The following is a 57,671-nucleotide window of genomic DNA, read 5'->3' as shown; positions in this document are numbered from 1 at the left end:
ACGGATTCATTTTCAGGAATGGTTACATTCACAAATGAGGATTCAAATTTATGGCTTTCATTGTGAAGCATTTTGGCTTTCTTTTCATGCTCAGGATTGATAAGGTCTAATGCCACCATCAACTGGCAACCATTACATACACCTAAACTGAGCGTGTCTTTCCTTGCATAAAAGTTATCCAAAGCATTCTTAGCTTTTTCATTGTAAAGAAAAGCGCCGGCCCATCCTTTAGCAGAACCAAGAACATCTGAATTTGAGAAGCCACCTACAAACACAATCATGTTCACATCCTCAAGGTTTTCCCTTCCGGAAATAAGGTCTGTCATGTGGATGTCTTTGACATCGAATCCTGCCAGCCATAATGAATAGGCCATCTCTCTGTCTCCATTGACCCCTTTTTCACGAATAATCGCTGCTTTGGCGCCAGTGGTTGTTTTCCTATTGGGGTCCAAATTCAATGATTCGTAAGTCCCTTTCCATTGCTCAGGAAAGTTATAAGTCAAAGGTTGATTTTTATAATTATCAAATCTTTCTTTTGCAAGGATTTTTCCAGACTGTTGTTGATCCAATAGGTAAGAAGATTTGTACCAAATATCTCTCAATGCTGATACTTCCCAAGACTTATTCAAACCATCAATTTTAATGGATCCTGTAGCATTTACAGTTGCAATTTTTACAGCTGAAACTCCTTGAGAATTTAAGAAGGTAGTGATATCGGCAGCATCTTTTACTTGAATTAACAAACCTGGATTTTCTGCAAACAATGCTTTGATCAAATCTTTTTCCTTAAGGTTTGAAGCATGAATGTCTATCCCAGTATTCTGGTCAGGGAAACACATTTCCAATAAGGTAGTGATCAAGCCACCAGATGAAATGTCATGACCAGCTAGTACTTTGTTTTGCTTAATAAGGTCTTGAATGGTTGCAAAGGCACTTTTGAAATAGGCTGCATCCTTTATGTCTGGTACTTCGTTGCCAATTTTATTTAGCGATTGGGCAAAGGAACTGCCACCTAATTTTGCGTCATCCTTAGACAAATCTATGTATAGCAATGTTGATTCAGTGCTAGCCTTCAGGCCAGGAGAAATAACATTATTAATGGCTGAACATTCACCAACAGTGGATATGATAACTGTCCCTGGAGACTTTACCGTTTGGCCACTTGGGTACTTCTGGGTCATTGACAAGGAGTCTTTTCCAGTAGGAATGTTTATACCCAGAGCGATAGCAAAATCACTAGTGGATTCAACTGCCCGGTATAACCTGTCATTTTCACCTTCATTTTTGGCTGGCCACATCCAGTTGGCACTTAGGGAAACCCCTTTTAGTCCATCGGTTAGTGGTGCCCATATTAAGTTGGTAAGTGCTTCCGCTATTGCCAATCTAGAGCCCGCTTCAGGGCTTACCAAAGCGGCTATAGGAGAATGGCCGATAGAAGTAGCTATTCCTTTATTTCCTGAATAATCCATGGCCATCACTGCCACGTTATTCAATGGAAGCTGAAGTTCGCCAGTTGTCTGTTGCTTGGCAACCCTACCGGTTACTGATCTGTCTACCTTGTTGGTGAGCCAGTCTTTGCAAGCCACTGCTTCTAATTGCAGCACATTGGTTAAATACTGCTCAAAATCCTGAACTTTGTATTCTGGTGCTTTAAAATTCTGGTTGGCCTTTTTGTCCACCAAAACAGTTTTTGGGGAAGACCCAAACATATGATTCAAACTCCAATCAACAGGCTTTTCTCCTGTCTTAGTGTTTTCAAATTTGAATTGCATGTCCCCAGTAGTTTGGCCAATATTATAAAATGGCGCTCTTTCTCGGTCAGCAATCTTTTTTATCTTGTCGATGTGAACATCTTTTACTACCAATCCCATTCTTTCCTGGGACTCATTTCCAATGATTTCTTTGGCAGAAAGGGTAGGGTCTCCTACGGGTAATTTCTCCAAATCAATGGTTCCGCCAGTATTTTCTACCAATTCTGAGAGGCAGTTTAAGTGGCCGCCTGCTCCATGATCATGTATAGATACAATTGGATTGTCGTCACTTTCAGCCAAAGCTCTGATGACATTTGCTACTCTTTTTTGCATTTCAGGGTTTGACCGCTGAATGGCATTCATCTCTAAGGAAAGGCTAAGTTCACCAGTATTCAACGAGGAAACAGCGCTACCTCCCATACCAATTCTATAATTGTCGCCGCCCATCAGGACAATACGATCCCCTTTTTCGGGATTTTTCTTAAGACTGTAAGGGGCTGCTGTAAATCCAACTCCTCCAGCTTGCATGATTACTTTATCGAAACCCCAATGTAGCTCACCCTCATTGTGCTCAAAAGTCATAAGGCTTCCGCAAATGATTGGCTGACCAAACTTATTGCCAAAGTCACTGGCACCATTAGATGCTTTAATAAGGATATCCATAGGAGATTGGTAGAGCCATTTTCGCTCGGCAAGGTCCTTCTCCCAACTTCTTCCCGCTTCTGATCTAGGGTAAGAAGTCATGTAAACTGCCGTACCAGCTAGTGGGATAGAGGCTGTGCCACCTGCCATCCTGTCTCTGATTTCTCCTCCTGACCCTGTAGCAGCACCATTAAATGGCTCTACTGTTGTAGGGAAATTATGGGTTTCCGCTTTTAATGAAATTACGGTATCTATTTCTTTAATCTCAAAATAATCTGCTTTATCAGAAGACTTGGGCGCAAATTGTAAGGCTTTCGGACCTTTTACAAAAGCAACATTGTCACTGTATGCAGAAACGATTCCGTTTTTATTGGCCTTTGAAGTAGCCTTTATCAACTGAAACAGTGTCATGGATTTTTCCTCACCATCTAGGATAAAAGTACCATTGAAGATTTTATGCCTGCAATGTTCTGAGTTTACCTGACTAAAGCCAAACACTTCACTGTCTGTCAATGGCCTGTCCAGCGATTTGCTTACACCTTCCAAATAGGCTACCTCTTCAGCATTTAAAGCCAAGCCTTCCTTTATATTATAGGAGGTAATGTCCTCAATAAACTGTATAGCATTTGGAGTTTTGGCTACTGAGTAGACATCTTGACCAACGCCATTATAATGTCTTTGAAGCATAGGGTCGAAAGAACTGCCTTCAATCCATGGATAGAAGGCCTCGATCCTAAGGATCCCATTTATGCCCATGTTTTGACTGATTTCCACCGCATTGGTAGACCAGGGAGTTATCATTTCCTTTCTGGGGCCAATAAATTCACCGGAAATCTCCAGTTCATTTAAATAAACGGAGCCTCCGAAAAGCCAGTTTAATTTCTCCAGTTCACTATTTTTCAACGCCTCATTGGTTTCAAGGGCGTAAAGGGTCTTCTCCGGGGATTGAAAAAACAAAATCTTCATAAAGGGATCAATAGCTTTTTTGAATGGGCAAATGTACAAAAATGGTTTTAAAATTTTGCAGTAGAAGGGCAGTAAGACACGGTTTAGGTAGGATATCTTACTTTAACGTGAAATTGAACATTAATTGGTGGTTAAAATCTTAAATTTTCACTCTTTTTGACGGGATTAATGACGGGCATAAATTTTAAAAAACCCAATTTAATATAGCATTTTTTCGAAAAAAACAGAGTTCCTTTGTACGGTAATGGATAATGTTCAGTAATTAAATAGATTTACCTGAAAAAACCCTGAACCTTTTGATAGTTTCTCTAGTTTATTTCCTAGGTTTATTAAGATAAATATTTGGAGACGAGAAAAAACATAATACGGTTAGCATTAGAAAACTATCTAACATTTGGAGTCAGGGCGGTCACAATGGATGAAATAGCCAGACTTGCAGGGATATCTAAAAAAACCATTTACGAGGAATTCTCAAGTAAAGAAGAATTGGTAAATGCAGCTATAGAGGCATTTATAAGCGAATATAAGTGCGATTTAGATGAGATGGGGACTATCGATGATAGTGCTATTGATCATTTGTTTGGAATGACCAGGTACCTAAGGGAAACATTTTCGAGTATGAATCCATTGTTAATGCAAGATATCCAAAGGTTTTACCCTAAATGTTGGCAGAAGATAAATGAATTCAAAACTGAAAAAGTACTTCGGAACATTGTAATGGTATTGGATCAGGGGAAACAATCCGGGGATTTTCGAAAGGAAATCAATTCGGAATTATTGGCACATATGCGAATGGACCAGATCACGAATACTTTCTCTTCTAATTACTCTAAATCTAGCAAAAGCTTTCTTGATTGTCAATTGGCGATTTTAGATCATTTTATACACGGAATTCTTACCGACCAGGGAAGGTCTAAATATTATAGGAAACTACAAACACAGGAATTTTAATTTTATGAATTTTAAACCGATAATTTTCACCGTGGCAATTTGGGTTTTTGGCCACTGGTTTACGGATGTTCAGGCCCAAGAGGTAGCATTTACATTAGAAGAAAGTGTGAACTTTGCATTAGAAAACAATGCTGATGCCAGGGTAGCCCGACTAGAAATACAAGCTGCAAAGGGATTAATAGGAGAGCGTACAGCAGAGGGATTACCACAAATTACCACAAGGGTTAATGCGACCAAAAATCTTCAGGTGCCTATTTCTCCATTTCCTGCTCAGTTTTTAGATCCTGAGGCTCCTGTTGGAACATTTGTAGGGATTCAATTTTCGCCTATTTATTCTGCCAACCTAACCGCTACTGTAAGTCAAATGATCTTTAACGGATCTTATTTTATAGGGCTTAAAGCAGCGAAAACCTATAAACAATTGGTTGAATTTGATAAAGCTTTCACAGAGCTTCAGGTGATTGAAAATGTGAAAAAGGCCTATTTTTCTGTGTTGGTGAGTAGAGAGCGAGAGACCTTAATTCAAGCTAATCTAAGTCGTTTGGATACCCTTCTTAAGGAGACAGAGGTATTGTACGAGGAAGGTTTTGCAGAAAAAATAGATGTAACGAGGATAAAAGTACAAAACAACAACATCAGAACTGAGCTTAATAAAGCCAGGACTTCTACCAGTGTTAGTAAAGCGCTTTTGAAATTACAAATGGGATTTCCAGAAGAAAAGGAGATTTCATTGGCCAACGACCTTGGGGATTTCAATCAATACCTGGATACCCAAAGCTTATTGAATGAAGAAGGGCAACAAAGAGTAGAGGTAGATCAAATCAATACCAATTACGACTTGGCGGTTTTGGATTTGAAAAACAACCAAATTCAGTACATGCCCAGACTAGATGCCAATTACACATTTCAAAGAAATGCTTTTGGAGGTAATTTCTCCAAGTTATGGTCAGGAGACTGGTATACAGGTTCAATTCTAGGCGTTACGCTGGAGATTCCAATATTTGATGGATTTACCAAAAGGTATAAAATTCAGCAAAACAGGGTGCAAATGAGGCAGCTTGAGGTTCAAAAAGAATTCACCATTCAGAATATCCAAGTAGAGAAGTTCCAGGCCAGACAGAATTTAATCAATAGTTTGGAGGAGTTGGAAGTTCAGCGAGAAAATAGAGATTTAGCTTTAGAAGTATTTGATATGGCTAAAATAAAATACCAGGAAGGAGTGGGTTCAAACCTGGAAGTTGTAGAGGCTGATGCTACCCTAAAGGAGTCGGAGACTAATTATTTTTCGGCACTTTATGATACGTTTATAGCAAGAGTTGATTTAGAAAAAGCTTTGGGAATATTAAAATAAGAAAAGGATTATACATGTTTATGAAAAATACACTTAAGATTTTAACCCTTTCCCTAATGCTGGGGATGTTTTCTTGTGCTCAGCAAGAAGATGAACTTTCTTCCAAGAAAAGCCAATTGGATGAATTCAAATCTGAATCAGCAGAATTAAAAATAAAGATTCAGGAGTTGGAACAGGAAATATCCAAAATGGATCCTGAATTCCGAAAAAGCCAAAGAAAATCGGTTCTTGTAACGACTTTGAAACCTGTAAATGGGAAATTTGATCATTTTGTGGAAGTAACAGGCTCTGTTCTTTCCAAAAAGAATGTCAACATCAGCGCTGAAGTGTCAGGTAGGGTAGAGGAGATTTTAACCAGGGAAGGCATGTCAGTGAAAAAAGGGCAGGTCATTGCCAGGATAGATGCAGAATCTGTAAATAGAAACCTTGATGAAATCAAGACGCAACTTGAATTGGCCACTACAATTTATGAAAAACAAGAACGACTCTGGGAGCAGCAAATAGGAACTGAAATTCAATTGCTAGAAGCTAGAAACAGGAAAGAAACGCTTGAAAAAAACCTATCTTCTATTGCGCTTCAAAAAGACAGAAGTGCTATAAGGGCACCTTTTAATGGTACTGTAGAAGAGCTCATCGTTAGGGTGGGTGAATTGGTTCAGCCAGGGTCCCCAGTCCTTAATTTTGTTGGTGAAGATGACCTTTTTATTGAAGGTGATATATCAGAAAGATATGTTGGGATTTTAAACATGGGTGATTCAGTTAGTATTCATTTCCCTTCCATTGATAAGACCTTAAAAACAAAGGTAACTGCCATAGGTAGGATCATTAATCCTGATAACAGAACGTTTAAAATTGAGGTTTTCCTACCTAAGGTAGAAAAAGTTAAGCCCAATATGATTTCGGTATTAAACATTCAGGATTACAGTGTTGAAGATGCAGTAATTGTCCCTTCTTACTTGATTTTAAAAGACAATAAAGGGAGTTATGTGTTTGTAGTTGAAGATGGGATAGCCCATAAAAAATACATTGAAAGAGGAATGACATACAATGGCGAAACGGAAATCACTAGTGGTTTAACTGGATCTGAAGAGCTTATTGATAAAGGATTTAGGGAAGTAGGAGATAACTTTAGTGTAAACGTCTCATCTTAATTAGAATATGGCTTCAGAAGAAAACAAGAAAAAAGGAGTAATCAGGGAATTTGGGATTTCCTCACTGTCTGTTGACAACAGAACAAGTGTGGTAATACTCACACTGATTATTACCTTCCTCGGGATGTTTGCCTACAGGACCATGCCAAAAGAAAGTTTTCCGGAAATAGTGATTCCAACGGTTTATGTTGGAACAGCCTATCCGGGAAACTCACCAGTTGACATGGAAAACCTGATTTCAAGGCCAATTGAAAAAGAGTTAAAATCGATAAATAATCTTAAGGATGTCAGTTCTACCTCTATTCAGGATTTTTCATCTATTGTAGTTGAGTTTAATCCCAATGTGGAAATATCCAAAGCCATTCAGGATGTAAAGGACGCAGTAGATAAGGCAAAAAGTGAATTGCCAAATGATCTGGACAGAGACCCGGATGTTTTGGAAGTAAATACTTCGGAGTTCCCGATTATGAATGTGAATATTTCAGGGAATTACACGGAGCAAGAGCTTAAAAAATATGGTGAGTATTTAGAGGACGAGATAGAAAAATTAACTGAAATATCAAGTGCAGACTTGAGTGGTACCATTGAGCGAGAGATTCGAATTAATGCAGATCTCTATAAAATGGAAGCACTTGGGGTCACTTTTTCAGACATTTCAGGAGCAGTTTCAGATGAAAATGTTACAATCTCAGGTGGTAATATTTTATCTGGAGATTACAGGAGAACTCTTAGGATTGACGGAGAATTTACGGATCCTATAGAGATTGAGGATGTAATTGTAAAAATCGAAAACAACAATATCGTTTACCTTCGGGATGTGGCTGAGGTGGACGATACTTTTAAGGAACGTGAAAGTTTTGCAAGAAGTAAAATGCTTCCTGTAGTGACAATCAATGTTGTAAAAAGAAGTGGAGAAAATTTATTAGATGCTTCTGATAAGATCAAAGAACTTATTGAAGAGGTTAAAATCAATAAATTCCCTGAGGATTTAGAAGTTACGATTTCGAATGATCAGTCCAAAGCTACTCGTTCGCAGGTTGATAACTTGGAAAACAGCATTATTTCCGGTGTTATTCTCGTGGTATTGGTTTTGATGTTTTTCCTAGGCTTTAGGAATGCACTCTTTGTTGGGATTGCTATCCCATTATCCATGTTCATCTCCTTTTTAGTGCTTAACTCACTAGGGGTGACCTTAAACCTAATGGTACTCTTTTCATTAATTCTGGCTTTAGGGATGTTGGTGGATAATGGCATCGTAGTGGTAGAGAACATTTACCGTCTGATGCAGGAAGGTAAGTCTGCTGTGAGAGCTGCAAAGGAGGGTGTTGGAGAGGTCGCATGGCCTATCATCACGTCTACAGCTACTACATTGGCTGCTTTTCTACCATTGGCCTTTTGGGATGATATTATAGGGGAGTTTATGAAATACCTTCCTATTACATTGATCATCGTTTTGTCTTCTTCCTTGTTTGTAGCGCTTGTGATCAATCCTGTATTGACTGCATTGTTTATGAAGATTCAAGATGTGGATAAGAAAAAGCCTGTACAGAAGCCTATGATTATAGCTGCGGTTTTAACCACTCTGGCTATAATTAGTTATTTTCTAGGCTGGATTGCCACGGGGAATTTACTTTTCCTTGCAGCCCTATTGGTGATTTTTAATGTTTTCTTTTTAAGGAAAGCCATTCGATGGTTTCAGAACGTACTATTGGTTCGTTTAGAAGATTTTTACGAAAAGACGCTTTACTTTGCATTAAAAGGAGTTTGGCCTATTGTGTTTTTAGGGGGTACTGTGGTATTATTGGTTTTGTCATTGGTTTTGCTTGCGGTAAGCGCACCTAAAATCTTGTTCTTTCCGGACAATCAACCAGCCTTAATTAGTATCTATATAGAAAAACCTATTGGTACAGACATTACTTCCACAAATAGGTTTGTTGAATCTTTTGAAGATGATCTCTTTAAACTTCTGGATCCATATGATGAAATCATAGAATCTGTCATTACTCAGATAGGAGAAGGAACAGCTGATCCAATGGAGGGACCAAGTCAAGCCTCAACCCCTCACAAGGCCAAGGTTACTATTGGGTTTGAGGAGTACCAGTACAGAGAAGGAATCAATACCAATGAGATTATGGAGAAAATCAGGCGATTGGCTGAAGGATATCCTGGGGTATTGCTTACTGTTGGCAAGCAGTCAAATGGGCCTCCTGTAGGAAAACCTATTAATATAGAAGTGTCTGGTGAAGAATTTGAAAAACTTATAACTTATGTCAATTCGGTTAGAGAACATATCAATGAATCAGGCATTCAAGGGATAGAAGAATTAAAGACCGATCTTGAGTTGGGTAACCCTGAATTGATATTGAATATAGATAGGGAAAAAGCAAGGCGTTTTGGCCTTTCAACGGCTACCATTGCCAATGAATTGAGAACGGCTCTTTTTGGCCTGGAAGTTTCCAAATTTAAAGAAGGTGAAGATGATTATCCGATTCAGCTTAGGTTGGCAGATAAATTCAGGTACGACATTGATGCCTTGTTAAACAAGAAAATAAGCTTCAGAGATAAGTTTGGCAATCAAAAAGAAATTCCAATTTCTTCTGTAGCAACATTGGAATACAGTTCTACCTATGGTTCTGTCAAGAGAAAAGATTTAGAAAGGGTGATCACCATTTTTTCTAACGTAAATGATGGGTTTAATGCCACAGAAATTAACAATGATATCAAACGCTTGTTGCAAGATTTTGAAGTTCCAGAAGGAATTACCCTTAGTTACACTGGTGAACAAGAGGAACAGGCAAAATCAGCCCAATTCCTGACAAGGGCATTGTTGATTTCTATTTCATTGATTTTCTTAATCATTGTTGCCCAGTTTAATTCAATTACTACACCTTTCATTATTATGGCATCGGTTATTCTGAGTACCATTGGTGTGTTTTTGGGACTGGTGATTTTCAACATGGATTTCGTCATAATCATGACCGGAATCGGAATTATATCCTTGGCTGGTGTAGTCGTTAATAACGCGATTGTATTGATAGATTATACAGACCTGATTCGGTCAAGAAAAAGAGATGAATTAAATCTTTCTGAAGAAGAAAATCTTTCAAAAGAAGATCTTCTGGACAGTATAGTTAAAGGGGGCAAAACCAGACTTAGACCAGTATTGCTAACAGCTGTTACTACCGTATTAGGGTTGATTCCGTTAGCAATAGGCATGAATATTGACTTCTATGGTTTGCTATCTTCGTTTGATCCTAAGTTCTATATAGGTGGGGACAATGCAGATTTTTGGGGGCCGATGGCTTGGACTGTAATATTTGGTCTAACCTTTGCAACGTTTCTAACGTTAATAGTAGTACCTGTCATGTATTTATTGGCAGACAAATTAAATACGGCTGTTCGCAAGAGCAGTTGATTAGATTTAATTAAAGGTTGGTGGTTTTTTTAAGTGTTCAAACCTCCGAGACAATGTCTCGGAGGTTTTTATTTTTAGCGTTAACCTGAGAAAAGTTCCCTTTTTATAGCTGATCAACCTCGAAAATTAAGGGGTATAGGTTGAAAGAAAGATATAAAGCCATTTCTAGAGTCCTACCGATGCTTCTTAGAAATTGGGCGAAAATCGTTTTAGGACAATTTAGACTACTTACCGTATTTAAGTTTAGGAATCCTACTGTCCATAATAAGCACCTTCACCATGTTTACGTTCATAATGTTTTTTGATCAAAGCCTCTTTTAGTCTCGGTGCATTTGGATTAATTTGTAAGGTCAAATAGGCCATTCGGGCAATTTCTTCAAGAACTTTACTATTGTAAACTGCTTTCTTGGCATCCTTTCCCCAGGTAAATGGTCCATGATTACCAATAAGCACCATTTCTACTTCTTTATAGGAAATATTTTTTTCATTGAAACAATCCAAAATTTGTTGGCCAGTCATGTGTTCATAATCGCCAGCAATATTGGCATCGCTCATTGGAGGTGCACAAGGAATGTCACTGGTATTGTGATCGGCATGGGTCGTTCCAAATAGAGGGATGTCCATTTGTGCCTGTGCCCAGGATACAGCATAACAGGAATGGGTATGGCATATTCCTCCGATATGTTGCCAATGCTTGTATAAAAAGGCATGCGTTTTTGTATCCGATGAGGGTCTCATTTTGCCTTCCACTATCTTGTTTTCAAAATCGACGATTACGATGTCCTCTTCACGCAAGGTCTCATAGGGTACCCCGCTTGGTTTAATGGCAAATACGCCCTGATTCCTGTCGACTGCACTTACATTGCCAAAAGTATATACAACCAAATCCAGCTTAGGCAACTCCATATTGGCGTTATAACAATCTCGTTTCAGTTCTTTGTAATTACTCATGGTCTATCAAAGGGTTTAATAATTGTAGCTTAAAAGAAGTAGTGAAATGAACGGAATCCCTTTACTGATTTCATATAATAGGTGCACATTGCATTCATTACAGTCCGGCACATGTTCATTTTTAGAAATCGGGACTTGTTGTTAGTAAGACAAATATGGAAAAATGAAATTTAGAATTTAATTTTAAGGTTGAATTTTTCCAGAAATTTTGATAAAACAGTATCCTATACTTAAATTAAAAGTATGAATTTGAAACAAAAAGAGGTGTGGCTGCTCACGGGAAGCCAACATTTATATGGAGAAGATATATTAAAGGAAGTAGCTGTCCATTCACAGACTATTTGCAAGCATTTTAATGAAGGGAATACCATTGCCGTCACAATAAAGTTTAAGGCGGTAGTGACGACACAGGAAGAGATTCTACAGGTGTTTTTGGACGCAAACCGGGATCAAGCTTGTGTAGGAGTAATGGCTTGGATGCATACTTTTTCTCCAGCCAAAATGTGGATCAATGGACTTAAATTACTCAATAAACCTTTGCTTCATTTGCATACGCAATATGGTGAAAGTATTCCATGGGAATCCATCGACATGGACTATATGAACTTACACCAAAGTGCCCATGGGGATAGGGAATTTGGTTTTATTTGCACAAGGATGAAAATCTCTAGAAAGGTCGTAGTAGGTCACTGGAGGAGCATAGAGGTGCAAAAAGAAATAGACCATTGGAGTAGGGCTGCATGTGGCTGGAATGATTGGCAGGGAGCACAATTTGTACGTTTTGGCGACAATATGCGTCAGGTAGCTGTCACCGAAGGAGACAAGGTGGAGGCCCAGTTGAAATTTGGCTTTGCAGTAAACAGCTACGGAGTAGGTGACTTGGTGGAGGCAATAAATGCGGTGAGTAATCCAGAAATAGATTTACTTCTAGAGACCTATGCCAGTACCTATAACCTGTCCGAGGAATTAAAAAGGGATGGCTCAATGCATGACTCTCTTATTGAGGCAGCAAGGATAGAATTAGGGTTGAAAAGTTTTTTGGAAAAAGGCTCATTCAAAGGTTTTACAAATACTTTTGAAGACCTACATGGAATGAAACAGCTCCCAGGTTTGCCAGTTCAGCGGCTTATGAATGCTGGTTACGGCTATGCTGGTGAAGGGGATTGGAAAACAATGGCATTGGTCCGAGCAATGAAGGTAATGGGAACAGGACTTTCGGGTACCAATGCGTTTATGGAGGATTATACTTATGACTTTAAAGAACAAGGCGGATTAGTTTTAGGTGCCCACATGCTTGAGGTAGATGAGGGGCTGGCCGAGGGAGCCATTCGATGTGAAATTCACCCGCTGGGAATCGGAGGTAAGGAAGATCCAGTAAGATTGGTTTTTGATGGCGGGGCTGGTTCAGCACTTAATGCTTCCTTAATTGATCTTGGTGATAAGTTTAGGATGGTAGTGAATGAAGTAGAGGCGGTAAAACCACCAAAAAGCCTCCCTAAATTACCTGTTGCACGTACCATGTGGCGCCCCAAGCCTGACTTTAAAAGTGCGGCTACAGCCTGGATTTTATCTGGTGGAGCACACCATACGTGTTTTAGCCAGAATTTAAATATGGAGGTTTTAGAAGATTTCTGTGAAATGGCTGGAATAGAGTGTGTTGTGATTGATGAGCAGACCAATCTTAAAAGCTTTAAGACCTATTTAAAAGGGTTTGATTAATTGCTTTCAGTCAATAAATTCCAGCTGTTGAATGTGGTAAATGAAGTTAATAGGGATTAGCATCAATAAGTACTCCTGGCAACCTTTTTTTACATAGTTTTAACCAGAAACATGCAACAATAGCGCTATTGTTGCATGTTTCTGGTTTAATCAATCAGAAGTAGGTAAAATGATCAAAGGTGTATTCCCATCATGGATTAGGTCATTGATAAAAAACCTTCTAAATAGTTTGTCATCTAGATTTCGTGAGCCTTTCTGTAGGACAATAAAATCATCCAGGCATTGACTAAATCTCTTTTTTATCTCCCCAAAGGCGTCCTTGTTTTCATAAATACTGATTTTATACTTATAGCCCTCACCTAATTTGGATCTCATTTGTTCCAGGTATTTATTGCTTGGTTCTAATTCTTTCTGGTCTTCGATTATTGTTAATAATTCAATTTCTTTTATCTCCTGACCAACAGCTTTTAGTATAGCATCCAGCGCAACCTCATTGACCGGGTGCTTCTCTTGACAAGAAAGCACCAATTTCTTTGGTACTGTATAATCTATTGTTCGAGGGAGGGCTATTACTATGTGATTTAACTGATTTATTAGGGTGGAGGCCGTACTTCCAATCAATATTTTTTTCAAAAATCTAGTACCCTTCAAGCCCAATAGAACGATATCATTCGGCTTAAGAAAGCCTTCCAGAAAATGAGCAAGCTGGCTAGAAACAGCTTCAAAACTAGTCTTATTGCTATCTGGAGAAAGAGCCCCTTCCTGAAGGTATTTCAAAAATTTAGTCTTTGATTCTTTTTTATTAAATTCAATGATTTCATCTATTTCTTTCTTATTAGAAATAGGAAGGGTAGGTGCTATTCCATCCATTTTATGGACAAAAACCAAATCTAAATTAAATATTTCCTGCCAACTGCAAGCCAACCTTAATTGAGTGGGGGTATACGGGGAAAAATCTAATAATACAACTAATCTGTTCATCTTGAGTTAAAAATATAGAGGCGTTATTTTTAGTTTGAATATATAAAATTCCTCTTGAAATTGAGAACCTTTAATAGTATTTATTAATCAAGGTGCTTGCTTGGTAAGGAAGTTAAGGGACGGGATTTCTTTTGCTTATTTTCATAAATTATCTAAAGGTTTCAATCTGTCTAAAAAATATTCACCTTAATCTTGTCACCTAAGAGGTATTTGTTTTAAGCTTTCATAAGAGACTTAAACGAATGCTAACGCGTTATTGTACCAGGATGGCTGCCTGTTATTGCGTCTATATTATAACCATCGTCCTGATGTCAGTTTCTAAACGTAGGTACTCTTCAAAAAGTCTTCGAATCAGGGTTGAATTCCTTTCTACAGTGCTTATTAAATAAAAATTCACCTGCCTAAATCATAAGCAGGTGAATTGGTTAAAGACTTAGTTGAATCACAAAGTCTTTGAATTTACTTAAAGCGTATTAAACCTTAGGAGCCCAGTAAGTACAATAGGCATCAGCGTTTACAGGTCCTTTGAACAATTGACATCCACCACATTTGCGTTTCGCTGTTGGCGGCAAATACAATTGGCAATTGTTGCAATTGTCACCTTCTAAAGGTGATTTTTCTTCATAACCCAAACTTTTCCTTTTGGCTACTTCTTCCTCGCTCAGCCCTGTGAGGTCTGCACAGTCATCTATGTTTTCCAATTTGTATTCTTCCTGTGGCTTACCACAATTGGTCATGAAAAACACTACTCCAGTAGAAGCTAATAGGGTTTTTATTGATTTTCTTCTGTTCATACTTATTGTACGGTGGTTATTAATCATTGAAAATAAGCTGCTTTAGACGTGAAAATAAATTTCACTGCCACTTAGAATTCAATGAGAATATTTTAATTACTCTGCTTTAGCTCTTTCGCCTTTTCCTACAAGAATATGGTTTACTTCTTTAAGGTAATCTTCTTTCCAAGAGGCTTCATTTTCTGAAAACTTGTATTTGTCATTTAAAACTTTCAGAATGGCTTCACTTGATCCTGCGTTTGAGCTTAAAACACCAAGTCTAAACCATTTGTTTTCTCCTTTTTCCACCAAAGCCTTAGCAAGTTGGTCTGTGGTGAAATCATCCTCATAATTGCCCAAGCTAAGAATTGCTTGAAGAGATACAATTGGGGATTCATCATTGATTTTTGCTGCAATTTCTTCTTTCAAATTAGGAAAGTTTTCAGCAAGCATCAATGCATTTTTTCTAACACCATAATTGTCACTTTCTAAAGCAAGTTCAACCATGCCCTCTTCCAAAGCATCCATTGATTGTAACAAATACAATGCATGAAGTTGCGCATTTGGACTTTCATTGGTCACTAATTTTTTCAATAGCGGCACATATTCTGGCTTTGGACTTTCCAATATCATTCTTTGAGCAGTCGTTCTCCACCAGCCATTTTTATTGGCAAGGTGGGCTACTAGGGTTTCTGCATCCATGGTAGAAAAATCCTGCACTGCAGTAGTAGATACGCCCGTTTTAGGAACAATTCTATAGATCCTACCATGATCCATTCCATGCATAAAATCCATGTCTTCTTTCAGGTCATCAAAAATCGAAACAGGTGTTTCAATGTGTTGCCTGTAAAAATCCACCATAAATAGTGATCCGTCAGGACCAACAGTGAAACCAACTGGTCTGAACCAAGGGTCTGTTGAAGCAAGAAACTCTTTAGCTAATTCTTCTGAAGCTCTTTTTGCAATTAGTGTAGGACTGTTTTTGTCCTCAACAATGATATCTCTGTGAACTAAATTACCAGCAACTTCACCTGTGAAAACATTTCCATTAAAGCCTTCGGGGAAGTTCCCACCATCGTAAACTGTTCCTCCTGAAGCACCCGTAAAATGATCTTCAGCATATTCTACTCTGTCGAGTTCTTGTTCCTGGTATTGTATATTTCTCCTTCTGGTACGTTCTGCTCTCCAGTAAGGAGGAGGAGTGACCTGAAACATTTCAAGCTCATGGTCAGAAATATTGTGGTTTACTGAACTGCTAGACAATTGTCCATGACGCTCAAGGTACCTGCTTGGGATAACAGTTTGTTGGATATGTAGCGTGTTTTGAGTGAAAAACTTATTTCCCCAATCATCAAACGTTTGACCAAACTGTGCAGTACCACTCTCTTTCTCAAACAATTCTTTATCCAATCGAAATCTAAAATCAGCACCTCTTAATTCCAAAGGCCCTTCTCCAGGAGCATCTGCATAGGTAACATCACTTCGCTGTCCATTATTCGCAGCATAGACCCAATTGTCAATCCCTAAACGGAGGTTGGTTATTTGTGCTTCTGAATTATTTTCAAAAAAACCTGAGAAAATCGGCGTCTTAGTGTCAGCCACTCCATCACCGTTGTCGTCTTTTAAATAATAAATATGAGGCGCTGCTGTTACCAGGAGCCCACCTTTACAAGGCATTAAGAAGGTCGCATCAGCCAATCCTTCTGCAAATACAGTAGAGGCATCTATGACGCCATCCCCATCAGTATCTTCCAGTCTTTTTATTACCCCTTTGCCTTTGCCTTCTTCAGGTTTGTAAGGATAATCTGGCATTTCCACAGCGTAAGCAATTCCTTTTTCGTCAAAAACCAAACTTACCGGATCCTTAATATGGGGTTCAGCAGCGAATAGTTTTACTTCGAAATTTTCATGAATATCAAATGTAGCAATGGATTCCTCCGGACTAAGAGCTTCAGCGTATTTGTCATCCTGACAGGAATAAAATCCTATAAGAATGATTGCAAATAAAGTATGGGTAACGTTACCTTTCATAATTTTAGCTAATTATTGACTGATTAAAAGCCTAATATCTTACAAATTTTAAAGGAAATGAAATTTTTCCCTTTACAAAGCGGCGTAAACTTCCTTTTTTTATTTAAATGGGTAATTCAAGTGATTATTTTTCAAAGTCTAGTTTTTTCACAGGTGTAAAACCAAAAACATTATCTAGAAAAGAATAAGCCTCTTTTCGAGTGTTTGGCGGGAAATCATGGTCAGCATTTGGATACTTCACAATTAGATTATCTGGGTAACCCAGCCAGTTGTATACAGGTTGTATCTCAGCAATTCCTTTTTTAACTCCTTTTACTGAAAAGTTACTGTCATTTAGTGGCGCATTGGTAAAAACAGGCCTTGGAGCAATAGAGGCTATAATATGAGTGAAATCAAATGGCAACTGCGCTTCAGGCAGTAGCTTTTTGATAGCTGGCATATACCTGTCTTGAGCCCAAGGGCCTAATCTTCCGCCGTAATTCTTGATTCCTGCCTCTCCAATGTCGTAATAATCAAACGGTGTCCATCCGCAGCTTGTAACCACAGCTTTTAATCTCGTATCATGGGCTGCGACGAACAAGGAATTGTGTCCACCTAAAGAATGACCGATGACTCCTATTCGCTCTGGGTCTACTTCACTCATATTGGTAAGCACATCTACAGACCTCATGTGATTCCATACCGCTAAAATGGTGCCTGATGCAAAGCCATCTGTAGCGAAATCGTGGTCCTTTTGTTCTCCAAAGCTTGGGTAATCTGGAGCAATAACCACATAACCTCTTTCAGCCAATTCACTGGCAAGTGCTCTGTTCTCGAGTGGTCCTTGTCCATCAACTATCTTTTTTCCTAGGTCGCCTGTACTGTGAAGTACCAACATAGCTGGTGCCTTTACTTTAATGCTGTGCGGAATATAAAGGAAGGCAGTTACCTCATTTCGTTTGTCGCTGGCAAAAGAGATATGATGTTTTGTATAGTTTGCTTCTACTGTAGAATCCAAATAATTTACTTCCGGACTTTTTAAGTGAGCTCTTGAAGGAAGCGTGCCCATGATCGAAGCCATGTTGTTTTTCCATGACGCCTTCTTTTCTTCCCATTGTTCCAATGTTCGTAAAGGATTTTCACTCTCAGCTTCTAATACTAGTGGGCTATCGAGATTGTTTTTTGAAATGTCTCTATGAAGCATTTTTTTAATGGCTCCCATGATGATGGGTTCTGCTTCAGCAGTTACAGGGCTGGTTCCCACTTCATAACCACCTTCTGAATAGGCGGATGCTGGTCCAATATAGAAGGGGCCATAATCTCCATAGGCTGCCATGGTTACAAATAAATCTTTTCTTTCTGCTTTGGCGGCCAACTGGTACTCAATAAAAAGTTCTCCGGGTAAATGTAGCATTCTAACATCACCTATGGCCAAGCAGCTAATATCTATCTTTTTACCAAGAGCCTGCCTGTTGTACCAGGCCAGTTTTTGTACATTATTGGTAAGCCACCGGGCATTTTGAGTATGCATTTCCTTGGCGATTTCGGGAATACTTTCCTTGGGTGTAAGCAGGATGGGTTCTTGTTGCCAATAAACATCCTCCTTGGTGATTTTAGTTTTTACTGTGTTTTCCCAGGCCTTTTCCATTCCTGCAGCAAGTCTTTCAGCAAGGATTTTTCGATTGATTTTGGCGCCATCATTGTATTTTCCGGCAGTTACATTTGCTCCAGCCCCATTAAAATGTACGTGCATTGCTTCTGGAACGGCCAATTGACGCATGTACCTCGCAATACCAGGGAAATCTGGATTGGCAATTTTGGTCAGGTAGTAACTTTGGGGATGTACAGCGTAGTAGCTAAATACCGCCACTGGCTCTTCTTCATTCCAAAAGCTTACCAATGAAACCTCAGGGTCTATTAAGCCTTCAGGAAAATCTCGTATTTTCTTATCCTTGGTAGATGATGTTCTAGTATAAGCTACATGTCCGTCATCACCTAAAATTCTTCTGTTTGAAGCAACCTTCTCAACAATCCCTTTTCCAGTGCCAATATGGGTTATAGGCTTGGCATCCTTTAAACCTTCTTTTATAGCCTCTTCTAAATTTTGTAGTAATACCTTGTCGTAAGAACTTTCATACCCTTTAGGATCCAACCCTGCATCCTTTAAAATTTTCTCCGCCCCCCAATCACTTATAGGCGCATCGTGTTGATGCAAGGTGTGGACGGCAACTCTTGATGGAATAGTTGAAGCGGCTTTGGCAAGACTTTCCTTAAATGCATCCTGACTTTCATTGGCGATTCCTATCCAGTCAATAGCGCAAATAACGATAGGCAACCCGCTTCCAGAAATCACAACGCCTTTGGCGCGTAGTCCTAAATCATCTGTTTGTTCTAACGGATCATAAGCCAGTAAGCTGCCAATAGGTGGAGTCGCATCTATATCAAAAACAGCCAAGGTAAGGCCACTTTCCTGCCCAAAACCAGCAACGGGGATCATGTAAAAAGTTACTAGAAATAAGGATAGATACAGATTTGATTTGATGAATTTCATAGTGGTTAACTTTAGGAATGTATTTAAGGGGTATTACACTTTTTTAGGTGATGGCAATGTCAAGTGATACTTCATTTGAGCGGTAAGGCTTTCTTAATAATATAATATTCAGTATGTTTTTCGACGATACCTTCGAGTTAGGAAGTCATTACCCTTTAGTCAATTTTATAGCGTCTAATGTATCACAAATACCAAAATTTTATTAATTAAATCCTATCAATGATTGATCAAGCGGTAATTTTCTTTCTTAACCTATGGTTTTTTTGCTGGTAAAGTGATTTACTGAAAATCCATCATTTTGGGGATTTATTTGATTTTTTGTTGAAAATTACGATTTCGTTCGATGTTTTGCCATTTATAGAGCAATCATACTGATTTATGATAGAATATTACGCTAATTGTGTGTGATTACTATCTTTTAGCAATACTTTCTTGAATGGAATGGGAATAATAATATCTTTGTCGAAATTAAAAATAAATCCAATTCTTTATAACAGTTAATAAATGGAACAATTATTTCTCTATTTGGTCCCTTTTTTGGGTATTCTTGGCCTAGTAGTTATGGCCGTAAAATCAGCATGGGTTACTAAACAGCCTACTGGCGATGAAAACATGGTGGAGTTGGCTGGTTATATAGCCAAAGGAGCAATGTCTTTTCTGAAAGCAGAATGGAAAGTCATGGGTTACTTTGTGGTGATTGCAGCCATTATTTTAGGCTGGTCTGGTACTTTATTAGACAATTCCAGCCCAGTCATTGCCATCGCATTCGTAATAGGCGCTGTGCTTTCCGCATTTGCCGGGTATTTAGGGATGAAAATCGCTACCAAAACAAATGTGAGAACTACCGAAGCAGCAAAAACAAGCTTGGCCAAGGCCTTGAATGTTTCCTTTACCGGAGGAACTGTTATGGGACTTGGAGTAGCAGGACTGGCCGTTTTAGGTATGGGTGGTTTGTTCATTATTTTTTATAACATGTTTGTCGTTTCTACTGGTGGAGATGTAAATGGTCATGAGATGGAAACCGCGCTGGAAGTTTTGGCTGGGTTTTCTCTTGGAGCGGAATCTATCGCCCTTTTTGCCAGAGTTGGTGGAGGTATCTATACCAAAGCAGCTGATGTAGGTGCTGACCTTGTAGGTAAAGTAGAAGCAGGAATACCAGAAGATGACGTACGTAACCCTGCAACTATTGCAGATAATGTGGGTGACAATGTAGGTGATGTTGCCGGAATGGGAGCAGATTTATTCGGTTCTTATGTAGCCACAATATTGGCCTCCATGGTTTTGGGTAGAGAAATAGTGAGTAATGATAATTTTGGAGGTATTGCACCAGTGCTATTGCCTTTGGTAATTGCTGGTCTGGGTCTTGTGTTTTCTATCATAGGAACCTTGTTTGTTAAAATTAAATCTGAAAATGGTAATGTGCAGGCAGCTCTAAATAGAGGCAATTGGTTTTCAATCCTATTGACAGTAGCAGCATCGTTTTTTGTTATCGATTATATGTTGCCAGAGGGTGATTTGGTAATGTCACGATTAAATTCAGCCTCATTTACTAAAATGGGTGTATTTGGAGCAGTTTTCATTGGTTTGATTGTAGGAGCTTTGATGAGTATAATTACTGAATATTATACAGCAATGGGCAAAGGCCCGGTGAATTCTATCATTAGACAATCCTCTACCGGTCATGCTACGAATATTATTGGTGGTCTGGCTGTAGGAATGCAGTCTACAGTACTTCCTGTTTTAGTATTAGCAGCAGGTATTTTTACCTCTTATATGGCAGCAGGTTTATATGGTGTGGCCATAGCTGCTGCAGGTATGATGGCTACTACAGCGATGCAACTTGCTATCGATGCATTTGGCCCTATCGCTGACAATGCAGGTGGTATTGCAGAAATGGCCGGCCTTCCAAAAGAAGTTAGAGAAAGAACAGATATTCTTGATGCTGTAGGAAATACTACTGCTGCCAGTGGTAAAGGTTTTGCAATCGCATCCGCTGCATTGACAGCTTTGGCATTGTTTGCTGCTTATGTTGGCATATCAGGCATTTCAACCATAGATATCTATAAAGCAGATGTGCTCTCTGGATTATTTGTTGGGGCAATGATTCCTTTTATCTTTTCTGCCCTAGCAATAGCAGCAGTGGGTAGAGCGGCCATGGACATGGTCAACGAAGTGAGAAGGCAATTCAAAGAGATTCCAGGAATAATGGAGTATAAAGCAAAGCCTGATTATGAGAAATGTATTGAAATATCTACCAAAGCCTCCATTAGAGAAATGGTTGCACCTGGAGCCATTGCCTTGCTTTCTCCTATAGTGGTAGGATTCCTTTTTGGACATGAAGTACTTGGTGGTATGTTGGCAGGCGTTACCGTTTCTGGTGTTTTGATGGGGATCTTCCAAAACAATGCCGGAGGGGCCTGGGACAATGCGAAGAAATCATTTGAAAAAGGGGTAATGATTGACGGTGAAATGTATTACAAAGGATCAGAACCACACAAGGCTTCTGTGACAGGTGATACGGTTGGTGATCCATTTAAAGATACTTCTGGACCTTCCATGAATATTCTGATCAAGTTGACCTCTATCGTTTCAATTGTGATTGCACCTTATATTCCTTTGGACAGTCCTTTAGGTTTAACACATAATGTGAATACAGAAACTGAAAAGGTGGTGCAAATGATACCTGAAAAGGCTTCAACAGCAGAATTAATTCAAATTGACTAATTGTTTTAAAAATATATTCAAGGCTCCTGTATTTAATTACGGGAGCCTTTTTTTTTATTTGGTAACTTTTCTTTCCTTCTATGCTATAGGGGGCTTTTAGGATTTTTGAATAAATAAAGTATCTTTGATTAGCTGGATATTATTCAAAGTAGGCCATTGATTTAGGACATGATGTTCACATAACTTTAGGGTTTTAGAATGGTAAATATTTCCAGCCAATCAGTATTAAGACCTGAAGGAAGGGCTTTGGGATAGAGATAGATCAATTTATTGACTTTACAGAAGGAGATTGAAAATAAGACTATAATGGGATTGAACCTCAATTCAGGTCTAAGGATAAAGGGGATAAAAATATAATAAGTGAAATTACAAATGATAGATTCAGCGAAAAGAATTGGTAGAAAATTTCTCATTATCCTAATTTCATTTTGCATTGTCTCGCCAAATTTATTGGCATGGTCCACATTTGATTCCAATAGGAATGCGCTTCAAGGAAAGGTGATTTGCATAGATCCTGGTCATGGAGGAACTGCAGAGACTGATTCCTACCGAGTAGGCCCTACCGGAGAAAGGGAGGAATGGATCAATCTTAGGGTGGCTATTCTCCTTGGTGAAATGTTGAAGTTGGCCGGGGCTGAAGTTATTCTTACAAGAACTACGGATACATTTATTCCATTGGCTGACCGGAGTAAAATCGCACTTGAAAATAAGGCGGACTTGTTTGTCTCTATCCATCACAATGCAACAGCTGACCCTAAAGTAAATTTTCCTATTGTCTATTTTCATGGCAGTGCAGAGGAAAACCGAGCAAGTGTTGATTTTGGGGAAATGGTGGCGCAGAAACTAGTAAAACATCTCTTTAAAGGAAAAGGACCCTATAGCCTGGTTTCAGATTACACTATATTTTCTAGCTCAGGAGCAAGTGTTTTAAGAGGGACCTATGGCATACCAGGTATTATAGGAGAGGCTACATTTTTCACCTCTCCAAAAGAGGAGAAAAAGTTAAGGATACCTGATTACAATAATAAAGAGGCCAGTGCCTATTATGAGGCCATCATCTCGTTTTTTGAATCTTCTGAAGTAAGTAAGATATCTGAAAAAGAGGACCCTTCTAGGGTTGTGCCTTTTGAAGTTTTTCAGGAAGCCGATAGGATGAAACCCGAAGCTAAAATGTGGAAATCAAATTTTTTAAAGGGAAAAAAGCTCTTGAAGAAGGGTGGAGAGGCCCGATTGGTAGAGGCATTTGATTTATTGACACTTTCAGCCAGGTCCTTTCCGGATTCCTATGTAGCCAAAGAATGTCATGAATTAAGGCTAGAGATACTTAGGAGACAAGGGAAGACAGAAGCGGTAGAAATGGAAGAAAAGCGCATTCGTTTTTTTACCCCTGATCCCAATAGGTGGAATCATTGCAATTTAATATGGTAATAAAAGAGACTGAGGGATACAATATTTAATCCGCTGGTGAAAACCATCAGGTTTGGAAAAATGGCTGCATTTTGACAGTGAAAGTACTTTCAATCCCACAAGAATGTTGTAAATGACCCGACCAAGATGGTTTTAAAACCTTACCTTTTAAACGTTCTGAATGCGAGGTGAAAAGCCATTATTTTCTTTCAATGAGTTCAGCTTGCAACTGAAAAATTACATTTTTTAGTCCAGTATTAACCTCCATGATCTTTGAAGATAAATCTTCCGATTGATTTTCCATTTCTGCCAAATGCTCCACTTCCCTAATAACAGGCATTAGGCTTGTGATTTTTATATTGTCAATACTTGGTTTTATCTGATGTGCCAGGTCACGGATAACTTTATAATTTTTATTTTCAATGGCTTGTTCAAATCCAGTGATTGTATTTTCAGACTGGGTGATAAAGAGCTTTATCATTTCATTTACAAATTCATTACTTCCACCACTTATTTCTTCTAAATTCCCTAAATTATAAAGCTTTCCCTGACTGTTTTCCATTTTCCTCTAAGTATAAATTTGTTTGTAAATATACAATTTGCTGGGAAATAAACGAATAATCGAATTCTTAGTTTTTTACTGTATCCCAAAAAAAATAGCCTTAAATTGCGCTGTATTAAACAAAATCAGGATTTAATTATTTTTATTCATGTCAGATTTGAATCATTATTCCAAGATTGCCACTGAGTTAGGCGTTCGTGAGAAGCAAGTAATCAGTACGGCCAATTTACTGGATGAGGGGGCAACAGTTCCTTTTATTTCCAGGTATAGAAAAGAAGTCACCGGAAGCTTGGATGAAGTAGAAGTAGCTGCTGTTAGAGACAGGTTGCAGCAATTAAGGGATTTGGACAAGCGCAAGGAGGCGATAATAAAATCCATTGATGAACAAGGGAAACTAACAGATGAGCTCGCTGGTAAAGTTCTTGCAGCAGAGACCATGTCTGTTTTAGAGGATATTTACCTTCCCTTTAAACCAAAAAGAAGAACAAAAGGTACCATTGCAAAAGAAAAAGGACTTGAGCCTTTGGCCCATTTAATTTTCGAACAAAGTGCTATTGATTTAAATAAAACCGCAGAGGAATACCTAAATGAAGAGTTAGGGGTAGGCTCTAAAGAAGACGCTTTAAGCGGTGCAAGAGATATTATAGCTGAATGGATCAATGAAGATGCTGAAATAAGAAAGAAGCTAAGAACATTGTTCATTGAGGAAGGGGAATTTGTATCGAAAGTCATCCCCGGTAAGGAAGCAGAAGCCATCAAGTATAAGGATTATTTCGATTGGAAAGAACCTGTTAAAACCGCTCCATCGCACCGTATTTTGGCCATGAGAAGAGGTGAAAAAGAACTTTTCTTGATGTTGGATACTGGTCCGGATGATCTGAGTGCTATAAAGATAATTGAGAAAGCGGTTGTGACAGAAGGCAATACTTCTTCTGAACAGGTGAAGTTGGCTGCTAAGGATGGCTATAAAAGGCTCCTTAAGCCTTCTATGGAAACAGAGGTGAGGTTGTATGCTAAGAAAAAAGCAGATGAGGATGCCATCAAAGTATTTACAGAAAACCTCAGGCAATTACTATTGTCATCCCCACTGGGTGAGAAATCTGTTTTGGCCATAGATCCTGGATTCAGGACTGGCTGTAAGGTGGTATGCCTTGGCCCTCAAGGGCAACTCCTTCAGAGTGAAACCATCTTTCCAAATGAGCCACAAAAGAAGATCATGGAATCTACTGCTTTGGTGAAATATATGGTAGAGAAAAATGCCATTGAAGCCATCGCTATAGGTAATGGTACTGCGAGTAGGGAAACGGAAAATTTTGTTAAAAACATAGGGTTGCCCAAGGAAATTTTAGTGGTGATGGTCAACGAAAGTGGAGCATCTATCTATTCTGCTTCGGATGTGGCGAGAGAAGAATTTCCTGATTATGACCTTACCGTAAGAGGAGCTGTTTCTATTGGGAGAAGACTGATGGATCCATTGGCAGAATTGGTTAAGATTGACGCCAAATCTATTGGGGTAGGGCAATACCAACATGATGTGGACCAGTCTGCCTTAAAAAACTCCCTTGATGATACCGTTATGAGTTGTGTAAATGGTGTAGGCGTTGAAGTGAATACTGCTTCCAAGCAATTGCTGACCTATGTGTCAGGCCTTGGCCCCTCACTTGCACAAAACATTGTGAATTACAGAAATGAAAATGGGCCATTTAAAAGTAGGGAGGAGATTAAGAAAGTTCCAAGGCTAGGTGATAAAGCATACGAACAGGCAGCAGGATTTCTAAGAATTCGAAATGGAGCCAATCCACTAGATAGCAGTGCTGTTCATCCAGAGAGATATGCACTGATCAATAAAATGGCCCAAGACATGGGAGTATCAGTTGATGAGTTGGTGAAAACTGAGGAACTGGTGCAGAAAATCCCGTTAAAGGATTATGTCAATGAACAAGTCGGATTACCTACGCTCAAAGATATTTTGGAGGAATTAGGCAAACCAGGCAGAGATCCAAGAGAAAAATTTGAGGTTTTTCAGTTTGAAGACGGCGTCAACGAAATGAAAGACCTTAAAGTAGGAATGAAGTTACCTGGTATAGTGACTAACATTACCCAGTTTGGAGCTTTTGTGGATATTGGAGTGCACCAGGATGGCCTTGTTCACTTGAGTCAAATGGCAGATAGGTTTATCAAGGATCCCAAAGAAGTCGTGGCTGTAAGTCAAAAAGTGATGGCTACGGTAATGGAAGTTGATATGCCAAGAAAACGGATTGGCTTAAGTCTCAAGTCAGATCCATTCGCCGCCAATACTTCTTCTTCCCGAAAAGACAAACCTCGTCGCAAGCTGCAAGAGAGTAAACAAGAGGTAAAAGAAAGTATGGAAGATAAACTTGCCCAATTGAGAAAGAAATTTGGCAATTAATCCATTACTCTTTCCGAAATACATGCAATAATTAATAAGCCTGTGGGATATTTTCTCACAGGCTTTTTTATGTCCAGATGGCTTTTTTATCAGTTTTAGTTCAACTTATAATCCTGACTTCCTGCTAAATGATGTTTAGCCTATCTAAGGTTTTGATAGGTATATCCCCAAATTTTATCTCACTTTAATAGGTTAATTAAAATAACATACCTATTTTTATAATGTTGATTAAATAAACATATTGAAAAAATGAGAGACCTAAACAGCATAAGTTTTACTACGAAAAAATTGGTTTCTGGTAATCTCCAGGTGAAATTTCAAATCCAAAATGCTTCAAGACCCAGTTATGGTTACCTTTTGGTTAATCAGGCTTTTTCTGATGAAGATATTATGGAGGAAATTAAATTAAGATTGAATTTGAGAGAAAAATCTAAAATGGATTTATTAAAGTTTACCTTTAAAAATCAATGGAAAGATGACCATCAATTTTACTTGTATTCAGCATGAGTTTTTTGGCAAGCAACCTTAAGGTTTTACGTAAAAAGTCGGGACAAACCCAAACCCAGCTAGCAGAAGCGCTCGGGTTGCAAAGAACCATGATTTCTGCCTATGAAGATGGCAGGTCTGAGCCAAGGCTATCGACGATTCTCACGTTGACTAAAATTTTTGATGTGTCAATAGATGAGTTGACAAGTTGGGACATTGCAGCCAAAGGGCGTCAATTTCTGCAAAGAGAAAAATTGAAAATACTCACAGTTACCCTAGACCAAAATGACCAGGAACGGATCAGTATGGTAGGGAAAAAAGCCTCAGCAGGATACCTAAATGGATACGCTGACCCTGAGTACATGGAGAATTTACCCAACTTCGGACTGCCAAACCTTTCAGCCAATCAAACTTACAGGGCTTTTGAAATAAGTGGAGACAGCATGTTACCCCTGCTGCCTGGGACGATTGTTGTTGGAGCCTATCTTGAAAGTCCAGCGGAAATTAAAAATGGTAAAACATATGTATTGGTGACCAAGAATGATGGGATCGTTTACAAAAGGGTATTTAACTATATCACCGAGAGAGGTAAATTATTTGTAGTCTCTGACAATCAAGTTTACAAGCCATACGACATTTCTATTCAAGAAGTAATTGAAATATGGGAAGCCAAGGCTTTTATAAGCACCCACTTTCCTGACCCTACTCCGAGTGCGCCGATTTCACTCGAAGAAATAGGTAAAATGATACTGGACATTAAATCTGATATTAGGAAAATAACAAGCCCTTAATACGCTATTAAGTATTATAAAAGGTCACTTAATGTCTGAGTGATTTTTTTCTTTGCGTCAAAAGATGGATCCAGGTTGATAATGCCCTTCTCAAACTCATGCCACAACCCATCTCCACAATCCAGGTACTGGCCATTTTTTTCAGGTTCTTCCTCCATTGCTAAATCGTAATCATAATCTGGAATAAATACCAGAGAGGCAAGGTCTCTACCGCTTTCCCAATCCATTTCCTTCTCTTTCCCATTTACATTCAGCACTACTTTCCGTATGGAAAACTTATAAACGAGATCGACCAGGGTTTTTTTATCCTTTTTAATTTCAAGGTATCTGATTTGCATCGGCGCTTCTTTTTTGCTGATTTCATAAATGGCTTGAATGAAATCCTGGCAGGTAAAGTACCAATCTTCTTGATTTAGCGGAATGTCACGGATCATCTTTCCATGTACATCTTTCGCGAGCAATTTTGATTCCGCCACTTTCTCCTAGGGTTTTTAGATTAGACCATTTTGAGGCAGAATAAAGCTTTTTAAAAATACCCTCCCAAAGCTTAGGGATCTCACCCTTGTACCCATAATCATCCGCCATAGTAAATCCCTCATCAATGATCTCTTCAGGACTTAGGCTTTCTCTATCGGTATACTGAATATCAAATTGAGTATTCACAAAATTTTTGCTGAAGGAAAGTTTAAGCTTAAAAATATGACTAAAAGGAGGAGGGACCTCTCCGGTGATAAAATCAATTTCCAATCGTATAATATCGTCTGATTTTAAATGCATATTTTTAATTTTCTATGAGCGAGCACAAAATTAACGCTTAATACTAAAAATAACGGATAAAAGTGAAATTTCCATCCCGCTATTTATTATTTAGCCCAATTTTGGGCTAAATAATAAATAGTAAATGAAGATTGTTTCGGATTATAGTCGACATTTGAGCTTATGGATGATTTGGAAAAAAGCAATGACAAAGTGGTTCAGGATCTTTATGACAAAGGTTGGTCTGTAGTGGATAACTATATCTCAGAAGATTTCAGGACAGATATGCTCCGTGAACAGAAAGAGTTGTTGATGCATGGGCAATTTAGGTTGGCAGGAATTGGTAGCGGAGAAACTTTTGCAATTAAACCTGAGATAAGAAGTGATAAAGTGCTTTGGATGGATGAAAACCTATTGACACCAATTCAGGAAGTGTATTGGGATAAAATGGATCGCCTAAAATCTGCTATTAACAGACGTTGTTTTTTAGGGCTAAAATCCTATGAAGCCCATTTTGCCATGTATCCACAGGGTTCTTTTTATTCACGTCACCTGGATCAGTTCCAAACCGTCCAATATAGGATTGTTAGTGTTATTCTTTATTTGAATGATACTTGGGAAGAATCCGATGGGGGAGAATTAAGAATGTATTTCACGAGACCAGATGGAATAGAAGAGTACCAGGATTTCCTTCCTGTGGGAGGGAGGTTAGTCGTCTTTTTAAGCGGAGAAATACCACATGAAGTTTTACCGACAGCCAAAGAAAGGATAAGTATTACTGGCTGGATGAAAGATAGGAATTAAATATTCATTTAATTTTACTATCCTTTATCTGGATTCCTTTTAATCTCTTTGATGCGCATGGGCATAGCATCTATGGTTTCAAAAAGTGTCTGCCAGTCTATGTTGTCACTTTCTTTTTTCATTTTTGAGGAACCATCTTTACCTATAAGGACATAGGAATGTTGCTTTGAGCCCATCTGGTAGAGCTGCTTCAACTTTTTTTGATAATCAGAATCAAAGCTATAGGCAGAATTACTAATCAGGCTATCGCCAAAATAAAAGTAGATCAAGTCGCGGTCTTTCAGTTTCACTTCAAGCTCATCGGTCAAATTAAAATCCATTTCCTCTGCCTTATGATCTGATGGAAAAACCAACAATACACGTTTTTTCCATTGAAGATCTGAGAGGGTAATATTTGATTGAGTCAATGTGCTGGCAATAAGGAATAAAAAAATGATTAGAATATTCATATTTGGTTTGAGTAAACTTTAGACAAATATAACAATTAAATAGGAGAATTGTTCTGATCACTTTGGGGTTAATTCACTCTCAATGTTTTAGTAGTCAATTGTTTATTGGTGAATTAAAGAGGTGATAAGGCATTTGAAAGGAAGATGATCTAAAACCATTCAATAGCCACGGAAGCTATCCGTGGCTATTGATGTTGGGCTTGCTGGGCCAAAAGTTGGCTTCTTGTTAGGCTCCAGTTTTATCACTGGAAACCCTAGTAAAATTAAAAAGTAAGCGTAACCGATTTACGAATTAAGACTGCCTATTCAGGATTTAACTAATAGCAGAACCTGGGTTGGTAGCCTCGTGTGGGCTAAGCAATTTTAATTTCCCTTCAGAGTCCTCGGCCATCAAAATCATCCCTTCGGAATCAATCCCTGCCATCTTTTTTGGAGCCAAATTAAGTAGCATTGTCACTTGACGTCCAACAAGCTCCTCAGGTTGGAATTGCTCTGCAATACCACTAAGTACTGTTTTGATCCCAATGCCTGTATCCACCTTAAGTTGAAGTAGTTTCTTGGATTTTTTGACTTTCATCGCTTCTACGATTGTTACGACACGCAAATCCAATTTTCCGAAATCATCAAATGAGACAAGTTCTTTCATAGGAGCAGCCTTGTATTTTGCTGCTTCGTTTAGTTTTTTGCTATCCAAAAGCTTCTGAATCTGTGTTTCTACAGTGCTGTCCTCTATTTTTTGGAAAAGCAATTCAGCTTTTTCTATGCTGTCTCCTTCTTTTACCAAATCCATTCTTCCTGCATCCTCCCAGTTCAATTCGCTTAATCCAAGCATGGTTTTGATTTTCTCAGAAGTGAAAGGTAAAAATGGCTGAGATAAAACAGAAAGGTTAGCTACTATATTTATTGCGATATTTAATATCGTTGAAGTTCTTTCTTGGTCAGTTTTTATAGTTTTCCAAGGCTCAGTTTCCGCAAGGTATTTATTGCCTGTTCTTGCAAAATCCATCATTAAGGCAAGCGCCTCTCTGAATCGGTATTTCTCAATTGATTGAGAGATTTTGTCAGGATACTCATTTAATGTGCCTATAAGTTCCTCATCTACTGGTGCCAATCCATAATTTTTAGGGACTTTTCCCTCAAAATATTTATGCGTCAACACGAGCGCCCTATTGACAAAGTTTCCAAAAATGGCAACCAATTCATTGTTGTTTCTCGCCTGAAAATCTTTCCAGGTAAAGTCATTGTCCTTGGTTTCAGGAGCATTGGCTGTCAGCACATACCTTAAAACATCTTCCTGACCAGGGAATTCTTCCAGGTATTCATGCAACCAAACAGCCCAGTTTTTGGAAGTTGAAATTTTTTGCCCTTCCAAATTCAGGAATTCATTGGCAGGTACATTTTCTGGCAATATAAAGTCACCAAGGGTTTTCAAAATTGCAGGAAAAGTAATGCAATGAAATACAATATTGTCCTTTCCAATAAAATGGACCAGTTTGGTTTCCTTGTCTTTCCAGTACAATTCCCAATCTTTTCCATTTTCCTTGGCCCATTCTTTTGTAGAAGAGATATAGCCAATAGGTGCATCAAACCAAACATACAACACTTTACCTTCGGCGCCAGGGATAGGTACTGGTATGCCCCAATCCATGTCACGAGTCATTGACCTTGGCTGGAGACCATCACCTGATTCGAGCCAACTTCTACATTGTCCTAAAACATTGTTTTTCCAGTCATTGGCATGCTCTTCCAGAATCCATTCTTTTAGAAAAGGAGTGAATTTTCCAAGGTCCAAAAACCAATGTTTGGTCATTTTCAGAACAGGAGTATTGCCACTTAGTTTAGATCTTGGGTTGATCAGGTCCGTAGGGCTAAGGGATGAACCGCATTTTTCGCACTGATCTCCATAAGCCTCTTCGTATCCACAGTTAGGGCAGGTTCCTTCGATGTACCTGTCGGCCAAAAACTGATTGGCTTCTGCATCATAATATTGCTCCGTTTCCTTTTCGTCAAACTCGCCTTTTTGATACAGTTCAGCAAATAATTGGCTGGCTGTTTCATGGTGGACAGGTGATGTGGTGCGGGAGTAATGGTCAAAGCTAATTCCGAATTTCTCAAAACTATCCTTCATTATTCCATGATACCTATCAACTACCTCTTGTGGGCTGATTCCTTCATTTTTGGCTTTGATGGTTATGGCCACGCCATGTTCATCAGAGCCGCAAACGTAGGCTACGTCCCTCTGTTGCAATCTTAAGTACCGGACATAAATATCAGATGGAATATAACAGCCCGCCAAATGTCCAATGTGGAGAGGGCCGTTAGCATAAGGTAATGCAGAAGTAATGGTATATCTTTTGAAGTTCTTTTCGCTCATAGAATGCAAAGATAGCTAAAATTGATTTTGAGTGAAATAGGATGGTACATTTATCCTGCCTGTCAGTGTAAGCTTTTGTTGGCAATAACGTTACTGCCTTTGGCTTTCATTAGCTGGAACAAAGGTGAAAGTATGGTTTGAGTAATTTTACAATTAGACAAGTTACCAAGCACAATAACTAATAATAGGAAACTATGGCTTCCTATTATATGTCTCCATCAAAGCCTTTCGCCAAGGCGGTAAGTTTTGCTACTGTATCAGCATTTTGATTGGCTACGTTATTCTTTTCTGCAATGTCCACCTCCAAATTGTACAAGGCTACCTGAAATTCACCATCTGAATCTTCATTCCATCCGATTGATTTTTTTAGGTGGAGTTTCCATTTTCCAAGCCTAACTGCTTCCAAATCACCATTTCTTGCATAAAAAAAGAATGGACGCTCAGGGAGTATAGTCTTTTCAGGGGCTAATAAAAATGCACTAAGATCTATGCCATCCATTTGTGTTTCCTTTGGGATAGCGGAGGAAGAAATTTTTGCGAGTGTAGGGAACAAGTCCAAAGTACTGACAAATTCATCTGTAACTTTTCCTTTGGGGATTTTACCCGGCCATGAAATTATTCCCGGTACACGTTGCCCACCTTCCCATGTTTGGGCTTTCTTCCCCCTTAGTGGTTTGGCTGAACCTTTTGCTGGGCCATTGTCGGAAGTAAAAATGAAAATGGTATTTTCATAGATGCCTTCTTCTTTCAATGTTTTTATTATTTCACCTGCACTCCAGTCTAATTCCATAATTACATCTCCATAAAGCCCATTTTTACTTTTACCTTTAAAGGCAGGAGAAGCAAAGAGTGGAGTATGAGGCATATTGTGCGCCAAATAAATAAAGAAAGGTTTCTGGTCCCTGTTTTTGATTTGTGCTATGGCTTCTTCAGTATATCTTTTTGTTAGGAATTGCTGATCAGGACCACTTTCAATCAATTCTGTATTTCGATAAAAGGGAAGGGGCGGAGACTGAAAATCTATTTTTTCATAATAATGGTTGTCCATATCATTTGAATAGGGAACACCATAGAATTCATCAAATCCTTGATTGTTTGGCATAAATTCTTCCTTGTGCCCCAAATGCCATTTGCCAATGCAGGAGGTAGTATACCCACCCTCTTTTAACATTTCTGCCATTGTAAATTCATTAGGAGATAAGCCACCATCTGAATAAGGGAAAAGCACTGCCTCATGAAGATTGCTTCTTTTGGGGTAGCGACCGGTGAGTAAGCCTGCTCTTGAGGGCGTACAAACTGTAGCGGGAACATAAAAATTTGTAAACCTTATGCCCTCCGCTGCCAATTGATCCAAGTGCGGAGTTTCAAAGCCCTCTGCTCCAAAAGAACCCAAATCACCATAACCTTGATCATCCGTAAAGAATATAATGATATTTGGTTTATTTTCGGTGTTAGTGCCTTTGTCTGTACATGACGAAAGATTGATAAGTAAAAATACCAGAAGTGCTGGCCAGCAAAGTCTTAAATTTATTTTCATGAAATCCATCCTTTTATTAATGATTGGAAAGGGTTTGTAAAATAATAGCAATGGGGATAAACACATTTACTATATATTTTGTGCTGGTCAAATTTACAATTTAATCCTTGTTGATTTAACCCTAATGGTAAATTGAAGCGATGACTTTTTATCCAACTACTTTCAATCGGGCATTTAACCTGGAAATAGGATAACCTGAGATCGACAAATCAGAATCCTATTGAATAATCTGAGTTAAAGGTAAAATTTTTATAATTTTGTCCTTCTAATATTAATTGATTGAAATCCTATGATTAAAAGTTGCCTTTTATCCTTGTTGTTTTTCTTGTTCACACTTGATTTCACAATCGCTCAGGTTCAACCTGAGATCATCCCGATGCCTGCTTCCTACAAATTGACGGAAGGGGAGTTTTTGTGGGACAATAAGGTAGGACTTTCGAAGAGTGATTTCCCTGACCAGGGCACTTACCTTCAGCAAGAAGCTTTGAGACTGTTGGGTATTACACTATCGGAAAGTGAATCACCAGCAAAATCAATTAGCATAAGAAAATCGAGCAAGTTAAGTAGAGGCTATAAAATAAGCATCCATTCTAAAGAGGTTATCATAGAAGCGGCAGATGAGGAAGGTGCATTTTATGGTGTCATTTCCCTATTGCAACTGGCACATGCGGCTGAGGTGAAAAGTGGTAAATTATCCTTGCCCAATTGGGAAATACAGGATCAACCTCGGTATGAATGGAGAGGGGTTATGTTGGATGAGTCCCGGTATTTTTTTGGTATGGATAAGGTGAAACAATTGCTCGACCACATGGCTTATTACAAATTGAATATTTTTCATTGGCACCTGACAGATGCTCCCGGATGGCGCATCGAAATCAAAGGTTTTCCCAAACTGGCCACTGTAGGAGGAATAGGTAACCAGTCCGATCCAAATGCACCCGCCACCTATTATACTCAGGAGGAAATTAAAGAAATAGTGCGCTATGCCAGTGAGCGAATGATTACTGTGGTACCGGAAATAGACATGCCCGGCCATGCCACCGCAGCCAATAGGGCTTACCCAGAACATAGTGGTGGAGGTTCAGAAAAGTATCCTGATTTTACTTTTCATCCAGCGAAAGAAACTACCTATGGTTATTTAAGCAAGATCTTGCGTGAGGTAGATGTTTTGTTTCCAAGCAATATGATTCATCTAGGTGGAGATGAGGTGAGTTTTGGCAATCAAATGTGGCCCAAAGACCCCAAAGTGCTTGATTTGATAAAAAATGAGGGATTGAATGGGATGAAAGGAGTGGAGGACTATTTCTTTGAGAGAATGGCAGATACCCTTTTCCAGATGAACAACAAAGTTTTGGCTTGGGATGAAATGGCAGGCGCCAACTTACCCAAAGACCAAACGATAATATTTTGGTGGAGACATGACAAAAAGGAGCAGCTTAGTCTTTCCCTTCAGAATGGTTACGCCACAGTTATCTGTCCTCGGATACCTTTTTACTTTGACTTTCTTCAACAGGAAGATCACAAGTATGGTAGAAAATGGGCAGGAGCTTTTGCGCCGTTAACGGCTGTTTATGATTTTGAAGTAAACGATTTCGGCGTCAAGCCGGAAGAAAAATCTCTTATACTTGGTATACAGGCCAATCTTTGGACAGAAACTGTGGACAACGAGCAACGATTTGATTACCTGATGTATCCAAGGATAGCGGCCTTGGCAGAGGTGGTTTGGTCACAAAAAGAGGTCAAATCCTATTCAGGATTTATGGATCGGCTATCTGTTCATTTGGAAAAATACAAAGCCGAAAAACTGTATTACTACGATCCTTTTGACCCAAATCATCATCCAGAACCGGTATATGAACCCTGACAGAGAGGGTTGACTATTTTTATACTTTCTGTCAGGGTTCTGTGCAATAAAATGGGCTAACTTTAATAGTCTATAGTGGTTCCTACCATTTGTTTAAATTTCCAGCTTGTCTGGTCACCGGTACTTCCTTGCGTTTGTTTGAGGATAATTCCGATGATCTTCTCTTTGGGGTCTGCGAAATACTGGGTGTTAAAATAACCTCCCCAGACAAATGTTCCAGGAGATCCAAGGCCACCTTTTGCTTGACCTTGTTCGGTCAAAACGCCAAAAGCAAGTCCGTAATGTTGGTCTCCATCACCAAAAAGATCCTTAGTTTGATTGGCCATCATGGTGGCAATTGTGGTTCTGCTCAGGAACTGTACTCCATTAAACTCCCCACCATTAAGGTACATTTGAAGGAATGTCGCATAGTCCTTTGCGGTGCTAGATAGTCCTGCACCGCCAGAGAAGAATGTTTTTGCCCCTTTGATAGGGTAATTGACATCGTAGAAGGTATTGGGATAGTTTTCCCATTTATCGTCTACTTTATGCTGGATGGCTACAAGTCGATCCCCTTTGGATGCTGGCAGGTAAAAACCTGTGTCATCCATTCCCAATGGTTCAAACAAGTGTTTTTGTAGGTAGGTTTCGAACGACATTCCTGAAATTACTTCAATGAAATAACCCAGCACATCCAGCCCCATGCTATAAGTGAATTTTTCTCCCGGATCATGGTGTAAGGGTAGTTTTGCCAGCTTTAGGACAACCTCCTTGATGGTAACAGGTTCAGTGGTAAATAAGTCTGTTGTGCCTGCTTTTTGGTAAAGCATTTTCATTCTTTCGTCTCCATCTATTATTCCATAGCCAAGACCTGAAGTATGCGTTAGCAGGTGTCGGATGGTTATTTCCTTATTGGCAGGTCTAGCGGTGTAGGTAGTGTCTGCATACTTGAAATTCACCAAAACTTCAGGGTTTTTAAATTCTGGGATGTATTGGGAAATAGGATCATCCAGACGGAATTTTCCCTCTTCCCAAAGCATCATCACAGCAGTTGAAGTAATCGCTTTTGATTGGCTGGCGATTCTGAATATCGCATCTTTCTGTAATTTTTTTCCATTTGCATTTGCATTTCCGTAGGCTTCATGGAAAACAATTCTTCCGTTTCTGACTATTAGGGCCACAGCACCTGGAATGGTATTGTCCTCCAGAGATTGTTTTAACATCTTGTCAATTCGCTCCAACTTCTCTGAGGAAAGGCTGATACTTAATGGGGGTGCTACGTTTAATGGGGATGATCGCCTTGCAGTTGTAGTTTGAGCTGTAAGGTTAAGGTTGCATAACATTACGATTATCAACCATAAATAAGTCTTTTTTAAAGTCATAGGGGTGGTTATAAGATTTATGTAAATTTTTAATTTTCAAAATAATCAATTTCTCAATTAAATGCACCTCCATTTTTAGTAAAGGCTTGTTTTAGACCTAACCTGCTGATAATCTTGCCTTCCCTACAAACTTGATTGAACCCTGTCAGGCTATCTGATGCATTGCTTCTATAAACCGAGTTTAATTATTCAAATCAAAAGCAAAATCATGTTTTAAATCCCTCATTAATTTTCTCAGTCTCTCAAATAAGGCTAATTTTGAGAGATAAATTTTTAGTGAAGTGAATTCAGAAAAACAGCGAATTATTCTTTGGTCAGTTGCCATTAGTATTGTGTTACTGGTAGTAAAATTCTATTCTTATGTCCTGACAGGTTCGAATGCGATATTAACGGATGCCCTGGAAAGCATTGTAAACGTAGTGGCTTCATTTTTTGCGCTTTACAGTATACGACTGAGTGCTGTTCCCAGAGATAGAAATCACCCCTATGGCCATGGTAAGATAGAGTTTTTCAGTGCTGGAATTGAAGGAACACTGATCATCGTTGCTGGAATTTTTATACTTTATCAATCGCTGAATTCTATGTTGTTTCCTCAGCCGCTTATGGAATTGCCTTTGGGGATGGTATTGATCGGTTTTTCAGGTGTAGTAAATGGGGTGTTGGGCTTTGTTTTACAGAAAAAAGGGAAGGAATTAAATAGTATTACATTAGAAGCCGATGGCAAGCATATTTCTACAGACGCTATAAGTAGCTTTGTTTTGATATTTGGCATCGCCATTATCTATTTTACTGGATGGAATGTGCTGGACAGTATTATTTCGGCACTTTTTGCTTTTTATATCGTGTACAATGGCTATTTTTTGGTTAGAAAATCGGTGGCGGGGCTGATGGATGAGTCCAACCCCAAGTCTATCAATAAAGCTGTGAGAATCCTGAACAAGCACCGGCAAAAAAACTGGATAGACATTCACAATATGAGGGTGCAACAGTATGGCGGTGACAGTCACATCGATTTGCATCTTACATTACCCTATTATTACGACCTTGTACAAGGGCATGATTGCGTACATGAGGTGGAAGAGGTGTTGGAAGAAAATCTCCCCGGAAATATTGAGGTTTTTGTTCATGCAGACCCTTGTATTCCAGATCCTTGTTGTCATTATTGCCAGGTTGTCAATTGTCCTGTAAGAAAGTTTCCCCTATCCCGGAAAATAGAATGGACGGCAGAAAATATGTCCCAAAACCAGAAACATTACCATGAATTGGGTCATCTCAATATTAATTTGCAGAAGAAAAAATAATTTATTTTTTTAAAAAAAGTTTAAAAAATAATAAATCCTTAAAATAATCAATGGCTTTTATCGTTTGGGTCATTATTTAGTAAAAGCATTATATTTTTTATAAAATGAATAGTTTGATTTTCCCGAATTTTGTAAAATAATATGTGGTGATTATTTGTTTTCATGCCCTTAATTTTGTATATTAATATCATTAATGGAATTAAAATTCGGGGGCAATGAAAGATAAACAATTTACTGTACTGCTAATGGTTTCAGCGCTAATATGGCTGTTGATAATAGGATTTATCATCATTTAAAGCACCAATATATTTTTTCCTACATACGGACTTAGACAAGTTTTTCCGGAACGAGTTTAAAAAGGGGCCCATTCGAGCCCCTTTTGTATTTACCACTGGCTTACCTTTATAAAGGAGGTAAGCAAATAGTACTCATTTGCTTACCCATAAAACTATACTTCCAATCCAGCTCTTTTGATAAGGGCATCAGGTTTTGGCTCTCGGCCCCTGAATCGCTTAAACAGTATGGATGGGTGCTCTTTCCCGCCCATGGCCAGGATATTGTCTCTGAAGGATCGTGCAGTTTCTTTGTTAAACACGCCTTTTTCCTGAAACAATTCAAAAGCATCAGCATCCAGTACTTCTGCCCATTTGTAGCTGTAATAACCGGCTGCATAGCCACCTTGAAATATATGCGAGAAAGAAGAGCTCATCATGGTGTTTTCCACAGGTTCGAGCAAAGCCGTAGGCTTCATTACCTCATTTTCAAATTCAAAAATATCCGCTATGGCTTTGGGATCTGTGGTGTGATAAGCCATGTCCAATTGACCGAGGCTTATTTGTCTGGCAGTTTGGAAACCTTGATGGAAATTGGCTGCTTTTTTTATGTTTTCTATATAGGAAGGAGGAATAGGTTCACCGGTTTCGTAATGCTTGGCGAATAGGTCCAGGCATTCGGCTTCATAACACCAGTTTTCGAATATTTGGGAAGGAAGCTCTACGAAATCCCAATAGACATTGGTTCCAGACAAGGATCCATAAGTGCCCTGAGCCAACATGCCATGAAGGGCGTGACCAAACTCATGAAACAAAGTCGTGACCTCATTGAAGGTAAGCAGGCTGGGTTTAGTCTTAGTAGGCTTGGTGAAGTTACAAACGATCGACACATGTGGTCGGTATTCTTTGTTGTTTTCAATGCGCTGGCCTCTGTAAACCGTCATCCAAGCACCATTTCTTTTGCCTGCTCTGGGAAAGAAGTCTGCATAAAAAACGGCAAGATGATTTCCGTTTTCGTCATTGACCTCATAAGCCTTTACATCTGCATGGTATACTGGAATGTCCTTGTTTTCTTTAAACGTAACGCCATATAGTTTTTCGGCAGTGGTGAAGACGCCATCTATGGTGCGATTCAATTCAAAATAGGGTTTTAATAGCTCGTCATCCACGGCATATTTCTCCATTTTTAATTTTTCCGCATAGTAGCTAACATCCCACTTGCAGAGTTTTTCGATATTATCGATTTTACTGGCGAAGGTTTCCAATTCTTCCAATTCGGCCTGAGCCTTTGGTTTTGCCTTTTCTAATAATTCGTCAAGGAATGTCAAAACCTGCTCTCCGCTTGCAGCCATGCGTTCTTCAAGAACAAATGCAGCGTAATTGGCATAGCCAAGAAGTTTTGCTCTTTCATCTTTTAACTTGAGGATGTCTTTGATTATTTCCCGATTATCCAATTCATCACCTTTGGCAGATTTGGTGTTGTAGGCTATAAATATCTCCTTTCTTAACTCCCGATTTTTAGCATAGGTCATAAAAGGGACATAACTGGGGAATGCTAAGGTAAATACCCATTTGCCTTCCTTTCCTTTTTCTTGAGCTGTTTGAGCTGCAGCTTCGATAAGGCCATCAGGCAATCCTTCCAGGTCCTTTTCGTCTGATATAACCAATTCATATTTATTGGTTTCCTTTAATACGTTTTCGCCGAAGTGTAATCCCAATTTGGATAATTCCTGATCGATAGCCCTTAGCCTTTCTTTAGCAGCACCTTGCAACAGTGCCCCATTTCTGATAAAAGATTTGTAGCTTTTGTCCAAAAGTGTCCTTTGCTCAAAATTTAGAGTTAACTGGTCCTTTTGGTCATAAACAGCTTTCACCCTATTAAAAAAGTGCTTCATCTAAAAGTATATCATTGCTGTGAGCAGATAAAAGCGGGGAGATTTCACGGGCCAGTTGTTGTATTTCTTCATTGGTTTCGGCAGCATTGATATTGAAAAAAATGGATGCTGCACTTGATAACTTTTCCCCGGAGTTTTCTAATGCCACAATAGTGTTTTCAAAATCGGGTGTGGTAGCAGTTTTAATTTGCTTTATTTCCTCATTTACTTCAGCGATAGCACTTTTGATGGCTGGAAGAAAATGTTCATTTTTAATCTTATCAAAAGGTGCCGTTTCAAACGGTGTATTAAATTTTGCCAATAATGGATTCATATCGAAAGATTATATTTAAATTTATCTTACAAAATTAACAAAATAATGGAGACTACTAAAGGGCTTAAAATTCCTAAAGCAGGAGACTATCCTCTCTTTTACAAAAGATATGTTGAACTTGCTTCAGGCAAAGATCTAAAGGCCCTCTCAGATAATCAGGAAACCGTTATAAAAAAACTATATGGAAGCCTTTCAAAAGATCAGGGGATGCTAAGCTATGGTGAAGGGAAATGGTCTTTCAATGAGCTATTAGGGCATATAACTGATACTGAAAAGCTGATGCATTTTAGGGCTTTAAGTATCAGTAGAGGTGAAAAAAGTAATTTGCCAGGATTTGATCAGGAGGTTTTTGTCAATAATGCTGATTTCAATAATCAAACCCCTGAGAAACTGTTGTCAACCTTCTTAATGCATAGAAAATTACTATGGCACTTTATTGATGCCATTCCTGTTATACAAGTCGAGAATATTGGATCAGTTGGCTCAAATCCTATGTCTTTGTCAGCTCTTATTTATATTATTTTTGGACACATGGAGCATCATCTGGAAATAATTAAAAAGAATTACCTGCCATTGATAGGCTTGGCGGATCCTCTGTGAGGGATATCACTGATGGTTTCAGCTGAAACCCATATTTTTGTTAAAGAATTTTAATCGTAACGTTATGGCAAAAGGAAAAAGTTTTTCGGAAATAATCAAAGGAGACCAGCCAGTGTTGGTGGATTTTTATGCAACCTGGTGTGGGCCTTGCAAAATGATGCAACCCATTCTGGCAGAAACAGCTGGGAAGGTGGGAGCCAAAGCCAAAATTATAAAGATTGATATTGATAAAAACCCTATGGCTGCCAGTAGGTTTCAGGTGAAGAGTGTGCCTACCCTAGTTTTGTTTCAAAAAGGAAAAGTAATTTGGAGAAAATCAGGTGTGGTACCGGCGAATCAATTGGTAGATGTAATCAATAAGCAGGCAACTGTAAATTCATAAAAAGTTTTAAAGGATCATTTTCTTTTAAAAGACCAGGTTATATCAAATTTCGCCACCATTTCATTGGTGGTATTGTAGCCAGTTATTGTGGTTTTAACTACTGCAGTATCACCTGCGTTGGGGAGTCCAGCAAGGGTTTCTTTTATTCGTTCTCCATCCTCACAAATCATTGTAATCTGATCGTTAGCTTTTTTGAAGAATTGACCATTGATATCCACTACAAGCATAGAAAAACCTTCATTGCCTGATAAGTGAAGCATGCAAAGCATTCCGGAAGCCAATTCTGCCCCGCCGCAAAGGGTGGCAAAGTAAATGGATTTGAATGGGTTTTTTGTGCGCCAATTGAAAGGAATAGTAGTGCTACATGAATTTAAATTGATGTTTTTTAACCGTACCCCCCAAAATAAGATTGAGGGAAGATTTCTAAGCATGTACCAGGAATAGGACGAAAACTGGGACATTGCACGGATAAAGTACTGCTGGTTTTTATTCATGAACAAAAGGGTATGGCTATGAATTTAGGGATATTTGTTGATCTGTTATTAAACTTAACTATATAATTTCAATTAAAACGCTGGATGTCTTTGATTAGGGTTCTTGTAAGCAATATAACCTTGGCTTTTTACGAAATATCATTCCTCTTTATTGCCATCAGGTATTGATTTTTAAGCTCCTTCCTTACTTAAGAAATTTAAAATTAAAGCTATGGAAGTTAAGGGTGGGAATCCATGGTCTTTCATAAACCATTTTTTTTACCTTTTCTTAATTATCTGGCATCTTTTTTGGAGCTTTGCAAATAATATTACGTTTGTTTGAAATTAAGAAAACATGAAAAAAATTATAACACTTCTATTTATAGGATTATTTGCTTACAGCTGTGCTACAGTACCTTTAAGTGGTAGAAAACAACTGAGTATTGTAAGTAACTCTGAGGTGCTTCCATTGGCTTTTGACCAGTATGGGCAAGTACTAAAAGAAAGTAAGGTACTTACAAATACAAAAGAAGGGCAAGAAGTAGTAAAAGTAGGTAATCGTATAGCAGAAGCTGTAGACACTTATTTGAAGGACAATGGCTACTCTTCAATCACTGATGGGTTTAAATGGGACTTCAATCTTCTGGAAAGTGACCAAGTGAATGCTTGGTGTATGCCGGGAGGGAAAGTAGCTTTTTACACTGGTATCTTGCCGATCTGTGAAGATGAAGCTGGAATAGCTGTAGTAATGGGCCATGAGGTTGCGCATGCGATTGCTAGTCATGCAAGAGAGCGTATGTCACAAGGAATGGTTGCTAATGGTTTGATTGGTGGGCTTCAAGTAGCAATGGGAGAGGATCCAAGTTTGACACAAACCATATTTTTACAAGCTGTAGGAATTGGAGGTCAGGTAGGTATGTTGAAATTCGGTAGAGATCAAGAGCTTGAAGCAGATCAGTTAGGGTTGATATTTATGTCTATTGCAGGGTATGATCCAAGGGAAGCTCCAGGTTTTTGGGAAAGAATGAATGCCCAATCGGAAGGTTCAGGAGGAACGCCTGAATTTTTATCTACTCACCCTGGTCCAGAAAGACGAATTGATCAGCTTAACAAACAAATGGACGAAGCCTTAAAGTATTATAATAAGGAAAAATAAATAGTCTAAAACGCCTTTCTATTCAAATAGAAAGGCGTTTTATTTTTTAGAGAGAATTATTAAGGGATTGATTTCAGCTCAGGTCAATTTTAAAGTGGTCCTTGTCTTTTAGGGCCACAGAAAATCCAGACACTTCTTTGCATATTTTATAGGAGTGACTTCCATCGGGCAAAGGGTCGAAGTCTGAAATTTCATCCAAAAAGGCCACATTACTTTTTGTTATTTTTAATTCTTTTCCATTTACTGCTGCACTTTTGAGGTGTTTTCCATGGAAAAAGACATTGACAGTGTGAAATTCACTTTCAAAATTCGTAGCAATCTTTTCAATATTCAGCCTGTAATTTTTAAAATCCATGGTAAATAGGGTTTTAGAAAATTGCCCTCCCTGGTAGGCTGTGCTTTTTCCATCATCTTCATAAACCAATTGCTCAGTAATGCCGGATCCTTTGTAGATATGAAGGTTTAAATGGCCGTCATGCGTTTCATCAGCGTGATTTGTAGCTGATTGCATGGCGATAATAGCTCCTGCCTTTACAAAAACGGGAAGGTATTCTAGAGGACATTCCCAAAGCATTTCTTGATTCCCTTCAAAATATTCTCCAGTAAATAAGTGGTACCAGGATCCTTCAGGAAGATAGATTTTTGTGATCTCTTTGTCGCTTTCAACAGGTATCACGAGTAGGTTATCACAAAAAAGAAATTGATTTTCAAAGTTGCCATGGTAAACCTTATCATCAAATGAGTAATCAATGGATAAACTTTTGGTAACCGGAACACCTGATTCAGAACTGTTGTGAAAAGCGGTGTAAATTGTCGGCATTAGTTTGTATCGTAGCCGAATATAATTTTTAGCGATTTCTTCTACCTCTTCTCCAAAAGCCCAAGGTTCTGAGGCGTTGCTATTGATCATCGTATGTGCCCTAAAAAGTGGGCAAAAAGTAGCTATAGAAATCCATCTGGCAAATAAATGAGGGCTCGTATTCCCTACAAAACCTCCTATATCGTAGCCAGAGAAAGAGATACCGCTCAAGCCTAAGCTGTTTACAAGCCTCACTCCAGCCAACATATGCTCATTACTGGCTACATTGTCTCCTGTCCAAACGGCAGCATAACGCTGTATCCCAGCAAAACCTGAGCGAGACAATACAAAAGGCCTAAGGGCTTTGGCATGTCGGGACTGACCATTTTTTGTGCTTCTGGCCATTTGCAGGCCGTAAACATTTCTTCCCTTCTTGTGACTGGCTCCTTGCCCTTCATAGAAAAATTGAACCAGATCAGGAACAGTTTGACCCCAGGTGGCAGGTTCATTCATGTCCGTCCAAAACCCGTCCACCCCTGCTTCTATATAGAAGTTTAGCTTTTGCTCCCACCAATCTCTGGCTTCAGGATTGGTGAAATCAGGGAAGACACACCAACCCGGCCAAACTTTCCCTTCATAATTTTCACCATCAGGATACTTAAGAAACAAGTCCTTATTATTGCCTTCTAAATAGGGGAGGTACTCTGCATCTACCTTTATTCCTGGATCAAGAATAACCACTACTCGGAAGCCACGGTCTTTTAGGTGCTTTATCAAATCAACAGGTTTTGAGAAATTTTTCTTGTCGAAAGTAAATACTTTGAATTCCTCCATATGGTGAATGTCCAGGTAAATTACATCCGCAGGGATTTCTTTGTCCCTAAAAGTGTTGGCAAGTCGGATTACCTCCTTATCAGGAAAGTAAGAGTACCGACATTGTTGGTATCCCAATGCCCATTTAGGAGGGATGGGCGTTTTGCCTGTTAAATCTGCATAAGCCGAAAGTATACCACTCACGGATTCGTCATGCATGAAATAATAATCCAGGTCTCCGTCTTCTGCTGTGAAATAGGAAAATCGATTATTACCAGCTCCAAAATTAAAGGTGCTTTTGTGGGTGTTGTCAAAAAATATACCGTAGCAGTTGTTATGGTGTAGCCCAATATAGAATGGAATAGACAAATACAAAGGGTCCGCATTGGTGGCATATCCAAAATGATCGGTATTCCAATTGGTATATGTTTGACCATACCTGTTCAAACCACCAGTTTTTTCCCCAAGCCCAATAAATTTTTCCCATTGTTGTAGTTTCTTATAACTACTTACCGCTGTTCCTTGCCAATTGATACCAAATGATGGGTCATCTTCATTAAGGGTTAGTCCCGAAGCATTTTTGAAAATTACCCGAAATTTCTTTTTGGCAATATGTACTTGTAATTTTCTAGTCTTTAGTAGGTAAAATTCTTTGTTTTCTTCCCATGAAAAATTGGTGACCTTAGGTGATGATATGACACTATAAGGATTTGGAGTAAATTCTTCGTGTCGGGTTATCTGTACTCTGACGGTTTTTTCGTCATAAATCAACAGCTGAAAAATACAGTTTTGAGTCTTTCCATAGACTCCTGTTGCTGTCAAAGAACAACTTGTAACCCCTCCGGGTACCTCAATTCCGAAATTATTACTGCTCATAATTTTTATTATTTGGAGACCTTAACTCTAAATAGGCAATGTACATGCTATTGCTTGACGGAATCATTTCCTCTGAAGAAAAATCAACACAGGTTGAGAAAGGTCAGGCAATGAGAAATCCATTGCATAATTTGGTCGAATTTGGACAAAAAAACCAGATTAAAAAAGAAATTTTAGCAAATAAATATGCTTAATCTGGACTTAATTATAATATTAAGGTAGAAGGTATTACCCTATTTATGCAAATAGTCTAGATAAACCTGTTGGTTAACTAGACTATTTGGCTTAAAAATTCAAGCACCTATTTTAATCATAGGGAAAAATCACAAAAAGTTAAGGGTTCATGAACACAGGACAAACCTGCACATGGAATCCCAATAGAATGAAAAAATAGAATTTATTTATCTTCCTCCTTTATGGTTCTCTTTATCAAGTATTGCTTTGGCTGAGGAACCTGAACCTTTTTGTCCAACGTAATTGCTGGTTTAGAAGGAAGCGTGATTTTAATGATTTTAAAATCTTTATAATTACCCATAGGTGCTACCATAGTAGGCGATCTTTCAAATGCCATAATTTCTGCATTCGCAGTAGTGACAGAAACTTTATCAGGATCAATTGCATCTAACTGCATGGCTTCAAATTCCTGGAAATGATAAGTATTGTCCCTTGTTTTTCTCTCGATTTCAGGAAGATCTTGTGCGTTAATCCCAACGGTAATAAGCAAAAAACAAAATGTAAATATAGTGGCTGTCCTCATGTCTACGATGTTTATTTAAATTAAACCTGTCATAAGGTAAATATATAATGACGTAATTCCCAATAATTATTTAAAAAATATACAATTTATATTTATGTGATCGGTACAATAAGATGTTGAGAGTGGTTAATAATGGATGAAAGGATTACGGTTCTTTGAGGTGGATGGGTGGTCTATCCTGGTTTATCAATGTCTAACTTAAGTAGGACAGTGGTGTTCTTACTCCTTTGGCTAGATATAAAAAGTAGAATGCCGTATGGTCTATCATTGGGATCAATTCATTGGTGATAATAGAGACTTAATTTTGATCGGCAATACTTATTGAAAAGTGTTTTGGGATGTCCATCCATTCAGCCAAGTCCTTTCTTTCCTGAACAAATGACCTATAGCATTAAGCTTTACCTGGCATTATAAATTTTGCGCAAAAAAATACCCCCAACAAGTATTTAACTTTTTGGGGGTAATTCAATTTAAAAGAACTAGCTCTTATTCCGCTGGCCAGGAGTTATTGGTTTTGTCAATGTCTGCCATTCTCTCTGAAGCGTCTATTTGCAATGCTTTAACAGGGGAAGAAGATTGGTCAATTGTTATTTCAATAGTAGTATTTGTCCAGGGCCATCTTTGGGTCTTGGTTCTTTCAGGGAAACCACTTTCCGGATCTTTGCTTCCTCTCATTATGGTCAAAGGGAAGTATAGGGTTTCCTTTTTTCCATTTTCATAGGTTACAACAAGGTCGATAGGCATAGGCATCAAACCTTTCCTTTCCAATACCACCACAAGTGATTTGTCCTTTTCAGTAACTGAAGAGATGGCATAATCAATGGTTTTGGTAGAGTTTACCCAGTATTCTTTGTACCAGTCAAGTTCTAATCCACTTTCTTTTTCCATCACGCGGATAAAATCATTGACGTTTGGATGTCTGAATTTCCACTCATCCCAATACCTCAACATGGCTTTGTCTCTTACCTCCTCACCAACAATATATCCCAACTGCATTAAAAACAATGAACCTTTGGAGTAAGCTGCAGCACCATAAGCTGTATTGGTATGAAAGTGATCGGCATGGGTGGACAAGGGCTCTTCAAGTCCTGATTTAACAAGCCTTTCATAACTGGTATACGAACCTTTTAAAGGCGATTCAGAAGAAGGTTTGAGGTAATTGGCTGCCATATTCAGGGTACTGGCATAGGTAGTGAATCCTTCATCCATCCAAGAGTAAAGGGACTCATTAGAAGCCAAAACCCCCTGGAACCAGCTATGGGCCAATTCATGCATCATAACTCCTACAAGGCTACCCATTGGTCTATGACCAGTGATTAAAGTAGACATTGGGTACTCCATTCCACCGTCACCACCTTGAATTACTGAATATTGTTTGTAGGGATACGCACCATATCTTTCACTGAAATAAGTCATGGCTTTTGCCGTGTATTCTTTCAGTTCCGGCCAGGTCTTATTGGTTTCTTTGTCCTTTACATAAAGGTGGTGTAAGGTAATTCCATTGTCCATGACCAGTTTGTCATGGGTATAATTAGGGTCTGCTGCCCACATGAAGTCATGTACTTTAGGGGCATAAAAATGCCAGGTTAGGTTTGATCCAGAAGGCCTTTTGACAGAGACACCCTCTTCTTCATAACCATAGCCTATTTCATTGTTATTTTGAAGATAACCTGTACCTCCAAGTATATAAGATTTGTCAATCGTGATTTTCACATCAAAGTTTCCCCATATACCATAAAATTCTCTACCTATATATGGATTAGCATGCCAGCCTTGTTCATCGTAATTGGCCAACTTTGGGTACCATTGAGACATTGAAAACTTTATTCCTTCAGCATTGTCCCTTCCAGCTCTTCTCACTTGTAGTGGTACCTGAGCTTTAAACTTGCTTTCTAATAACACCGTAGTGTGTGGCAATATTGGTTCAGGTAATTTTACTTCTAAGATTGTCCCGACTTCTTCCATCGTTACTTCTTGCCCGTTTAGAAGCAAGGATTCTACATGGATGTATCCGATTTCATCAGGAGTCAATTTGGATATTCTGTCTCCTACACGCCTATCAGGATCGGCAATGGACCGGGACCGCACATCCATCATACTGTTCGGTTGAAAGGCATTGTAGTAAAGATGAAAAAACAGTTGATCTAAAGTGTCGGGAGAATTATTGCTGTAAGCAATGATTTGAGTGCCCTGGTATTGATTGGTTTTTACATCCATTTCAATATCCATTTTGTAACTTACCGACTGTTGCCATCTTTCAGATTGTGCAACTACTCTTTGGTTGAATAAGAGAAGGACACTGATAACTCCAATAAAAAGTATCGTGAATTTTTTCATGTGTGCGTAATTTTTGGCCCTAAATTATGGTAAATTATGCAAGCAGCCAAAACCTTTAATTGGGTTAATGGTTCTTTTGCGAAAGAATTAGAATTAATGAGGCCGAATAAAGATTATTTTGTTAGTTTATTAATCCTTTAAATATTGATTTGAGTTAAAGATGGAGAATTACCTTTACAGTGTTTGTAGCAATAAAATCGATAGGAATGAATAGGAAAAATTCCATGTGGGCGCTTGGTTTTGCAGGATTACTGACCTTGTTTTTCATCCTTACCTGGCAAGGAGTGCGCTTCAATTATGATTTTGAAAATTTTTTCCAGCACGATGATCCTGAATTGGATTTTTATCAGGAATACAGGGAAGTTTTTCAAAATGACAATGATTATTTATTAATCGCCATAGAAAACAATACTGGTGTTTTTGACAGTGCATTTTTGACAAAAAGCCTGGCCTTTGAAAACGAACTGAAGCAAGTAGATGGGGTAGTGGAAGTTGTTTCTGTTTTGAATCAAAAAGAACCTATAATCAGTCCTTTTGGTGTTAATTACAGGCCTTTGTTGGATTGGTTCAGTAAGGAATCTCTTGCTGGCAGTGCCCAGAAGATTAAAAAAGACAAGCAATGGATGGGTAATTTGATTGCTGATGATAGCAGTAGCTTGTTGCTTTTGGTCCAGAATGAGCAAATGATAGGCAAGGAAAGGGGCGATACCTTGTACGCAAGCATTGAAAGTAAACTTCAGGCATATCATTTTGATGCTTTTAAAACAGCTGGTAAAATCAAAGCTCAGGGTGCTTTTGTTAATTTGCTTCAACAGGAATTTGCATTTTTCTTGAGTTTTGCCATTGTGGGAGTGCTTTTATTGCTTTGGATGATGTACCGTTCCTGGTGGGGGTTGTTTTGCCTTTTATTATAATTGTTACAGGCATTTTCTGGAGCCTGTCCTTTTTACTCTTGACAGGTGGTGAGTTGGATGTAATGTCGGTGATGCAACCGCCTATTTTAATGGTGATTGGACTCAGTGGAATGGTGCATGTGGTCAATCATTACCAAACCGCATTGGTTGCATCTGAATCAAAAGACAAAGCCATATTTGGCGCATTTAAAACATTGGGTCTAGCTGTTTTTCTAACTGCCCTGACCACTTCGCTCGGTTTTGTTTCCTTGTATTTCACCAATGTTCCCAGCTTGATGTGGTTTGGTTTGTACACTGGATGTGGCGTTATGTTTATGTTTTTGGCCTTGTTTTCGATATTGCCTTTTGCGCTTTACCACCTACCTTCCTTACCTTCCTCTAACCGTGAAGTATGGGCCAGTCGCTGGAATAAATTTTTAAAGCTTCTATTTCATAATATCACTGCCCACCGAAAAGCCATTTCCCTATCCTTTATAGTGGTCACTTTGCTTGCGGGCTACTTTATGTCCCAGGTTAAAACGAATGGCTACATTCTGGACAACCTTCCCGAAGGACATTCCCTTCTGGAGGATTTTCAATTTTTTGATCAACAATATGGTGGATCCAAACCCTTGGAAATCCAAATTCAGGCAGGGAGCGTTGGGCAGGACCTTTTTGATTATAGGGTCCTAAAGGAAATAGAAAAGTTGGAGGATTTTGTCCGGGAAAATTATAATACAGGTTTTATTATGTCCCCCCTCACAGCAGTAAAAGCGGTGAATAAGGCGCAAAATCGAGGAAATCCAAAAGCCTTTGTTCTACCATCTGCTCTTTCTTACGAGAGGATGCAGCCATTGGTAGATAAAATGGGGCAATCTCAAAACATTAAATTATGGACAACCGACAAAACTATTGGAAGGCTCTCCTCTAAAACTGCAGACAATGGAAGCCTTTTAGGGAAAAGACAGCATCAAAAATTAGATGAATTTGTTGAAAGCAATATAGACAAAGAGCTACTAAAAGTCCGGTTGACGGGTACTTCGTTTCTCATAGATAAAAGCCATGAATTGGTCACCTATAAAGTTTTTAGTGGTCTTGGTTTTGCGTTTTTATTGGTAGGAATAATCGTTGGTTTTCTTTTCAGGTCATGGAGGGTGTCACTGCTTGTTATCCTGCCTAATATTGTGCCTTTAGTTTGGATAGGATGTGTTATGTATTGGTTTGGAATAGACTTCAAACTTTCAACATCCATAGTATTTGCCATCGCTTTTGGAATAGCAGTAGATGACAGCATTCATTTTATGACCAATCTTCGGATGCAAATGAAGGAGGGGCATAGCTTGCTTAAAGCGCTTTTCCTTACCTATCTTACGACCGGAAAAGCCATAATTCTCACGACACTGATCTTGATCTCGGGCTTTGTGATGTTGACTTTTAGTACTTTGGAGATACCTTGGTTTACAGGTGTATTGGTAAGCCTTTCTTTGCTTTTTGCGGTGTTGGCAGATTTACTATGGTTACCTGTTTTGTTAATTCCGTTTAAGAAGGTGATAGAAAGAAAAATCAATCACCGGAATTCACTTGACCGGGATAAGCAAACACAGCTGAAATAGGGTAATGGTCTGAATAATCTACTTCTCGCAGGGTTTTGAACTGTAAAACTTCCAGGGCTTTATCGAAAAACATATTGTCAATACGTAAGAAAAACAATACTTTGTTGTAAGTAAAGCCAAAACCCCGACCTCTGCTTTCGAAAGCATTTTCTAAATTTTCCCTAAGGCTAAAGTAGGTGTAACTGTAGGGCAAATCATTAAAATCTCCAGCCAATATCACAGGATAAGGGCTACCCGCTATGTGTTTTTTAAGGATTAACATTTGAGAAGTCCTTAATTTTATCCCTTCTTTTAATTTTCTAATGGTGGAACGGTATTGGTTTTTATGCCTTCCAAATTATCAAGGTCAGCAGCTTTGATGTTCATTGATTCAAGATGGGTATTGTAAACCCTGATGGTGTCTTCATTGATTTTTATATCAGCAAACATGGCACCATTATTCCTTTTGTTGTCAAAAACTTTACCGCTATTGATGATAGGGAATTTACTGAATATGGCAATTCCATACGATTTCTTTTTTTCATTGCCATTGGCAGCAAAGTAGGCATGCTCATAAGCTCCATTGTTACTGATCTGCTTTAGCGCATTTCTTGATGGTGTGGTAAAGTCCTGGTAAAACTCCTGGAAACACTTGATGTCTGAAGGGTTTTCCTGCGCCCATTTTATTGAATTCGTTATTTTGATGTCGTTGTCATTGCCCCAGTTATTGTTAAATAACATGGTATTGTAGCTTAAAAAAGTAAACCCTTCAGTCACCGTATCAGGAGTGTTCCATTGGAAGGAGACCACTAGAAACTTCCAGCCAATAGCAAGGGCTAAAATTGGAAAAATAATTAAGCGGAATCGTCCGAAAAACAGCAAGACGATGAGAAATAGGTTCAATAGTAAGAAAACAGGTATCAAAAGTGGGAAGAGGCCAGTATAATCCCATGTCTCAGGTGAAATGTTCACGCTGAAAAAGAGGGCAAGGGAGATCAAAAAGATTGAAACGATAATGAAACGCATATTGAAGAATTAAATAAATCCCAAATTGGTAATAATTTTGTGCTATACCAATATATTTATTTTTTTACTAACTCGGATGATTCAATTTGCATAGCAGGTGATTTTGTAAAAGATTGATTTTGGCTCTGGTAAATGTTTTTCTTTGCAAAAAGGAAAATAAAGGCATTTAAGGGGATTGGTTAACATCATGATTTTCGTTTAAACGATAGATTTACCACGGATATTATGAATATGATATTTAACCTATAATGAATGGCTGATTAAGGAAAAAATACATAGATTAGTGTAAAATTTAATCTTAAACAATATGAATTACCTTACAAAACCACTTTTCAGTATATATTTTTTTGTGATTTGCTTGGGGGTTTTCTCCTGTTCAAATCCATCATCAAAAAGTGCTGTGACGGTGGAAGAGGAAACTGTCGAGGAATCAAAAGAACGTGCTAGCCCTTTAAAGTCCTCCTCAGGAGTAATTGAAGGTAAAAAAGTTTCTGTTCAATACAGTGCGCCCTCCGTTAAGGGAAGAGTTGTTTGGGGAGATTTGGTGCCTTATGGAGAAGTTTGGAGAACAGGTGCCAATGAAGCCACGAATGTATCCTTTGGTACAGATGTTGTAGTTGAAGGTAAAACGGTAAAAGCAGGGAAATATTCTTTGTTTACCATTCCCAAAGAAAATGAACCTTGGACTGTGATATTAAATGCTGATTGGGATTTAGAGCATGGGCATTTCCAATACAATGAGGAAAATGATGTATTAAGGGTAGATGTTAGTCCTACTTTTGAATCCAGCAGCCAAGAATCACTCTCCATTGAAGTGGTAAAAGAAGGTTTAGAAATAAAGTGGGAAAAAGCAAAAGTATTGTTAAATATTGAATGAGGTATATAGGGTTCTTTTTTTCATTACTATTTTCATTGTTAGTTGCCGTTGGCTTGTCCATAAATCTGGCAAATTTGCCTCCTTTGGCCAAAATATTTGACCCATTTAAAGGGTTTTGGCAAAACGCCTACAGTGAGGATTACCGTCCGAACAGTGAAGTGACTCTGGAGGGGCTTGAATCAGAGGTTTCCGTGACTTATGATGAAAACCTGATCCCTCATATTTTTGCCGAAAACGAGAAAGATCTTTTTAAGGTTCAAGGTTATATTACTGCAACGCACAGGTTGTGGCAAATGGAGTTTCAGGTAATGGCTGCAGAAGGAAGGCTTTCAGAAGTCGTAGGGTCCATAGCGCTCAACCGTGACAGGGAAATGAGAAGGAAAGGACTTGGCTTCGGCGCTAGGAACAAACTGAAATACCTCCAAATCAACGATCCCGAAACATTAAACTTAATGCTGGCTTATGCAGCTGGTGTGAATGCCTATATTGACCAACTTTCCCAAGGAGAGTTACCGCTTGAATACAAGCTTCTAGATTATTACCCCCAACCCTGGAGTCCTTACAAAACGCTTCTGTTTTTGATGAATATGTCAGAAACATTGTCGGGCGATAGTGATTTGGCATACACCAATTTCCGGAATATTTTTGGAGATGAATGGCTAAATAAGCTTTTTCCTGATAATCCAGAAGGAGTCGTGCCGGTTATCACAAAAGAAGACTGGGGCTTTGAGCCATTAGAAGTTACCGGACCGGATGAAGCTTTCCTTGATTCTATAAAAATAACGCAATTGCTACCTGAAAAAGAGCCTGGACTAGGTTCAAATAACTGGGTAGTTTCAGGAGAAAAAACAGCCTCTGGCTATCCAATATTGGCCAATGATCCTCATTTGGCTTTAAACTTACCCTCACTATGGTTTACTGCTCAATTAAGTACTCCTGAATACACCGTAAAAGGAGCCACTTTGCCGGGAGCTCTCGGAGTGATCATTGGGTACAACCAGCATATTTCTTGGGGTACTACGAATGCCGACAGAGATGTGAAAGATTGGTATAAAATCACATTTAAAGACCAGTCAAGAGAAGAGTATCTATACAATGGGCAATGGATTCAAAGTACCCAGCAGCTTGAAACTTTCTTAGTGAAAGGGCAAAATGATTTTGTCGACACGGTGATTTATACCCATTATGGCCCTGTGGTATATGACAGAAATTTCAAAATGAAAGGGAAGGCAGAAAACTTTGCCTTGAAGTGGACCGCTCATGGTAACTCCAATGAAAGCAGAACCTTTATAGCCTTAAATAAGGCAAAAGGGTATGATGATTTTAATGAGGCACTTACCCATTATGTAGCGCCGGCTCAGAACTTTGTTTTTGCATCCAAAGAAGGTGAGATTGCGATGAAAGTCCAAGGTAAATTTCCTTTGAAATGGAAAGGGCAGGGTAAGTTTCTAATGGATGGAAGCAAACCCATTTATGAATGGCAAGGATTTATTCCACAGGAGCACAATGCTGAAGATAGAAATCCGGAAAAGGGATTTTTGGTTTCCGCCAATCAGCATCCTGTTTCCTACAACTATCCTTATTATGTTTATAATAATAGTTATGAATATTTTAGAAATCGAAGAATTGTAGACCAATTGTCTGATAAGACTGGGATCACTTTGGAGGATATGAAAGCCCTTCAGTTAGATAATTTCAACCTTCACGCTTCGGAAATATTGCCATTAATGCTAGACAGTGTGAAGGTGGGAGGCTCTGAGAAGGAAAGGGTTTGGCTGGCACAATTAAAAGCATGGGACTACAATGCTTCCGCGGAAAAAATGGCACCCGTCTTATTTGAATCTTGGTGGGACCATATGGAAAAGGCGCTGTTTAGTTCCTGGGATACCAAAGGATTGCCCATCACTTATCCAAATAAATTTATCCTATCCAAACGCATAAAAAGTGAGCCCTATGCTGACTGGTTTGATCAACAAAGCACTGGGCAGAAGGAAAATGCTAACCATTGGATAAATGAAGGGTTTTTGGGCATGGTAAAGGAAATGGATAAGCTGACTGAGAATGGTACAGATTCCATACCCTGGTCAGTTTATAAAAACACACACATTAGCCATTTGATTCCAAATTTAGCGGCTTTCGGAAGGTTCAATATACCCATAGGAGGAGGGAAAGGAATTGTCAATGCCTCTGCTTCTGATTGGGGGCCTGGCTGGCGAATGGTCGTAGAAATGGGGCCAGAAATAAAAGCATTTGGCGTATACCCCGGAGGACAATCTGGAAATCCTGGAAGTAAATTTTATGACAATTTGGTAGATGTTTGGGCTTCTGGAGAATACCTACAAATGGATTTGAGGGATAGAAGCAATGCCTCATCAGTTTTGTTTCAAACCGAATTTATCCCTGATTAGCATGAAGTTTATCTTACATATACTTATAGTAGCTTTAATAGCTTACCTCCTGGGTTCAATCGTACCCTATTATATTTTAATGATTCTAATCTGTGGTGTATCTGCCTGGTTTAGAGGATCGGCATTTCTAGCCTTCATAGCAGGGGCATTAGGTGTCGCTAGTGTTTGGGTACTGGCTCCATTGGTCATATGGTCTGTTTCAGGTTCGGATCTTCCGGATAAATTTTCCGAAATTATGGGCTTCTCTAATGGTGCCATTTTGGTTGGGATTACTGGTTCAATTGGGTTTTTGATCGGAGGATCAAGTGCATTGACAGGTAATTTTCTTGGCAAACTATTTGTGGAAAGGAACAATGAGTATTAAGTGCATTTGGGCCATTTTACACCGCTTAGAATTGCTAACAATGTTTTTTTTTACTATCAAATTGTTTATATTAGAATAAGCATAAAATTCAGAATAACAATTTCCCGAATTAATCGAAAAGCATGTTAAATCCATTCACAAAAAAAATGCGCATGTGGGCACATTTAAGAGTGCAGACGCTTTGTTTAAGAAGTCATAACAGTTCCAATTAGCATGAATTGTTGCATTTTAAGGTCGGAACTGACTTACTATTGTCTATTTAGGGTTAAAAGTTAACTTTAGCTTTTGTAAAATTTTTTCTATACTAACCAACGTTAAGAAATGTCAAAAACAATTATTGTTTCAAATAGATTACCGATTAGTTTACAACACAAAAATGGAAAGTTTGAGTTTAAGCCCAGTGCTGGTGGTCTAGCCACGGGATTGGGTTCTATCTATAAAGAAGGAGAGAATATCTGGATAGGCTGGCCAGGCAACGATGTGGAGGATAAGGGGCAGCAGAAAGAAGTAGTAGATGAGCTGAAGAAATTAAAAATGGCGCCAGTCTTTCTAACCAAGAAAGACGTAGAGCTCTATTATGAAGGGTTTAGCAATGAAACCATTTGGCCCGCTTTTCACTATTTCACGCAACACATCAATTATGAAGATGAATATTGGGATGCATATTGGCAGGTAAATAAAAAATTCTGCGATGCTATTCTGGCCAAGGCAAATGAGGACGATACCATTTGGGTACATGATTATCAACTATTGTTGCTACCCATGATGCTTAGAAAAAAATTACCAAATGCGACCATCGCATTTTTTCAGCATATTCCTTTCCCATCCTATGAAATCATCAGGATGCTTCCTTGGAGAAAGCAAATGCTTGAAGGAATGGTGGGTGCGGATTTGATTGGTTTCCATACCTATGACGATATGCGTCACTTTTTAAGTGCTGTAGGTAGAATTCTAGGCTTATCCAATGAGAGTGGCTTTATCCAAGCAGACAACAGGTTGATAAACGTAGATGCATTTCCGATGGGAATCGATTACGATAAATATGAAAAAGCAGCATTAAGCAGTAAAACAAAGACCTACGTTAAGAAATTCAAGCAAACCTTAGGTGATCAGAAGTTGCTGTTAACCATCGATAGACTGGATTACTCAAAAGGTATTCCAAATCGAATCAAAGTGTTTGAACGACTTCTTGATGAAAACCCTGAGTACCAGGGTAAAGTATCGATGATAATGGTGGTGGTTCCATCCAGGGATCAGGTGAAATCTTATCAGACCCTTAAGGAAGAAATAGATACTTTGGTAGGGCATATCAATAGTAAATTTTCCACCCTGAACTGGGTGCCTATTCATTATTTTTATCGCAGTTTTCCATTCAATGAATTAAGTGCATTTTACAGCATGTCAGACATTGCCTTGGTAACGCCACTTAGAGATGGGATGAACTTGGTTTGCAAGGAATTTGTAGCCAGTAAAACCGATCAGAAAGGGGTATTGATACTTTCTGAAATGGCTGGAGCTAGCAAAGAACTTGTTGATGCCATACTGGTTAACCCTAATGATCAGGAAGGGGTAACAAGCGCCATCGTAGAGGCACTTTCAATGGATGAGGAGGAGCAGGAGTTGAGGATGAGTTCCATGCAAGCAAGCCTGAAAAAATACGATATTTTTCAGTGGGTAAAAGTGTTTATGGATAGGTTGAAGTTTGTAAAGGAAAAGCAAGCTGATCTTGAATCCAAAGCCTTGGATAAGAAAATTAGTGCCCAAATCAAAGAGGCCTTTAAAGTGGCAAAAAGGCCATTA

Annotated in this window: 41 protein-coding genes and 1 pseudogene (2 of these 42 cut by a window edge); 22 read left to right on the top strand and 20 right to left on the bottom strand. The window is 38.8% G+C overall.

Features of this window, described 5'->3' with window-relative positions; translation table 11 throughout:
- Positions 1-3,359, bottom strand: the 5' portion of a protein-coding gene (gene purL, locus ADICYQ_RS07520; RefSeq protein ID WP_040415034.1) for a phosphoribosylformylglycinamidine synthase. It extends 334 nt beyond the left edge of the window; 3,359 of the gene's 3,693 nt are visible here — the first part of the coding sequence; it begins with the start codon at positions 3,357-3,359; the stop codon falls past the left edge of the window.
- 342 nt (positions 3,360-3,701) lie between these two features.
- On the opposite strand from purL, the gene ADICYQ_RS07515 reads away from it, so the two are divergent.
- The 4 genes from ADICYQ_RS07515 to ADICYQ_RS07500 are packed head-to-tail and all read left to right on the top strand — an operon-like array spanning position 3,702 to position 10,227.
- Positions 3,702-4,310, top strand: a complete 609-nt coding sequence (locus ADICYQ_RS07515) for a TetR/AcrR family transcriptional regulator (RefSeq protein ID WP_020890634.1) — start codon at positions 3,702-3,704, stop codon at positions 4,308-4,310.
- A 4-nt stretch (positions 4,311-4,314) separates the two neighbouring features.
- Positions 4,315-5,661 (top strand): TolC family protein, encoded by a 1,347-nt coding sequence (locus ADICYQ_RS07510; RefSeq protein WP_020890633.1) that lies wholly within the window; start codon positions 4,315-4,317, stop codon positions 5,659-5,661.
- Positions 5,662-5,681: 20 nt separating this feature from the next.
- Entirely contained in the window at positions 5,682-6,812 is a 1,131-nt protein-coding gene (locus ADICYQ_RS07505) for an efflux RND transporter periplasmic adaptor subunit (RefSeq protein ID WP_040415069.1), read from the top strand.
- 7 nt (positions 6,813-6,819) lie between these two features.
- Positions 6,820-10,227, top strand: coding sequence for an efflux RND transporter permease subunit (locus ADICYQ_RS07500; protein WP_020890631.1), 3,408 nt, complete (start codon positions 6,820-6,822; stop codon positions 10,225-10,227).
- A gap of 252 nt (positions 10,228-10,479) precedes the next feature.
- Here the strand turns inward: ADICYQ_RS07500 and ADICYQ_RS07495 are convergent, their stop codons facing one another.
- The gene (locus ADICYQ_RS07495; RefSeq protein ID WP_020890630.1) at positions 10,480-11,178 is read right to left on the bottom strand and encodes an L-ribulose-5-phosphate 4-epimerase; all 699 of its coding nucleotides are present in this window, start codon (positions 11,176-11,178) and stop codon (positions 10,480-10,482) included.
- Positions 11,179-11,421: 243 nt separating this feature from the next.
- Here ADICYQ_RS07495 and araA point away from each other — a divergent pair, with 243 nt between their 5' ends.
- Positions 11,422-12,897 (top strand): L-arabinose isomerase, encoded by a 1,476-nt coding sequence (gene araA, locus ADICYQ_RS07490; RefSeq protein ID WP_020890629.1) that lies wholly within the window; start codon positions 11,422-11,424, stop codon positions 12,895-12,897.
- Between the two features lie 150 nt (positions 12,898-13,047).
- Here the strand turns inward: araA and ADICYQ_RS07485 are convergent, their stop codons facing one another.
- The 4 genes from ADICYQ_RS07485 to ADICYQ_RS07470 all read right to left on the bottom strand — a co-directional run bounded on the left by ADICYQ_RS07485 (position 13,048) and on the right by ADICYQ_RS07470 (position 19,212).
- The gene (locus ADICYQ_RS07485) at positions 13,048-13,878 is read right to left on the bottom strand and encodes a hypothetical protein (RefSeq protein ID WP_040415032.1); all 831 of its coding nucleotides are present in this window, start codon (positions 13,876-13,878) and stop codon (positions 13,048-13,050) included.
- A 473-nt stretch (positions 13,879-14,351) separates the two neighbouring features.
- On the bottom strand, positions 14,352-14,672 hold the full coding sequence (locus tag ADICYQ_RS07480) for a high-potential iron-sulfur protein (protein WP_020890627.1): 321 nt from the start codon (positions 14,670-14,672) through the stop codon (positions 14,352-14,354).
- Between the two features lie 96 nt (positions 14,673-14,768).
- Positions 14,769-16,682 carry a PVC-type heme-binding CxxCH protein gene (locus ADICYQ_RS07475; RefSeq protein ID WP_020890626.1) on the bottom strand — a complete coding sequence of 638 codons (1,914 nt, stop codon included), beginning with the start codon at positions 16,680-16,682 and terminating at the stop codon, positions 14,769-14,771.
- 124 nt (positions 16,683-16,806) lie between these two features.
- A complete protein-coding gene (locus ADICYQ_RS07470) occupies positions 16,807-19,212 on the bottom strand; it encodes an alpha/beta hydrolase (protein WP_040415030.1) in 2,406 nt (801 codons plus the stop codon).
- Positions 19,213-19,716: 504 nt separating this feature from the next.
- Between ADICYQ_RS07470 and ADICYQ_RS07465 the strand changes: the two genes are divergently transcribed.
- Both ADICYQ_RS07465 and ADICYQ_RS07460 read left to right on the top strand, forming a co-directional pair.
- Positions 19,717-21,936, top strand: a complete 2,220-nt coding sequence (locus ADICYQ_RS07465; protein ID WP_020890624.1) for a sodium-translocating pyrophosphatase — start codon at positions 19,717-19,719, stop codon at positions 21,934-21,936.
- Between the two features lie 360 nt (positions 21,937-22,296).
- Positions 22,297-23,364, top strand: a complete 1,068-nt coding sequence (locus ADICYQ_RS07460) for an N-acetylmuramoyl-L-alanine amidase family protein (RefSeq protein ID WP_235114463.1) — start codon at positions 22,297-22,299, stop codon at positions 23,362-23,364.
- 178 nt (positions 23,365-23,542) lie between these two features.
- Here the strand turns inward: ADICYQ_RS07460 and ADICYQ_RS07455 are convergent, their stop codons facing one another.
- On the bottom strand, positions 23,543-23,905 hold the full coding sequence (locus ADICYQ_RS07455) for an Hpt domain-containing protein (RefSeq protein ID WP_020890621.1): 363 nt from the start codon (positions 23,903-23,905) through the stop codon (positions 23,543-23,545).
- A 148-nt stretch (positions 23,906-24,053) separates the two neighbouring features.
- On the opposite strand from ADICYQ_RS07455, the gene ADICYQ_RS07450 reads away from it, so the two are divergent.
- From ADICYQ_RS07450 to ADICYQ_RS07440, 3 genes are all read left to right on the top strand, one after another.
- Positions 24,054-26,315: a Tex family protein gene (locus ADICYQ_RS07450; RefSeq protein WP_020890620.1), complete on the top strand. Its 2,262-nt coding sequence runs from the start codon at positions 24,054-24,056 to the stop codon at positions 26,313-26,315.
- A 249-nt stretch (positions 26,316-26,564) separates the two neighbouring features.
- On the top strand, positions 26,565-26,822 hold the full coding sequence (locus ADICYQ_RS07445) for a hypothetical protein (RefSeq protein WP_020890619.1): 258 nt from the start codon (positions 26,565-26,567) through the stop codon (positions 26,820-26,822).
- Positions 26,819-27,592, top strand: a complete 774-nt coding sequence (locus ADICYQ_RS07440; RefSeq protein WP_020890618.1) for an XRE family transcriptional regulator — start codon at positions 26,819-26,821, stop codon at positions 27,590-27,592. The genes ADICYQ_RS07445 and ADICYQ_RS07440 overlap by 4 nt, the downstream gene beginning before the upstream one ends.
- A 14-nt stretch (positions 27,593-27,606) precedes the next feature.
- Here the strand turns inward: ADICYQ_RS07440 and ADICYQ_RS29600 are convergent, their stop codons facing one another.
- Together ADICYQ_RS29600 and ADICYQ_RS29595 are read right to left on the bottom strand one after the other, a co-directional pair.
- Complete coding sequence (locus tag ADICYQ_RS29600) at positions 27,607-28,068, bottom strand: hypothetical protein (RefSeq protein WP_316929274.1); 462 nt, start codon at positions 28,066-28,068, stop codon at positions 27,607-27,609.
- Complete coding sequence (locus ADICYQ_RS29595; RefSeq protein ID WP_020890616.1) at positions 28,016-28,369, bottom strand: hypothetical protein; 354 nt, start codon at positions 28,367-28,369, stop codon at positions 28,016-28,018. Before ADICYQ_RS29595 ends, ADICYQ_RS29600 begins: the two co-directional genes overlap by 53 nt.
- Before the next feature lie 162 nt (positions 28,370-28,531).
- Here ADICYQ_RS29595 and ADICYQ_RS07430 point away from each other — a divergent pair, with 162 nt between their 5' ends.
- A complete protein-coding gene (locus ADICYQ_RS07430) occupies positions 28,532-29,152 on the top strand; it encodes a 2OG-Fe(II) oxygenase (protein ID WP_020890615.1) in 621 nt (206 codons plus the stop codon).
- A 17-nt stretch (positions 29,153-29,169) separates the two neighbouring features.
- On the opposite strand, the gene ADICYQ_RS07425 is transcribed toward ADICYQ_RS07430, so the two are convergent.
- From ADICYQ_RS07425 to ADICYQ_RS07415, 3 genes are all read right to left on the bottom strand, one after another.
- The gene (locus tag ADICYQ_RS07425; protein ID WP_051160144.1) at positions 29,170-29,601 is read right to left on the bottom strand and encodes a DUF4174 domain-containing protein; all 432 of its coding nucleotides are present in this window, start codon (positions 29,599-29,601) and stop codon (positions 29,170-29,172) included.
- 313 nt (positions 29,602-29,914) lie between these two features.
- Entirely contained in the window at positions 29,915-31,975 is a 2,061-nt protein-coding gene (gene metG, locus ADICYQ_RS07420; RefSeq protein ID WP_020890613.1) for a methionine--tRNA ligase, read from the bottom strand.
- 205 nt (positions 31,976-32,180) lie between these two features.
- Positions 32,181-33,512, bottom strand: coding sequence for a sulfatase family protein (locus ADICYQ_RS07415; RefSeq protein ID WP_161625582.1), 1,332 nt, complete (start codon positions 33,510-33,512; stop codon positions 32,181-32,183).
- 289 nt (positions 33,513-33,801) lie between these two features.
- Here ADICYQ_RS07415 and ADICYQ_RS07410 point away from each other — a divergent pair, with 289 nt between their 5' ends.
- Positions 33,802-35,376 carry a beta-N-acetylhexosaminidase gene (locus ADICYQ_RS07410; RefSeq protein ID WP_020890611.1) on the top strand — a complete coding sequence of 525 codons (1,575 nt, stop codon included), beginning with the start codon at positions 33,802-33,804 and terminating at the stop codon, positions 35,374-35,376.
- Positions 35,377-35,438: 62 nt separating this feature from the next.
- Here the strand turns inward: ADICYQ_RS07410 and ADICYQ_RS07405 are convergent, their stop codons facing one another.
- A complete protein-coding gene (locus tag ADICYQ_RS07405) occupies positions 35,439-36,737 on the bottom strand; it encodes a serine hydrolase domain-containing protein (protein WP_040415027.1) in 1,299 nt (432 codons plus the stop codon).
- 281 nt (positions 36,738-37,018) lie between these two features.
- On the opposite strand from ADICYQ_RS07405, the gene ADICYQ_RS07400 reads away from it, so the two are divergent.
- The gene (locus tag ADICYQ_RS07400) at positions 37,019-38,038 is read left to right on the top strand and encodes a cation diffusion facilitator family transporter (protein WP_040415024.1); all 1,020 of its coding nucleotides are present in this window, start codon (positions 37,019-37,021) and stop codon (positions 38,036-38,038) included.
- Between the two features lie 448 nt (positions 38,039-38,486).
- Here the strand turns inward: ADICYQ_RS07400 and ADICYQ_RS07395 are convergent.
- A pseudogene (locus ADICYQ_RS07395) lies at positions 38,487-40,518 on the bottom strand (M3 family metallopeptidase).
- A 45-nt stretch (positions 40,519-40,563) separates the two neighbouring features.
- On the opposite strand from ADICYQ_RS07395, the gene ADICYQ_RS07390 reads away from it, so the two are divergent.
- Positions 40,564-41,118 carry a DinB family protein gene (locus ADICYQ_RS07390; protein WP_020890605.1) on the top strand — a complete coding sequence of 185 codons (555 nt, stop codon included), beginning with the start codon at positions 40,564-40,566 and terminating at the stop codon, positions 41,116-41,118.
- A gap of 64 nt (positions 41,119-41,182) precedes the next feature.
- Positions 41,183-41,500, top strand: a complete 318-nt coding sequence (gene trxA, locus ADICYQ_RS07385; RefSeq protein ID WP_020890604.1) for a thioredoxin — start codon at positions 41,183-41,185, stop codon at positions 41,498-41,500.
- Between the two features lie 14 nt (positions 41,501-41,514).
- Here trxA and ADICYQ_RS07380 read toward each other — a convergent pair whose 3' ends face one another.
- On the bottom strand, positions 41,515-41,994 hold the full coding sequence (locus ADICYQ_RS07380) for a DUF4442 domain-containing protein (protein ID WP_040415021.1): 480 nt from the start codon (positions 41,992-41,994) through the stop codon (positions 41,515-41,517).
- A 334-nt stretch (positions 41,995-42,328) separates the two neighbouring features.
- On the opposite strand from ADICYQ_RS07380, the gene ADICYQ_RS07375 reads away from it, so the two are divergent.
- Positions 42,329-43,129: a M48 family metallopeptidase gene (locus ADICYQ_RS07375; RefSeq protein ID WP_020890602.1), complete on the top strand. Its 801-nt coding sequence runs from the start codon at positions 42,329-42,331 to the stop codon at positions 43,127-43,129.
- 73 nt (positions 43,130-43,202) lie between these two features.
- Here the strand turns inward: ADICYQ_RS07375 and ADICYQ_RS07370 are convergent, their stop codons facing one another.
- From ADICYQ_RS07370 to ADICYQ_RS07360, 3 genes are all read right to left on the bottom strand, one after another.
- Positions 43,203-45,617 (bottom strand): glycoside hydrolase family 31 protein, encoded by a 2,415-nt coding sequence (locus ADICYQ_RS07370; RefSeq protein WP_020890601.1) that lies wholly within the window; start codon positions 45,615-45,617, stop codon positions 43,203-43,205.
- Positions 45,618-46,014: 397 nt separating this feature from the next.
- Entirely contained in the window at positions 46,015-46,374 is a 360-nt protein-coding gene (locus tag ADICYQ_RS07365; protein ID WP_040415018.1) for a hypothetical protein, read from the bottom strand.
- Positions 46,375-46,860: 486 nt separating this feature from the next.
- The gene (locus tag ADICYQ_RS07360; protein WP_020890598.1) at positions 46,861-48,711 is read right to left on the bottom strand and encodes a M1 family metallopeptidase; all 1,851 of its coding nucleotides are present in this window, start codon (positions 48,709-48,711) and stop codon (positions 46,861-46,863) included.
- A gap of 206 nt (positions 48,712-48,917) precedes the next feature.
- Between ADICYQ_RS07360 and ADICYQ_RS25855 the strand changes: the two genes are divergently transcribed.
- Positions 48,918-49,625: an RND transporter family protein gene (locus ADICYQ_RS25855; RefSeq protein ID WP_020890597.1), complete on the top strand. Its 708-nt coding sequence runs from the start codon at positions 48,918-48,920 to the stop codon at positions 49,623-49,625.
- A complete protein-coding gene (locus tag ADICYQ_RS07355; RefSeq protein ID WP_081652313.1) occupies positions 49,577-51,217 on the top strand; it encodes an efflux RND transporter permease subunit in 1,641 nt (546 codons plus the stop codon). The genes ADICYQ_RS25855 and ADICYQ_RS07355 overlap by 49 nt, the downstream gene beginning before the upstream one ends.
- On the opposite strand, the gene ADICYQ_RS29590 is transcribed toward ADICYQ_RS07355, so the two are convergent.
- Both ADICYQ_RS29590 and ADICYQ_RS07350 read right to left on the bottom strand, forming a co-directional pair.
- Complete coding sequence (locus ADICYQ_RS29590; RefSeq protein ID WP_020890595.1) at positions 51,168-51,479, bottom strand: endonuclease/exonuclease/phosphatase family protein; 312 nt, start codon at positions 51,477-51,479, stop codon at positions 51,168-51,170. The genes ADICYQ_RS07355 and ADICYQ_RS29590 overlap by 50 nt on opposite strands.
- A 29-nt stretch (positions 51,480-51,508) precedes the next feature.
- Positions 51,509-52,222 carry an endonuclease/exonuclease/phosphatase family protein gene (locus ADICYQ_RS07350; RefSeq protein ID WP_316929273.1) on the bottom strand — a complete coding sequence of 238 codons (714 nt, stop codon included), beginning with the start codon at positions 52,220-52,222 and terminating at the stop codon, positions 51,509-51,511.
- Between the two features lie 307 nt (positions 52,223-52,529).
- On the opposite strand from ADICYQ_RS07350, the gene ADICYQ_RS07345 reads away from it, so the two are divergent.
- From ADICYQ_RS07345 to ADICYQ_RS07330, 4 genes are all read left to right on the top strand, one after another.
- The gene (locus ADICYQ_RS07345; RefSeq protein ID WP_020890592.1) at positions 52,530-53,099 is read left to right on the top strand and encodes a DUF2911 domain-containing protein; all 570 of its coding nucleotides are present in this window, start codon (positions 52,530-52,532) and stop codon (positions 53,097-53,099) included.
- The gene (locus tag ADICYQ_RS07340; RefSeq protein WP_020890591.1) at positions 53,096-55,507 is read left to right on the top strand and encodes a penicillin acylase family protein; all 2,412 of its coding nucleotides are present in this window, start codon (positions 53,096-53,098) and stop codon (positions 55,505-55,507) included. Before ADICYQ_RS07345 ends, ADICYQ_RS07340 begins: the two co-directional genes overlap by 4 nt.
- Before the next feature lies 1 nt (position 55,508).
- On the top strand, positions 55,509-55,871 hold the full coding sequence (locus ADICYQ_RS07335) for a spermidine synthase family protein (RefSeq protein WP_040415015.1): 363 nt from the start codon (positions 55,509-55,511) through the stop codon (positions 55,869-55,871).
- A gap of 321 nt (positions 55,872-56,192) precedes the next feature.
- Positions 56,193-57,671, top strand: the 5' portion of a protein-coding gene (locus ADICYQ_RS07330; RefSeq protein ID WP_020890588.1) for a bifunctional alpha,alpha-trehalose-phosphate synthase (UDP-forming)/trehalose-phosphatase. The gene runs 696 nt beyond the window's last position; only the first 1,479 of its 2,175 coding nucleotides appear in the window; the start codon lies at positions 56,193-56,195; its stop codon lies off the right edge, out of view.

The organism is Cyclobacterium qasimii M12-11B (genome assembly GCF_000427295.1).
In the GTDB taxonomy this organism is placed as follows: Bacteria; Bacteroidota; Bacteroidia; order Cytophagales; family Cyclobacteriaceae; genus Cyclobacterium; species Cyclobacterium qasimii.
This window is presented reverse-complemented; position numbering and strand designations above follow the sequence as displayed.

Coding starts and splice junctions, on each gene's coding strand:
- ADICYQ_RS07430 (WP_020890615.1), top strand. CDS start 28,532: ATGGATGATTTGGAAAAAAGCAATGACAAAGTGGTTCAGGATCTTTAT.
- ADICYQ_RS07470 (WP_040415030.1), bottom strand. CDS start 19,212: ATGAAATTCATCAAATCAAATCTGTATCTATCCTTATTTCTAGTAACT.
- ADICYQ_RS07425 (WP_051160144.1), bottom strand. CDS start 29,601: ATGAATATTCTAATCATTTTTTTATTCCTTATTGCCAGCACATTGACT.
- ADICYQ_RS07440 (WP_020890618.1), top strand. CDS start 26,819: ATGAGTTTTTTGGCAAGCAACCTTAAGGTTTTACGTAAAAAGTCGGGA.
- araA (WP_020890629.1), top strand. CDS start 11,422: ATGAATTTGAAACAAAAAGAGGTGTGGCTGCTCACGGGAAGCCAACAT.
- ADICYQ_RS07450 (WP_020890620.1), top strand. CDS start 24,054: ATGTCAGATTTGAATCATTATTCCAAGATTGCCACTGAGTTAGGCGTT.
- ADICYQ_RS07375 (WP_020890602.1), top strand. CDS start 42,329: ATGAAAAAAATTATAACACTTCTATTTATAGGATTATTTGCTTACAGC.
- ADICYQ_RS07345 (WP_020890592.1), top strand. CDS start 52,530: ATGAATTACCTTACAAAACCACTTTTCAGTATATATTTTTTTGTGATT.
- ADICYQ_RS07410 (WP_020890611.1), top strand. CDS start 33,802: ATGATTAAAAGTTGCCTTTTATCCTTGTTGTTTTTCTTGTTCACACTT.
- ADICYQ_RS07360 (WP_020890598.1), bottom strand. CDS start 48,711: ATGAAAAAATTCACGATACTTTTTATTGGAGTTATCAGTGTCCTTCTC.
- ADICYQ_RS07335 (WP_040415015.1), top strand. CDS start 55,509: ATGAAGTTTATCTTACATATACTTATAGTAGCTTTAATAGCTTACCTC.
- ADICYQ_RS07390 (WP_020890605.1), top strand. CDS start 40,564: ATGGAGACTACTAAAGGGCTTAAAATTCCTAAAGCAGGAGACTATCCT.
- ADICYQ_RS07510 (WP_020890633.1), top strand. CDS start 4,315: ATGAATTTTAAACCGATAATTTTCACCGTGGCAATTTGGGTTTTTGGC.
- ADICYQ_RS07495 (WP_020890630.1), bottom strand. CDS start 11,178: ATGAGTAATTACAAAGAACTGAAACGAGATTGTTATAACGCCAATATG.
- ADICYQ_RS07505 (WP_040415069.1), top strand. CDS start 5,682: ATGAAAAATACACTTAAGATTTTAACCCTTTCCCTAATGCTGGGGATG.
- ADICYQ_RS07455 (WP_020890621.1), bottom strand. CDS start 23,905: ATGGAAAACAGTCAGGGAAAGCTTTATAATTTAGGGAATTTAGAAGAA.
- ADICYQ_RS07350 (WP_316929273.1), bottom strand. CDS start 52,222: ATGCGTTTCATTATCGTTTCAATCTTTTTGATCTCCCTTGCCCTCTTT.
- ADICYQ_RS07370 (WP_020890601.1), bottom strand. CDS start 45,617: ATGAGCAGTAATAATTTCGGAATTGAGGTACCCGGAGGGGTTACAAGT.
- ADICYQ_RS07380 (WP_040415021.1), bottom strand. CDS start 41,994: ATGAATAAAAACCAGCAGTACTTTATCCGTGCAATGTCCCAGTTTTCG.
- ADICYQ_RS07365 (WP_040415018.1), bottom strand. CDS start 46,374: ATGAGGACAGCCACTATATTTACATTTTGTTTTTTGCTTATTACCGTT.
- ADICYQ_RS07445 (WP_020890619.1), top strand. CDS start 26,565: ATGAGAGACCTAAACAGCATAAGTTTTACTACGAAAAAATTGGTTTCT.
- ADICYQ_RS07500 (WP_020890631.1), top strand. CDS start 6,820: ATGGCTTCAGAAGAAAACAAGAAAAAAGGAGTAATCAGGGAATTTGGG.
- ADICYQ_RS07475 (WP_020890626.1), bottom strand. CDS start 16,682: ATGAAAGGTAACGTTACCCATACTTTATTTGCAATCATTCTTATAGGA.
- ADICYQ_RS07415 (WP_161625582.1), bottom strand. CDS start 33,512: ATGAAAATAAATTTAAGACTTTGCTGGCCAGCACTTCTGGTATTTTTA.
- ADICYQ_RS07465 (WP_020890624.1), top strand. CDS start 19,717: ATGGAACAATTATTTCTCTATTTGGTCCCTTTTTTGGGTATTCTTGGC.
- ADICYQ_RS07480 (WP_020890627.1), bottom strand. CDS start 14,672: ATGAACAGAAGAAAATCAATAAAAACCCTATTAGCTTCTACTGGAGTA.
- ADICYQ_RS07485 (WP_040415032.1), bottom strand. CDS start 13,878: ATGAACAGATTAGTTGTATTATTAGATTTTTCCCCGTATACCCCCACT.
- trxA (WP_020890604.1), top strand. CDS start 41,183: ATGGCAAAAGGAAAAAGTTTTTCGGAAATAATCAAAGGAGACCAGCCA.
- ADICYQ_RS25855 (WP_020890597.1), top strand. CDS start 48,918: ATGAATAGGAAAAATTCCATGTGGGCGCTTGGTTTTGCAGGATTACTG.
- ADICYQ_RS29595 (WP_020890616.1), bottom strand. CDS start 28,369: ATGCATTTAAAATCAGACGATATTATACGATTGGAAATTGATTTTATC.
- ADICYQ_RS29590 (WP_020890595.1), bottom strand. CDS start 51,479: ATGTTAATCCTTAAAAAACACATAGCGGGTAGCCCTTATCCTGTGATA.
- metG (WP_020890613.1), bottom strand. CDS start 31,975: ATGAGCGAAAAGAACTTCAAAAGATATACCATTACTTCTGCATTACCT.
- ADICYQ_RS07340 (WP_020890591.1), top strand. CDS start 53,096: ATGAGGTATATAGGGTTCTTTTTTTCATTACTATTTTCATTGTTAGTT.
- ADICYQ_RS07405 (WP_040415027.1), bottom strand. CDS start 36,737: ATGACTTTAAAAAAGACTTATTTATGGTTGATAATCGTAATGTTATGC.